Source organism: Pseudomonas sp. B21-019, from assembly GCF_024749225.1.
GTDB lineage: Bacteria > Pseudomonadota > Gammaproteobacteria > Pseudomonadales > Pseudomonadaceae > Aquipseudomonas.
Genome location: NZ_CP087193.1, coordinates 4066578 through 4123299, shown reverse-complemented (window position 1 = coordinate 4123299; position 56722 = coordinate 4066578). Strand labels below are relative to the sequence as shown.

The window sequence follows — 56722 nt, the reverse complement described above, 5'->3', positions numbered from 1 at the left end:
GTCTTTACGCTTGTGCGAGACATAAACCTGAGAGGCAGGATCGCTGCCGACCAGGATCACCGCGAGGCCGGGCGTGCGCAGGCCTTGCTGGCGACGCTCGGCAACTCGTTTGGCGATCTGCTGGCGCAGGCTGGCGGCGATCGATTTGCCGTCGATTAGTTGTGCAGTCATTGCGCGTGATTAACCATCGAGAGGGGAAAAAAAGAGAGCGCATTCTCGCATGTCATGAGGTGAGGGCAAAGGCGCTTGGTCTGCAAATTCCCCTAACTCCTTTAATTAAATGAATTTTTTTCAAAAAGGATTTGACGACCTTCAGGGGGCTCTATACTATTCGTCGCACTTGTCGGGCACAGCCTAGCACTGGTTAAGAAGGTCGAGCGGAGTTACGGTTTCGCAAGACTGAAAAGCACTTAGTTTGTAGTCCTTCAAGGGTACAGATTAACAAGGCGCCCGTAGCTCAGCTGGATAGAGCATCCGCCTTCTAAGCGGATGGTCGCAGGTTCGAGTCCTGCCGGGTGCGCCATTAGGCAGCATTGGCACAAGTAGCGCGATATGGTGGGCGTAGCTCAGTTGGTAGAGCACGGGATTGTGACTCCCGTTGTCGTGGGTTCGATCCCCATCGTCCACCCCATATTTCGAAAGGCGCCAGATTAACAGTCTGGCGCCTTTGCTTTAACAGCTTCAACTGCGGATGTGGTGGAATTGGTAGACACACTGGATTTAGGTTCCAGCGCCGCGAGGCGTAAGAGTTCGAGTCTCTTCATCCGCACCAAATAAAGCTTCACTCATGCCGCTTGGCATGATTGAGGTTCAACAAAGAAGTTGTTTGGCTTCTTTGTCACGCAATATGGTGGGCGTAGCTCAGTTGGTAGAGCACGGGATTGTGACTCCCGTTGTCGTGGGTTCGATCCCCATCGTCCACCCCATATTCCGAAAGGCGCCAGATTTAACAGTCTGGCGCCTTTTTTGTTTCAGTGGTTTGAGTGTCGGCGGCTGCAGGTTGTGGGCCGCAGGGGCAGGTCGCTTCGTCGTATTTATGTTTCTCGATGATGCTCGATTTGCCCGCCGATCCCCTCGTGGGGTTGGCTGTCAGGGACGGATTGCCGAATCCTTCTATATATAGGAAGGTGGGTGCAGAGCCCTGGCTTGATTGGCTGTATTTGCTAACAGGGCGAGGCACAACCGTTTGTCCCCGCCTATAAATTGCCTGCTGTTTTTTTACCCGTTTTCAGTAGGGTGACTTCTTGAGTTTGACCCACTAGAATGCATGCCCTTGATTCTGGGGTCGGAAACGGCCGGCTAACGTCTGTGCAACGAGGAATATCCATGCAAGTTTCTGTTGAAAATACTTCTGCTCTTGAGCGCCGCATGAGCATCACCGTGCCGGCTGAGCGCATCGAGACTCAGGTCAACAAGCGTCTGCAGCAGACTGCCCAAAAGGCCAAGATCGCTGGCTTCCGTCCAGGCAAAGTGCCAATGAGCGTGATCCGTCAGCGTTTCGGGGCTGATGCGCGTCAAGAAGCTGTGGGCGACGTGATCCAGTCTTCCTTCTACGAAGCTGTCGTCGAGCAGAAGCTGAACCCGGCTGGTTCGCCTTCGATCGAACCTAAAACCCTGGAAGCGGGCAAGGACCTGGAATACGTAGCTGTATTCGAAGTGTTCCCTGAGTTCACCGTTGCCGGTTTCGAAGGCATCACCGTCGAGCGCCTGAGCGCCGAAGTGGCTGACGCCGATCTGGACAAGATGCTGGAAGTCCTGCGCAAGCAGAACACCCGTTTTGAAGTGGCCGATCGCGCTGCCCAGAACGAAGACCAGCTGAACATCGATTTCGTCGGCAAGGTCGACGGTGAAGTGTTCGCAGGCGGTTCTGCCAAGGGTACTCAGCTGGTGCTGGGTTCCGGCCGCATGATCCCTGGTTTCGAAGACGGTCTGGTTGGCGCTAAAGCCGGCGAAGAGCGCGTTCTGAACCTGACCTTCCCAGAGGACTACCAGAACCTCGACCTGGCAGGCAAAACTGCTGAGTTCACCGTGACCGTGAACACCGTTTCCGAGCCTAAACTGCCAGAGCTGACCGAAGAGTTCTTCGCTCAATTCGGCATCAAGGAAACCGGTCTGGAAGGCTTCCGCACCGAAGTTCGCAAGAACATGGAGCGCGAACTGCGTCAGGCGATCAAATCCAAGGTCAAGAATCAGGTGATGGACGGTCTGTTGGCCACCAACCCGATCGAAGTGCCCAAGGCTCTGCTGTCCAACGAAGTCGACCGTCTGCGCGTGCAGGCTGTTCAGCAGTTCGGTGGCAACATCAAGCCTGACCAACTGCCGGCCGAGCTGTTCGAAGAGCAAGCCAAGCGCCGCGTCGTGCTGGGTCTGATCGTGGCTGAAGTGGTCAAGCAATTCGACCTCAAGCCTGACGAAGCCCGCGTTCGCGAGATGATTCAGGAAATGGCTTCGGCCTACCAAGAGCCTGAGCAGGTTGTGTCCTGGTACTACAAGAACGACCAGCAACTGAACGAAGTCCGTTCGGTTGTGCTGGAAGAGCAAGTTGTGGATACTGTTCTGCAGAAAGCTAGCGTGACCGACAAATCGGTCTCTTACGAAGAAGCAGTCAAGCCGGTAGAAGCTCCACAAGCCGACTGATCGTTTTTGCGGTAAGAAGCACACACCATAAGCCAGCCTTCGTGCTGGCTTATGCGTATTCAAGACATAACTATTTGGGAGTGACTGCAGAGCATGTTCCGTAATTCGTATATTCAGCAGAACTCAGATATCCAGGCCGCAGGCGGCCTGGTCCCGATGGTTGTCGAGCAGTCTGCTCGTGGCGAGCGCGCCTATGATATTTACTCGCGTCTTCTCAAGGAGCGAGTGATCTTTCTGGTTGGTCCGGTAGAGGACTACATGGCTAACCTGATTTGTGCGCAACTGCTGTTCCTTGAAGCGGAAAACCCGGACAAGGACATCCATCTCTATATCAACTCCCCGGGCGGTTCGGTAACGGCGGGCATGTCGATCTACGACACCATGCAGTTCATCAAGCCAAACGTGTCGACCACCTGTATCGGTCAGGCATGCAGCATGGGCGCATTTCTGCTGACCGCCGGTGCCCCCGGCAAGCGTTACTGCCTGCCGAACTCGCGTGTGATGATTCACCAGCCACTGGGCGGTTTCCAGGGGCAGGCGTCGGATATCGAAATCCATGCCAAGGAGATCCTGTTTATCCGCGAGCGTCTCAACACGCTGATGGCCGCGCATAGCGGTCGCACTCTTGAAGAAATCGAGCGCGATACCAATCGCGATAATTTCATGAGTGCAGAAGCTGCGCGTGAGTACGGCTTGATCGACGAAGTGATCAGCCAGCGCCCTGTTTAAAATAAGCAGCCCAAAACAGGCTTGGTCGGCAGGTCCGACACCGGCGGGCTTGAAAAAGCCCGCAATAGCCTTCATCTTGTGTTGCAAGCCTATCGGATTTGGATCGAACGAATGACTGACACCCGCAACGGCGAGGACAACGGCAAGCTGCTCTATTGCTCCTTCTGTGGCAAAAGCCAGCATGAAGTGCGCAAATTGATTGCCGGCCCCTCGGTCTTTATCTGCGACGAGTGCGTCGACCTGTGCAATGACATCATCCGCGAGGAGGTGCAGGAAGCCCAGGCCGAAAGCAGCGCGCATAAATTGCCTTCGCCTAAAGAAATCAGCGGCATCCTTGATCAGTACGTGATTGGTCAGGAGCGCGCGAAAAAGGTTCTGGCCGTAGCGGTGTACAACCACTACAAACGTCTGAACCAGCGTGACAAAAAGAATGACGACGTCGAACTCGGCAAGAGCAACATCCTGCTGATCGGCCCGACAGGCTCGGGTAAAACCCTGCTGGCCGAAACCCTGGCCCGCTTGCTGAACGTTCCGTTCACCATCGCCGACGCAACCACCCTCACCGAGGCAGGTTACGTGGGGGAAGATGTCGAGAACATCATTCAGAAACTGCTGCAGAAGTGCGATTACGACGTAGAAAAAGCCCAGATGGGCATTGTCTACATCGATGAGATCGACAAGATCTCGCGCAAGTCTGACAACCCGTCGATCACCCGGGACGTTTCCGGTGAAGGCGTGCAGCAGGCCCTGCTCAAGTTGATCGAAGGCACGGTCGCTTCCGTTCCGCCTCAAGGTGGTCGCAAGCATCCGCAGCAGGAATTCCTTCAGGTCGACACCCGTAACATCTTGTTCATCTGCGGCGGTGCGTTCTCCGGTCTGGAAAAGGTTATTCAAAACCGTTCCACCAAGGGTGGCATCGGTTTCAGCGCAGAAGTGCGCAGCAAGGAAGAAGGCAAGAAAGTCGGTGAATCCCTGCGTGAAGTCGAGCCTGACGATTTGGTCAAGTTCGGTCTGATCCCGGAATTCGTCGGTCGTCTGCCAGTACTTGCCACGCTGGACGAGCTTGATGAGGCTGCGCTGATGCAGATTCTCACCGAGCCGAAAAATGCTCTGACCAAGCAGTATGCCAAGCTGTTCGAGATGGAAGGCGTGGACCTGGAATTCCGGGCCGACGCGCTGAAATCGGTCGCCAAACGTGCCCTGGAACGCAAAACCGGTGCCCGTGGCCTGCGCTCGATTCTCGAAGGTGTATTGCTCGACACTATGTATGAAATCCCCTCGCAGTCCGAGGTGAGTAAAGTAGTGATCGACGAAAGCGTTATAGAAGGCAAGTCCAAGCCTCTGTATCTCTATGAGAACAGTGAGCCGACTGCCAAGGCAGCGCCAGACGCTTAAGCGTCACACTGCTGGAATAAAGAAGGGGCCTTCGGGCCCCTTTGCTATTGTGGGAGACGGGGCAGCTAACCTGAATTTCTGGATGCGCCGGGATAAATGCGGGCGCTACCGTAAGCTCTGATTTTTAAGTGATTCTTTTATCCGCTTGTTTTTTTTGAAAACAGCCCCCATCTTGGTTTCAAGCTTACTTCCATCTGTTTACGGCCTTATGGCCGCCGTAGAGGCGAAATCATGAAGACGACCATCGAATTGCCTCTCCTGCCATTGCGTGATGTCGTGGTTTATCCGCACATGGTTATCCCGCTGTTCGTGGGGCGCGAGAAATCCATCGAAGCTCTCGAGGCAGCGATGACGGGCGACAAGCAGATCCTTCTGCTGGCTCAGCGGAATCCTGCTGACGACGATCCCGGTGAAGAAGCACTTTATCGCGTAGGCACCATTGCTACCGTTCTGCAGCTGCTCAAGCTGCCTGACGGCACCGTCAAGGTTCTTGTCGAAGGCGAGCAGCGGGGCGCCGTGGAGCGCTTCAGCGAAGTCGACGGCCACTGCCGTGCCGAAGTCTCGCTGATCGACGAAACCGAAGCCCCTGAGCGCGAATCGGAAGTGTTTGTCCGCAGCCTGCTGGCTCAGTTCGAACAATATGTGCAGCTGGGCAAGAAAGTCCCCGCTGAAGTCCTGTCGTCGCTCAACAGCATCGACGAGCCAGGTCGCCTGGTCGACACCATGGCCGCGCACATGGCCCTGAAGATCGAGCAGAAGCAGGAAATCCTCGAAATCATCGATTTGTCGGTCCGGGTCGAGCACGTTCTGGCGTTGCTGGATGCCGAGATCGATCTGCTGCAAGTCGAAAAGCGCATTCGCGGCCGCGTTAAGAAGCAAATGGAGCGCAGCCAGCGCGAGTACTACCTGAATGAGCAGATGAAGGCCATTCAGAAAGAGCTGGGTGACAGCGACGAAGGCCACAACGAAATCGAAGAGCTGAAAAAGCGCATCGATGCCGCCGGTCTGCCGAAAGATGCGTTGGCCAAGGCTCAGGCCGAACTGAACAAGCTGAAGCAAATGTCGCCAATGTCCGCGGAAGCGACCGTGGTGCGTTCGTACATCGACTGGCTGGTTCAAGTGCCATGGAAAGCCCAGAGCAAAGTGCGCCTGGACCTGGCCCGTGCCGAAGACATTCTCGACGCCGACCACTACGGTCTGGAAGAAGTCAAAGAGCGGATCCTCGAATACCTCGCCGTGCAGAAGCGCGTGAAGAAGATTCGCGGCCCGGTATTGTGCCTGGTCGGTCCTCCGGGGGTGGGTAAAACCTCTCTGGCGGAGTCGATTGCGCATGCCACCAACCGCAAATTCGTCCGCATGGCCCTCGGTGGCGTGCGTGATGAGGCGGAAATTCGTGGTCATCGCCGGACTTATATCGGTTCGATGCCAGGAAGATTGATTCAAAAGATGACAAAGGTGGGTGTCCGCAACCCGCTGTTCCTGCTCGATGAAATCGACAAAATGGGCAGCGACATGCGTGGCGATCCGGCGTCGGCGTTGCTGGAAGTGCTCGACCCCGAGCAAAACCACAACTTCAACGATCACTATCTGGAAGTCGACTACGACCTGTCCGATGTGATGTTCCTGTGCACCTCCAACTCGATGAATATTCCACCGGCGCTGCTGGACCGGATGGAAGTGATTCGTCTGCCGGGTTACACCGAAGACGAGAAGATCAACATCGCCGTCAAATACCTTTCGCCCAAGCAGATTGCTGCCAACGGCCTGAAGAAAGGCGAGCTGGAATTCGACGCCGAAGCGATCCGCGACATCATCCGCTACTACACCCGCGAAGCCGGTGTACGTGGGCTGGAGCGCCAGATTGCCAAGGTTTGCCGCAAGGCGGTCAAAGAGCATGCTCTGGAAAAACGCTTCTCGGTGAAGGTGACTGCCGAGATGCTGGAACACTTCCTGGGCGTGCGTAAATTCCGTTACGGCCTGGCTGAACAGCAGGATCAGATCGGTCAGGTCACCGGCCTGGCGTGGACCCAGGTGGGCGGCGAATTGCTGACCATCGAAGCCGCAGTCGTGCCGGGTAAAGGCCAATTGATCAAGACCGGTTCTCTGGGTGACGTGATGGTCGAATCGATCACCGCAGCCCTGACCGTTGTCCGCAGCCGTGCGAAGAGCCTGGGGATTCCCCTGGACTTCCACGAGAAGCGCGACACGCATATCCACATGCCTGAAGGGGCGACCCCGAAAGACGGCCCTAGCGCCGGTGTAGGCATGTGCACGGCCCTGGTGTCGGCATTGACTGGCATTCCTGTAAGAGCGGACGTCGCCATGACCGGCGAAATCACCTTGCGTGGTCAGGTGCTGGCGATCGGTGGCTTGAAGGAAAAACTGCTGGCTGCTCACCGTGGCGGAATCAAGACGGTGATCATTCCTGAAGAGAACGTACGCGATCTGAAGGAAATTCCTGACAACATCAAGCAAGATCTACAGATTAAACCCGTTAAATGGATTGACGAGGTCCTGCAAATTGCGCTGCAATACGCGCCGGAACCCTTACCGGATGTGGTTCCGGAGATCGTTGCAAAGGATGACAAACGCGAGTCTGACTCTAAGGAAAGAATTAGCACGCATTAGTACGCATTTGCCTGGGGGGCTTCCTTGACAGTTTTTTAGAGCCCTTGTTATAAAGCGGCTCTTAAGTGTCTGTAGGCCATTCAGCACTCGTTTTTTTTGCTTTCACCAAAAAACTTAGAATCAAACTCAAATAGATATAAGGGGACTTAGAGTGAACAAGTCGGAACTGATTGATGCTATCGCTGCATCCGCTGATATCCCGAAAGCTGCTGCTGGCCGTGCGCTGGACGCTGTAATCGAATCCGTCACTGGCGCTCTCAAGGCTGGTGATTCTGTTGTTCTGGTTGGTTTCGGTACTTTCTCCGTGACTGATCGTCCAGCTCGCATCGGTCGTAACCCACAGACCGGTAAGACGCTGGAAATCGCAGCAGCCAAAAAGCCAGGTTTCAAAGCCGGTAAAGCACTGAAAGAAGCTGTCAACTAAGTTCGATTCAGGTTTTTGCCTATCCGGGTCGGGGTCATTCCTGACTTGGCAGCGGAGCGGTAGTTCAGTCGGTTAGAATACCGGCCTGTCACGCCGGGGGTCGCGGGTTCGAGTCCCGTCCGCTCCGCCAGTTACGAGAAGGCGCATCCTCGGATGCGCCTTTCTTCTATCCGGATTCTACCCACGCTCCACGGTTGCCTAATTTTGAAGTTCAACCGTTTCTGGGGGACGCATGCTGCAGAATATCAGGGACAATTCACAAGGCTGGATTGCCAAGACCATTATCGGGGTCATCGTTGCACTGATGGCTTTGACCGGTTTCGACGCTATTTTCAAGGCCACGACGCACAAAAATGACGCGGCCAAGGTCAACGGCGAAGAAATCAGCCAGAACGAGCTGAGCCAGGCGGTCGATATGCAACGCCGTCAGCTCATGCAACAGCTGGGCAAGGATTTCGATGCTTCCTTGCTCGACGAAAAAATGCTGCGCGAATCGGCCCTCAAAGGCTTGATCGATCGCAAACTGCTGCTGCAAGGCGCAGAAAAATCGAAATTCGCTTTCTCCGAAGCTGCTTTGGATCAGGTGATCCTGCAAACGCCTGAATTCCAGGTGAACGGCAAGTTCAGCCCCGAGCGTTTCGACCAGGTGATCCGTCAACTGGGCTACAGCCGTCTGCAATTCCGTCAGATGCTGGCTCAGGAAATGCTGATCGGTCAGCTGCGCGCTGGCCTGGCCGGTAGCGGTTTCGTCACCGATGCACAGGTGTTGGCCTTCGCCCGTCTGGAAAAACAGACCCGCGATTTCGCCACCGTGAACATCAAGGCAGACCCGGCGGCAGTGAAACTGACCGACGATGAGGTCAAGGCCTACTACGACGAACACGCCAAGGAGTTCATGACGCCGGATCAGGTGGTCATCGATTACCTTGAATTGAAGAAGGCATCCTTCTTCGATCAGGTCAGCGTCAAGGACGAAGACTTGCAAGCGGCGTATCAGAAAGAAACCGCGAACCTGTCCGAGCAACGCCGGGCTGCGCACATTCTGATCGAAGTGAACGACAAGGTGACCGAGGCGCAAGCCAAGGCCAAGATCGAAGAAGTTCAGGCGCGCCTGGCCAAAGGCGAGAGTTTCGAGGCCCTGGCCAAGGAGTTCTCCCAGGATCCAGGTTCGGCGAACAACGGCGGTGACCTCGGTTTTGCAGGTCCGGGCGTCTACGATCCAGCGTTTGAAAAAGCCCTGTATTCGTTGGCCAAGGATCAGGTCTCGGAGCCGGTTCGCACTGACTTCGGTTTCCACCTGATCAAACTGTTGGGTGTCGAAGCGCCTGAAGTGCCAACGTTCGCCAGCCTGAAAGACAAGCTGACCCGCGAGTTGAAAACCCAGCAAGTCGAGCAGCGTTTCGTCGAAGCGACCAAGCAATTGGAAGATTCCTCGTTCGAGTCCTCTGATCTGGCCCAGCCGGCACAAGACCTGAAGCTGACCGTTCACACGTCCGCGCCATTCGGCCGTGAAGGTGGCGAAGGCGTTGCGGCTAATCGTGCCGTGGTGACCGCTGCATTCAGTCCTGAAGTCCTGGATGAGGGTGCCAACAGCACCGCCATCGAACTGGATCCGGAAACCGTGATCGTGCTGCGCGCCAAGGAGCACCGCAAGCCTGAGCAACTGCCACTGGAAAGCGTGGCTGCCAGCATCCGCGTGCAATTGACCAAGGAGCACGCCAGTGCCGCCGCCAAGACCAAGGCCGATCAATTGATCGCCAGCTTGCGTGATGGCAAGACCACACTGGACAAGGCGATCGATGGTCAGAACTGGAAAGTCACCGCAACCGCGACTCGCGCTCAGGAAGGGGTCGACCCAACCGTGCTGCAAGCGTTGTTCCGCATGCCCAAGCCAGTCTCCAAGGACAAGCCGACCTTCAGCAGCGTGACCCTGGCCGATGGTAGCCTGGTGGTCGTGCGTCTGAACGGCGTGAATGAAGGCGCTGCGCCGACCGAAGAAGAGAAGGCTCAATACCGTCGCTTCCTCGCCTCGCGCATTGGCCAGCAAGACTTCGCGGCCTACCGCAAGCTGCTGGAGCGTGAAGCTGAGATCAAGCGTTTCTGATGCCTGACTGAGCTTTGCGCGACATAAAGGACCCCAGCCGAAAGGTTGGGGTTTTTTTTATGGGGGACACGAAAAGATCGCAGCCTGCGCTAGCGCTTTCAGGGGATCGCGGTCATCTTTAGGCGCTGCCGCAGGCTGCGATCTTTTGATTTTTGCTCCGGCGGGACTTTCTCCTGATATCACGGTCAATGAGTCTGTAGCCTTTTTTAGACACAATCGATACTCCGCTAAGCATCGATCTGTTGCACAATACGCCCCGAACCGTTTTTCTCAGGATGTTCAATGTTTAAATCAATTCCCATGCGTGTTGTCGGGCTAGCCTTGGTGCTGGCCGCCGCTGCCGGTTGTTCGTCGAAGAAAGCCGCTGTCTATGAGCATGAGAACTTCGACGACTCCGGGACGTTTTCGCGCAGCTACCCGGTGACCGATGCACAAACCTGCGAAGCCGCCCGTCGGGCCTTGCTCAGCCAGGGTTACATCATCACCAGCAGCGATCCGAAACTGGTCAGTGGACACAAGAGCTTCCAGCAGACCGGCGAAACCCATATGGAGATCAGCTTCAGTGTGGTCTGCGCCGATGACGGCAGCGAGGGGCATCATGCGACCATGTTCGCCAACGCCCTGCAGGACCGCTATGCGCTGAAAAAGACCAACAACTCCGCCAGCCTCGGCGTCGGCGTGTTGGGGTCGGTATCGATGCCGATCGGCTCGTCTGACGATTCGATGGTCAAGGTCGCCAGCGAAACCGTGTCTTCGGCCAAGTTCTATGAACGCTTCTTTACTCTGGTCGAATTGTTCCTGCCGCCGGAAGCGAAGAAGGCCGCGCACATCGTCGAGAAGCCGAAAACCGAACTTGGGGTGCCTGAAGCCAAGGCTGCACCGGCTCAGTTGGCGCCAACCCCGGCACCGGCGGCAGAACCTGCGCCAGCGCCGGCAGCCGAGCCCGCACCTGCCGCCGCGCCTGCCACTTCGGAGCCTGTTGCGCCGCCTGCTGAAACAGCGCCGATTACCCCGACCAAGAGCACCGAGCCGACGTCGTCCACGGAAACGGTCACTCCAGTAGCGGACTCGAGCACTCTGCCGCCGCCAACCGAGCCGATTTCGGCGATACCTGTCTCCGGCCAGTAATGGGTTTGCTTGTTATGGGGGCGGGTCAGACGATACCGCTCCCGTAACGTCTTTCAAGACTGATCCACATCAAGTCGGGCTGTTTTCCCACAGCCCGTATCGAAAAATCCAGTGATAAATTCCTGACCACCTGCTACGTTTTATTCAGTAGCGACGCAGTGTCGTGCCCGCGTCATTTTTCTTTCATGCGGGCACTTTATGCTCAAGGCGTTGGTCATTTATTCAGACGGTTTTTTCAACAAGCGATGGGGGTTTAATAATGGACGATTATCAAGAAGAACTGCTCGAGTATCAGGCGTTTGAACTGGACCCACTGGAACCGGCCGAAGACGCTACTGAGCTGTAATTACAATTACGCGGATTGACGATGACTGCGGCGAAACTCGCCGGGCGTCTGGCCATTCCAGCGTTTGAAGGCGCGCTGAAAGGCTTCGGCTGAGGCAAACCCCAGCAGGTAGGCGATTTCGCCGAACGCCAGTTCAGTGTCGCGGATGTAGGTCATGGCCAGGTCGCGGCGTGTATCGTTGAGAATTGCACGAAATTGCGTGCCTTCCTCGGCGAGTTTGCGGCGCAAGGTCCAGGTTGGCAGCTTCAGGCGTGCCGCCACTTCTTCCAGGTCGGGTTCCCGGCCACCATTGAGCAACGGGCCCAGCAACTGAGTGATGCGTTCACGCAGGCTGCGGGTACGTGTCAGTTGCTCAAGTTCCCGTTCACACAGTTGCAGCAGGTGCCGCCAGGTGCTCGGGCAGTGCTCCGGGTTGCGCTGGGCGAGGCTATCCAGGCTCAGGCGCAGTTGATTCTGTTCGGCGCCAAACTGGATCGGACAGTCGCCGAGTACGGCATAGGCATCACGGTAATCCGGAGCGTCAAATTCGATCTCGATTCGTTCGGCGCGCAGCGGGGCAGGGCTCACGCTGGACAATTGCTGCAACCAGCCAGCGATGATCGAGTCCACCACGAAGCGGTTGTAGGCGTTGTAGGGGCTGATCGAATAGAACCGCAGCCAGGCGCCTTGGGCGTCTTCGTGAAAGCTCGACTGGCCGCGATAGTTGGAGCCGTACAGCGCTTCGAAACGAATCAGGCAGCGCGCCGCTTCGCGCACGGTGGGGGCCTGGGCGGCGGTGACGCCGGCGAGGCCGGCCTGACTCAGGCGACTGAGCTGGCCCATGCGCAAACCCAGCGCCGGGTCGTCGGTCAGTTGAATGGCGCCGTGGCCCAGGCGCATGTAGCGCGGGATCGACAGGCGGGCGCCGGCTTCGGCCAGTCGCGCGGCGTCGAGGCCGTACTGTTCGAGCAGCGGTTGTGGGTCCAGGCCATGGCTGCGCACGGCGTCGGCCAGGCTATGGACGAAGCCCACCGACAGATCCCCGAGGCGCATCGGCTGCGGTTTCATCGCTTACAACCAGAGGTTCAGCAATTGCGCGCCGTGGGCATCGCCGTCGGCGAAATGCTGTCCGTTGCTGCTGAGGAAGCTTTGACCGGCGCTGCTCTTGTCCCAGAACTGACCACGCAGGAACACGCTCATGCCGGCGATGCTCTGGCTGCCCGGTGGTTGGGCGATCAGCGTTAGCCGCTGCCAGGCCTGACCTTCGCTGAGTTCACCGGCCTTGAGGCTGACAGAGCCCGGCGCGGGCAGGCCTTTATAGCCGCGCCACGGTTGATCCCAAGACCCACGTCCGACGACGAACGCCGGGACCGCCACCAGTTGCGCGCCTTGGTCGTCAAGTTTGCGGTAGTTGTCGGGGTACCAGCTGTCGCTGCCGATCAGCACGCCGAGGCGTCCGGCCGGGGTGTCGACGACGTTGACCGGATGATCGGAATTGCCTTGGAGCGTGCCACGTCCAGCGAACGTCGGGTGCACTTGTCGCTGGGGCTGGCCGATTGGCAGGCCGTTGCGACCGAACACCACGCTGCTGTTGTACAGCGCGCCGTGGCCGATGTGCAGGGTGCCGTCGCTGACGCTCGGCTCGGGCAGCACGATGGAACCGGCCACCAGGGTCACGTGGAATTCTTTCGCCAGGCCACCGAACAGCGCCTGGTAATCCTTGGCCATGCGTTTGGCTTTCATCCGCAAGTGCGCGTCGTCGAGACGGTTGCTGCCTTCGGCGGTGATCAGGGCGCGGATGAACTGCAGCGGGTTGCTCACCGCCAGCCAGTTCAAGGCTTCCTTGAGGGTGGTGGCCTGGTACAGCTCGTCTTTCTCGCCGCTGACCATCAGCCAGGTGCCGATATGTTCAGGCAGTACGACGATGGTTTTTTCATTCAGCAGGCCCTGGTCCTGGGCCTTCTGCAAATAGGCCGCGAGCTTGCGGCGCAGGCGTTCAGGGCTTTGATAGTCGGTGGGGAACAGTTCGGGCTGGATGCCCAGCAGATTGCCACGATCGGCGGGCGTGCCCTGATCGACCGCGAGATTGATGCGCAGGTCCGACAGGTAATGACCCACCGGACGGTCCGCGGCCCACATCGCGTAGGTCGTCAGAACGGCGATCAACGCCATGGAGAGGGTCAGGTACAGAAGTTTGCGCATGGAAAACAGTCAGCGGCCGTGTGCAGGGTTCGCGACTAGGGTAGGGCCCATGCCTGCGCTTGCCAAGGGGCGCTGCGCATTTGGATCAATAAGTTGTCAGTTACGGTCATTGAGTGACAGCGGTGCGACTCTTAGTCTGTCGAACATGACTGACGGGGGCCGAAGAGCTCCTGCAAATTTTCCGTGATCGTTCGATGTGGAGTTACCGATGGCCGCCGCTCATTACCCGCACCTGTTGGCCCCGCTGGACCTGGGTTTTACCACGTTGCGCAACCGTACCCTGATGGGTTCGATGCACACGGGCCTCGAGGAAAAACCCGGCGGTTTCGAACGCATGGCCGCGTACTTCGCCGAGCGTGCCCGTGGCGGCGTAGGCCTGATGGTCACCGGTGGTATCGGCCCGAACGATGAGGGCGGGGTTTACTCCGGCGCCGCCAAGCTGACCACCGAGGAAGAAGCGCTCAAACACCGGATCGTCACCCGCGCGGTGCACGAGGCGGGCGGCAAGATCTGCATGCAGATTCTGCATGCCGGGCGTTATGCCTACAGCCCGAAACAGGTGGCGCCGAGCGCGATCCAGGCGCCGATCAACCCGTTCAAGCCTAAAGAGCTGGACGAGGAAGGCATCGAGAAGCAGATCAGCGATTTCGTTACCTGCTCGACCCTGGCGCAAAAAGCCGAGTACGACGGTGTCGAGATCATGGGTTCCGAAGGTTATTTCATTAACCAGTTCCTCGCGGCCCACACCAACCATCGCACCGACCGCTGGGGCGGCGCCTACGAAAACCGCATGCGCCTGCCGGTGGAAATCGTCCGTCGGGTGCGCGAAGCGGTCGGCCCGAACTTCATCATTATCTTCCGCCTGTCGATGCTCGACCTGGTGGAAGGCGGCAGCACCTGGGAAGAAATCGTGCAGTTAGCCAAGGCCATCGAGCAGGCGGGCGCGACCATCATCAACACCGGCATCGGCTGGCACGAAGCGCGGATTCCGACCATTGCCACCAAGGTGCCCCGTGCAGCGTTCAGCAAGGTCACGGCGAAACTGCGTGGTTCGGTGAGTATTCCGCTGATCACCACCAACCGCATCAACACCCCGGAAGTCGCCGAGCAGATCCTGGCCGAAGGCGATGCCGACATGGTGTCGATGGCGCGGCCGTTCCTCGCCGACCCGGACTTCGTCAACAAGGCGGCGGCCGGCCGTGGCGATGAAATCAATACCTGCATCGGTTGCAACCAGGCTTGCCTGGATCACACGTTCGGCGGCAAGTTGACCAGTTGCCTGGTGAACCCGCGGGCCTGCCATGAAACCGAACTCAATTACCTGCCGGTGCAGCAGATCAAGAAAATCGCCGTGGTTGGCGCCGGTCCTGCGGGGCTGTCCGCCGCCACCGTGGCCGCCGAACGCGGTCATCAGGTGACGCTGTTCGATTCGGCCAGTGAAATCGGCGGCCAGTTCAACATCGCCAAGCGCGTGCCGGGCAAGGAAGAGTTCTTCGAAACCCTGCGCTACTTCAACCGCAAGTTGCAGACCAGCAACGTCGAGCTGTGCCTGAACACCCGTATGGACGTGGCGCAGCTGGTCGAGGGCGGTTACGACGAAATCATCCTCGCTACCGGCATCGCGCCACGGGTTCCGGCGATTCCGGGTGTCGAGCACGCCAAGGTGTTGAGCTACCTGGACGTGATCCTCGAGCGTAAACCGGTGGGCAAACGCGTCGCGGTAATCGGCGCTGGCGGTATCGGTTTCGACGTGTCGGAATTCCTCGTGCACGAAGGCGTGGCCACCAGTCAGGACCGCGAAGCGTTCTGGAAGGAGTGGGGCATCGATACGCACCTTGAAGCGCGTGGCGGTGTCGCGGGCATCAAGGCTGCGCCGCATGCGCCGGCTCGTGAAGTGTTCCTGCTGCAACGCAAGACCTCCAAGGTCGGCGATGGCCTGGGCAAGACCACTGGCTGGATTCACCGAACCGGTCTGAAGAACAAAAAGGTGCAAATGCTCAACAGCGTCGAGTACCTGAAGATCGACGACGAAGGCTTGCACATCCGCATCGGCGAAAGCGGCGAACCGCAGGTGCTGCCGGTGGACAACATCGTGATCTGCGCCGGGCAGGACCCATTGCGCGAGTTGCACGACGGTCTGGTTGCGGCCGGGCAGAACGTGCACTTGATCGGCGGCGCGGACGTGGCGGCGGAGCTGGATGCCAAGCGTGCGATCAACCAGGGTTCGCGGTTGGCGGCTGAACTCTAACGTTCGCAGCTATCCCTTGTAGCAGCTGGCGCAGCCTGCGTTCGGCTGCGCAGCAGTCGCAAAATCAGCCATCGCGGTATTCCAGATAAACCGAGGTGTCAGGATTGACGACTGCTTCGCAGCCGAACGCAGCCTTCGGCAGCTGCTACAGGGTTCGTGCTGGCTGATAGACTCCTGTTTTTCGTCAGAACGTAACGCATCAATGCTTTTTCCTCCTGCCGACTGGCTCCCCCAAGCCCCCCTCGAACCCCTTCACCTCGACTGGCTCACCACGGCCGGCATCGACGTCGCCATCCTGCGTCTGGACCAGATCGACCCGCTGATCAGCGGCAACAAGTGGTTCAAACTCAGCGAACACCTGAAAGCCGTCGACCAGAACGGCGCCCAAGGCATTATCAGCCTGGGCGGTGCTCACTCCAACCATCTCCACGCATTGGCCGCGGCGGGCAAGCGCTTCGGGTTCACCACCGTCGGTTTGCTGCGCGGGCCCCCGCAAGACACCCCGACAGTAACGGACTTGCAGGCGTTCGGCATGCAGTTGCACTGGCTGGGTTATGGCGGTTATCGGGCGCGGCACGAACCGGGTTTCTGGCAGCCGTGGCGGGCGCAGTATCCCGAGCTGCAACCGGTGCCGGAAGGGGGTGGTGGCTTGCGTGGGGCGAAGGGCTGCATGCAGCTGGTGGCACAGGCCCGCGAGCAACTGAGTGGTCTGGGCTGGAGCAACTATGACGGCTGGTGGCTGGCCTGCGGAACGGGCACGACCCTGGCCGGTCTGGTGCTGGCCGAGGCGGGTGAACACCCGGTGTATGGCGCGTTGGCGGTGCCCGATGATCATGGCGTGGCGCAGCAGGTCGAGATGATTGTGCAGGAAGCCGGTTGGGTCGATCCCTTGTATGAACTGCTGGACGCCAGCCGTGGCGGTTTTGCCAAAGTCGATCCGCAGCTGCTTGCATTCATCGAGCAGACCGAACAGGCCAGCGGCATTCTTTTCGAACCGCTGTACACCGGCAAAGCGCTCATGGCACTCAAGCAACAGGTCGAAGCCGGTAAATTTCCTCAGGGCACGCGTCTGATCTTCATCCATACCGGCGGCTTGCAGGGCCGCCGGGGATTCGAACAAGGTGGTCGCGACTAACCGCGTTTAGGCATCATCCGCAGCAGGGTGTTATCGCGCACCACATAGTGGTGGTAAAGCCCGGCCACGGCGTGCAGCCCGATCAGCCAATAACCGATGGTGGCGCCGAGCTCATGCCAGCCCTGGAATTGCTTGGCCAGCGGCTTGTTTTCTTCGATCAGCAATGGCAGGTCAACGCCATAGAACATCACCCGATGCCCCTCGGCGCTGGTAGTCAGCCAACCCAGAACCGGCACGGCGATCATGAAAATATACAGTGCCCAGTGCATCAGCTTGGCGAGCACGCTTTGCCACTGAGGCGAGGCCGGGAAGATCTGCGGCGCTGGCCCGAGGCTGCGGGCGAACAACCGTAACCAGACCAACGCGAACACGGTCAGGCCGAGCATGAAGTGCGCTTCCTTGATCAGCGTTCGGCCGCCACTGCCTTTGGGAAAGATCCCGCGAAATTCGATACAGGCGTAGACCAGTATTAACAGAACCAGCATCAACCAGTGCAACGCGATCGATACGGTGCTGTAGCGTGATTCGGAATTCTTCCAGGGCATACGGTGTTTCCTCACAATTCTGGTCTGAAGTCACCGTTCTTGTTCGACGGCGTGCACTAACTGTAATCCTGTTTCGCAGGATTTGCCCGAGGCAAATGGGCCGTTCAATGCTCTAAATCAAGTGATCGACCACAAAAAAGCGCCAGCTCCATCAAAGGAACTGGCGCTTTTTTATGAGGCGAGAGGTGCAATCAGTTGGTTTGCGGCATTTCGCCGTTGGCCAGGCGCTTGTTGATGTCGGCGATCACCTCGGGCAAGTCGGTGATGGTGTCGATCATGTAGTGCGGTCGCGAGCCTTCGAACAGGGCATGAATGCGCTTGCGTTCGCTGGCCAGTTTGTCGCTGCTTAGCGCGCGATAACCTTCGTAGTCCAGACCCAGCGCGTTACCGGAGCAGATCAACGCCACGGTCCACATGCCGGCACGGCGACCTTCGAGAATGCCCGGCACCGTGTCGTCGATCTTCACGCAGGCCGCGACGTCGTCGATGCCCAGCGCAATCACATTGGCCAGGGCCTGAGCGGGCCATGGGCGGCCGTTGGGCACTTCGTCGGTGGCGACCACGTGATCAGCGACATAGCCGTTGGTGGCGGCCAGTTCCGCCACTTTGTCCATGACCTGTTTCGGGTAGCCGGAGCACGAGCCGATCTTGATCCCTTGTTGGCGCAGGTTGGCGATGGTGTCCAGGGCGCCCGGAATCAGCGCCGAATGTTCGGCGATTTTTTCGATCTGCAGCGGCATGAAGCGTTGGTAGATGGCGGTGACGTCATCGTCGGTCGGCGTACGGCCAAACACCTGGCGATAGCGCTCGGCAACTGACGGTTGATCGCACAGGGTGCGGATGTGGTCCCACTTGCCCATGCCCATCGGCCCACGGGCTTCTTCGATGGAAACCTGGACGTCGAACTCGGCGAAGGCTTCGACGAAAATCTGTGTCGGGGCGAAGGAGCCGAAATCGACCACAGTGCCGGCCCAGTCGAGGATGGCGGCTTGCAGTTTGGTTGGGTTGCTGTAGTTCATGTCTCATATCCTGTCTTGGGGAATTGTGATCCAGATCGTGGTGGATCAGATGTCGATGACTTCCATCTCGCGCAGCACCTCGGCGACAGCCGCCACCGCTGCGTGCATTTCGGCCTGGTTGACGTGGCCGATGCAGCCGACGCGGAAGGTTTCGACCTGGGTCAGTTTGCCGGGGTAGAGGATGAAACCCTTGGCCTTGACCCGTTCGTAGAATTCCTTGAACTGATAGCGAGGGTCTTTCGGCGCGTGGAACGTGACGATAATCGGCGCCTGGATCGCGGCGGGCAGGAAGCTGCGCAGGCCCAGTTTGGCCATGTCATCGAGCAGCACCTGGCAGTTGTTGGTGTAGCGCTGATGCCGGGCCGGCAAACCACCTTCTTCGTTGTATTGCAGCAAGGCTTCGTGCAGCGCCGCGACCACGTGGGTCGGTGGGGTGAAGCGCCATTGACCGGTCTTGGCCATGTAGCTGTGCTGATCGAACAAGTCCATCGCCAGCGAGTGCGAGTTGCCGGCGGCGTTCGCCAGCGCTTTTTTGCGCGCGAAAACGAAGCCCATCCCCGGCACGCCCTCCAGGCATTTACCCGAGGCGGCGATCAGAGCGTCGAACGGCACCTGTTGCGCATCGATCGGCAGGGCGCCAAACGAGCTCATCGCGTCGATGATCAGGCGTTTGCCGTGCTGCTCGATGACGTGGGCGATTTCCGCCAGCGGGTTGAGGATGCCGGTGCTGGTTTCGCAGTGAATCAATGCAACGTGGGTGATGCTGGCGTCGGCCTGCAGCAGGCGGTCGACGTCGGCGGCGGTGGTCGGTTGGTCTTCGGCGGTTTCGAAGGTGCTGAACGAACGGCCGAGCACTTCGCAGATCTTCGCCAGGCGCTTGCCATAGGCGCCGTTGATCAGCACCAGGACTTTGCCGTCCCGGGGCACCAGCGTGCCGATCGCCGCTTCGACCGCGAACGTGCCGCTGCCTTGCAGGGGCACGCAGTGGTGGCTGTCGCCGCCGTTGATGATCACCAGCAATTGCTCGCACAGGCTGGCGGTCAGTTGGTTGAAGCGGTCATCCCATGAACCCCAGTCGACCATCATCGCCTGACGGGTGCGCGGCGATGTGGTCAATGGGCCGGGGGTGAGCAGGATGGGCTCGGCAGTACGCATTCTTGTGTCCTTGCAAAAGCTCAGTGGGATGAAACTACGGGGCATAAATTGCAATTCGGAGTGCTATCAATCAAATTGTTTGTTGTTATGCCAACCATCAGCGAGAGTTATTCATGAACCTGTTCCAGCTGCGCGCCTTCGACGCCGTGGCCCGCGAGGGCAGCTTCACTCGTGCCGCAGCGCGCCTGTTCATCAGCCAACCGGCGGTCACCGGGCACATCAAGGCGCTGGAGGAGCACTACCAGATCACCTTGCTGCGCCGCACCGCGCGGCGCGTCGAACTGACGGAAGAGGGCACCAGACTCGCGGCGATCACCCGGGCGATGTTCGGCCTGGCCGAAGAAGCGCAGGCGATGCTGGAGGCCAACCGGCAGCTACTCACCGGGCGCCTGGAAGTGGCGGCGGACGGCCCGCACATGGTCATGCCGATGCTCGCCAGCCTGCGTGCGCGTTATCCGGGGATCGCCGTGAACCTGCGGTTGGGCAATGCCCAGGAAACCCTCGCGGCGCTGCTGTCGGAGCATGCGGATGTGGCGGTGCTGACCGAAGTCGAGCCGCGCAAAGGGTTGCATCTGCAAGGGTTGAGCGAGTCGAGGATTTGCGCGTTGGTACCCGTTGGCCATCCGTGGGCGCAGAAGTCGAAAGGGCTGCCGCTCAAGGCGCTGGACCAGGTGATCATGGTGTTGCGCGAGCCGAGTTCGATTACCCGGCGCACGTTCGACGAGGCGTGCGTTCAAGCCGGGGTCAGTCCTCGGGTGTTGCTGGAACTGGACAGTCGCGAGGCCGTGACCGAGGCAGTGGCCGCCGAGTTGGGCGTGGGCGTGGTGTCGTCGGTGGAAGTCAGCCACGACCCACGGGTGGCGGCGGTGCCGATCATTGGCGAGGGGCTGGTCAATCGGCACATGATCGGCTGCATGGAGCGGCGGCGGGATTTGCGCTTGATACAGGCTTTTTTTGGGTTGGCACCAAATCTGAGTTGATCGTGGGGCCTCTGTAGGAGCTGCCGAAGGCTGCGATCTTTTGATCTTCGCATTTAAAAGCAAAGTCAAAAGATCGCAGCCTTCGGCAGCTCCTACGGGGCTCGCGAACCCTCTCCGGTAATCGACAAAGGCGTCACGGCATCAGATCCGAGCGGTTGATCAGCCAATCGAGCAGTAGATGCGCATCGCGGCGTGGTTCGGGAGCGGGCCGGGAAGGCTGGAGGTTGCTCATGCCGGCACACAACACCGGCCGGTCCGGGTCGCTGTCGAGAAAACTGACCAACACTTCGGTGCCGGCCATGGGCAGCCTGGACGGATCGATCCGACCGTCCGGTGCTGCGAGGGCGACCGGTAGCCAGAGTCCAACGGACTCATCCGCCTCGAACCCCGGTTTCGGCCACAAGCAGACCTGTATTCGGCCTTGCTCATCGAGTGCCGCCGGTTGCCCGACGGGGCCCAGCACCCTGGCGGTCTGATAGCCCGGGATGCTCGGCCTGACCTGTTTGAGCGCCGGCCTGAATACCGTTGACCAGGGAATGGCGGTGAAACGATTGCTGTAGCGCCGGGCCATGTCATGGCCGGGCTTGTCTTCGACGAGAATCGACGGCTGCTGCCCCTGGTGCTGGATGTCGGTGAGCAGCCACTGATCGTTGAAACTCGAGAGCGGGTGCTGCGCCACTTGTACGATTCGTCCGCTGCGCAACTCATTCTGGGTGCTTTGGCCGTGAATCTGCCGATGCTGGCAACGCAGGCGTTCCAGCAAGCGGCGGCCGAGCTGTTCGCGATGAAGCTGTTCGGGCGCAGGTCTTGCCGTAACCGGGCCCGTTCCGGCAAGCGGGTGGTTGGCCGCACCGTCGCCGATCAGGTGCGCGCCGCGGTTTCTGGCATCCCATTGTGCCGGGGCGGGGGCCGGGTCATGGCGCTGGAACAGTTCGCTGATCGCCGGCAAGAGCGGGTCGTTGAACACATCGGCATGGAACGGCATCAGCAGCGGTTCCTGCGGGAAACTCAGGCTGTCATCGGCCAGGACCAGCACGTGCCCGTCATGCTGATGTTCGAAGTGGAAGTGGATGCCTTCTTCTTCACACAGCCGCTGCATGAAGGCCAGATCGCTCTCATCGTACTGAATGCAAAAGGGCCGCAGCGGGTAGTGGCCGCAGGTCAGGTCGAAGCGATAGCTGTGCTCGGGCAGCTGATGCTTCTCCAGCAACTGACGCACGATCGCCGGCACGCTGAGACGATGAAATACCCGACGCGAACTGTGCAGCTGAAGTCGTTGGACATGAGGCGCCAGCACCAGCGAGTAGCCGACCCGATGCGGGCCGCGATGTTCGCGACTGACGCTGTGGATCACGCCGTGAATGCCTTGGTCGGCCGACAGCCTCAGGAACGCCGGTTGTTGCAGCAACCGGTCCAGGTTCATCGCCGGTGCGAGGCCGATCACCTCGATGTCGAATCGATAGGGCAGGTTGAGGCCTTCGCGGCCATTGAACTGCAACACCTGCAAACTCAGGCCGCCGTCGAGGAGTGTCAAGGTGTAGGGACTTTCCTTGTCGTTGTGCATCGAATGCGCTTCTGCCATGGAGAACGGGCGCAGAGGGTACGAAACCACAGCCCTGAAGCGTCACCGCAAATCGACTTTTCAGAATTGCCCTACAAACACTGTTGAAGATGTCGATCGGTCATCGGCTGAAGATGTTGGAATTTTTGGTCGATTGGCATCTTTAGGCCGTATAAACTTGCGCTACGCGTCGGCCAATAGATGTCTCGGCGCCACAGATCAAGAGAGTGAGTAATGGGCGCACAGTGGAAGGTTAAACACAAAGAAGCGGCAGCCAACGCCAAGGGCAAGATCTTCGGCAAACTGGTGAAGGAAATCACCATTGCTGCGCGCAACGGTGCCGATACCGCCACCAACGCACACCTGCGTCTGGTGGTCGAACAGGCAAAAAAAGCCTCGATGCCTCGCGAAACCCTGGAACGCGCGATCAAGAAAGGCTCCGGCCAGCTCGGCGAAACCGTGCAATACCATCGCGTGACGTATGAAGGGTTCGCACCGCATCAGGTGCCGCTGATCGTTGAATGCGTGACTGACAACATCAACCGCACCGTCGCTGAAATCCGCGTCGCGTTCCGCAAGGGCCAGTTGGGCGCTTCCGGTTCGGTGGCCTGGGACTTCAACCACGTCGGCATGATCGAGGCGTCCCCGGACAGCCCTGACGCCGATCCGGAAATGGCCGCGATCGAAGCCGGCGCCCAGGATTTCGAGCCGGGCGAAGACGGCGCGACGCTGTTCCTGACCGACCCTGCGGACCTGGATGCGGTACAGAAAGCGCTGCCGGAGCAAGGCTTCACCGTGTTGTCGGCCAAGTTGGGTTATCAGCCGAAGAACCCGGTGAGCGGCTTGAGCGACGAGCAGATGGCAGAAGTCGAAGCGTTCCTCGAAGGCCTCGATAACCACGATGACGTGCAAGACATGTTTGTCGGGTTGGCGGGTTAAGCGGTTCTGACCGTTGTGATTTAACCTGTGGTGAGGGAGCTTGCTTGTGGTGAGGGGGCTTGCTTGTGGCGAGGGGGCTTGCCCCCGTTCGGTTGCGCAGCAGCCGTCGCTTTAGGGGTCGCTTCGCAACCCAACGGGGGCAAGCCCCCTCGCCACAGGTTCTACTTTTGCCGCTAGTTGAACGCGGCCATCTCCCGCACCACCTCACTGAACCCCGGTCGTGCCAACACATCCGGCTGACAGCAGCGCTGTTGTAAATCCTCTAACGCGACCCGCTGTTCAGCGCTCAACCCCGAGTCGATCCGCTCCAGCAATTCTCCCAGCAAAATCCCGAACGCCCGTACCTCGATCCGTTGCAGCGCACGGCTTTCGAGACTGTCCGAGGTGGCATGGAAAGATGCCGCGCCAAAATCCCCCAACAGACAATCGCCATGTTCGTTCCACAGAATGTTGTGGCCATAGAGGTCGCCGTGGGTGATGCCTTGGCGATGCAGGTGTTCGGCCACCGAGGCGATGCCACTGGCGATGCGCATGGCCACGCCGGCGCTGAACCGGGTGTCGTCGGCATAGATGTCGCGGGAGCACGACGCCAGGCTCGGCAGGCTGGCCAGGTTGCGGTAGCTTGGATCGATCAGTTGCATCACCAGCCCGGCCTGCGCCTGCGGATGCCCGACGATCCGCCCTTCGACCCGGATCAGGTTGGGGTGGATGCCGGCGGTGATGCAGGCGTTCATTTCGTGCAACGGCGAGCCGTCGCTGGTCATTTCGCCTTTGTAGAGTTTTACCGCGACCTGTTTTGTCTGCTCCCACAACGCCTGATGAATGACCCCCGACGCGCCTTCGCCGAGTTTCTGCTCCAGGCTCAGCTCGGACCAGGGAATGCTCGTCGTGGCTTCAAGTGCGGCCGCATCGGCTTCGGTTTCCAATGGGTTACCGGCGTACGCCAGCCAGGTCAGGCTCGGCAGGCTCAGCAGCCATTCGGGAAGCTCGGTGAGCTGATTGGCGGCAATGCGGATCAGCTCAAGTCGATGACAGTGGCTCAGACTCTCGGGCAAACGCTGTAGCCGGTTGCCGGCGAGCATGAGTTTTTGCAGGTGCGGGCGCTCGCCCAGTTCGGTGGGCAGATCGGTGATGCGGTTGTCGGTCAGGATCAGCCAGCGCAACAGCGGCGGCAGGGCGGCGGCCGGCACGTGTTCGATGGCGTTGGCCTTGAAACCGATCATCGTCAGCGCCGTACACTGGCCGAGGCAGGAGGGCAGTTCGGTGAACTGATTGTTCGAGCAGAACAGCACGCGCAAACGGGTCAGGCGGTGCAGATCGTCCGGCAGGCTGCGCAAGGCGTTGCCGCTGAGGTTGAGCACTTCCAGCGAGTCCGCCAGGTCGAAGATTTCCCGGGGGAATTCGGTCAGGCCACAGACCAGGTCCAGGCGGGTGATACCCGACAGTTGGCCGGCGCGCAGTTGTGCGAGGGTGTGCATAGGCAGGTTCGCTATTGATCTGAGGGAAGGCGCGGGGGCCTGGAAATGGGCGACATGATAGCGGGAAAGTGGTGGTGGCTGTCAGGCGAGTTCCCTGACCTCCAGCAACTGCCCCAGCCGGCTGCGCGTGCGCGCCAGGTCGATGGCATCGCCATCCAGGCATTCGCGCAATGACTGGTGGCCGAGCAGAATCAGGTGTTTGTCCTGGTCGTACAAGACGTCGATCAGGTTGATGAAGCGTTGTTGGGCGGCGATTGAACAGTCGGCGAGGCTGGGCAGTTTGTCGATGATCCAGCGGTCGAAACGCCGGCACAGTTCCAGGTAGTCCATGACGGCGGTGGGGTGTTCGCACAGGTCGGCGAAGGTGAAGCCGATGGTTCGCCCTTCGCAGTATCGGGCTTGTAGGTGTCGTGTCCCGACGGGCAGCCGAATGGGTGGTGCGTCGTGTTCGAGCAGGTGCAGCGCCTGACGCTGGCTCACCGTGGCCGGCCAGACGTACTGGCCCTGGGTAAACAGCTGCTGCGCATGGGGTCGCGCCTGACTGCGGTAATCATGGGGGCCGCCGACTTCCATCACCTGCATGCGCGTGTTGATCAGGTCGATCACCGGTTTGAAACGGGCATGGTAAAGCGGGTTGGGCAGTAAACCTTCCGGCGGGTAGTTTGAGGTCACCAGCAGCAGAATCCCCCGGCGAAACAGCGCCTTGAACAGCCGGGTGATGAGCATCGCATCGCCGATGTCATGCACGTGGAATTCATCGAAACACAGCACCCGGCAGTCTTGCAGCAGTTCGTCGAGGGTGGTTGCCAGCGCATCGGGCTGATCGCGATGGCTGAACATGCCCTGGTGCAATTGCGCAAAAAACTCATGGAAGTGCAGGCGCTGTTTTGCCGTGACGGGGATGGCCTGGAAAAAACCGTCGAGCAGCCAGCTCTTGCCGCGCCCGACCGCACCATGGAGGTAAAGCCCGGGGAGTGGCGCCGATGACCCCGGCAGCGCCGACGCGTGCTGCGCCATGCAGTCGATCACGCGCAACTGGCTGTGGCTGAGGGTATAGCCCTGAACATGGGCCTTGTGGCGGAAGTAGTCGTGGATCACCCGGCCTTGCGCGCTGCCACTGGTTGGCGCCGCGAATGCCTTGCCGAAAAAACGGCGTAGCGCGGACCAGCGTGGTGTGAGTTGCGGACGGTTGGGCGGTCGTACGGCCAATGTGATGTCACCCCGTAATCTTCAGGCCGGCTCCCCCTGAGCCGCGGCGGCGTAGTTTAACCAAGTGGGTAATTTCCCTTCCACTGCTGCCGACCAAGCTTTTGTGTCGAGAAGGCTTTTGTGGCGAGGGAGCTTGCTCCCGTTGGGCTGCGAAGCGGCCCCAAAAAAGGAACTGCTGCGCAGTTCAACGGGAGCAAGCTCCCTCGCCACAGGCAAGCTCCCGTGCCACAAAAGCCCTCTCACCTGATCTTCGAGGTTAACGCTCGATACTGCGATTCCACCGGTCATTCCACGCCGGGCGCTGTTCGTTGACCTGATCCCAATCGATGGCAATCGCCGTTTCCAGATAGTGCTTCATCGCCTCGACCTGACCGCGGGTCTTGTCGCTGGTTGGCGTATTCGGGTTCGACGGAATCTGATCGCCGTCTTCAAGCGCCGCAGCCTGTGCTTCAGGTGTCAGCAAGAAGGCTGCGAGTTTCTGCGCCAGTTCCGGTTGGGTGTTGTTGGCAATGGCGCATTCGGCCACGTTGAGCACCACCGAGCCTTCCTTCGGCTGGGCATATTCCACCGGCATGCCCTTGAGTTTCAGCGCGGTGACCTGGGTCGGGGTCAACGGGAACAGCGCCGCTTCGTCGGTCTGGAGCATTTCGGAGATTTTCGCCGAGCTCGGAATGTACTCCAGCACGTTGCGCCCGACGGTGTTCGGCCAGGCCTTGAACCCCGGTTCGACGTTGGTTTCGCTGCCGCCCTGAATCCGGTTGAACATCAGGAAACCGTGCAGGCCGAAGGTCGAGGAGGCCATCGACTGGAACACCAGTTTGTCCTTGAAACGCGGGTCGGCCATGTCCATCCAGGAGGTCGGCGCGTTCCAGCCTTTTTCCTTGAACAGCCGCGTGTTGTACGCCAACCCGGTAACGCCGAGGCTGACCGCCACCGCTTGATCCTTGATGCGGCCCTTGGGCGGAATCTGCGCCAGGGTCGGGCTGTCTTCGAGTTTGTCGCACAGGCCCATGGCAATGGCGCGGTACATGATGCCGTCGTCGAGGAACATCACGTGCAATTGCGGGTTGCCTTTGCTGGCCTGGACCTTGGCCAGGATATCGGCCGAGGTCCCCGGCACGATCACCACTTTGACGTTATTGGCTTTCTCGAAAACCGGCAGCACCTTGTCGGCGTAGAGCCGCTCCATGGTCCCGCCGTTCATGCCCAGGTAAAGCGTCGGCTCGGCGTGGGCCTGAGTGACCGTGAGCAGGGCGCTCATGCAGGACAAACCGAGCAGTGCAGTGCGTTTGAGGTTATTCATTGGCGCGACCTTCCTCTATCAAGCTACGGAGATGGAGTGAAACCGGGTGATGGAAAACGCATCCAGCAGCGTCTTTGACGCGCCGCTACAGATGATCTCGGTGAGCGCCTGGCCCACCGCAGGCCCGATCTGAAAGCCCGCGCCGGCAAAGCCGAACGCGTGCAACAGACCGGGTTGGGTGCTGCTGTGGCCGATCACCGGTTGACGATCGGGTAAATAACCTTCGGTGCCGCTCCAGGTGCGAATCGCCTGGGCGCCTTCAAGAAACGGGTAGAGCTCGACGGCCTGACGCAGGATCTCGATCACCGCGCTCTGACCAGGCCGGGCGCGGGCACTATCAAGGGCAAAGCCCTGGCCGCCGCCCAACACACAGTTGCCCCGCGCGACCTGACGGGCATAGATGCCGCCGCCTTCGACGCCGGTGCTGGCATTCATCACCAGCGGCAACGGTTCGGTGACCAGCATCGCCGGGTGACCGGCATGCATCGGCACCGCTTCACCGAATTGCGCGGCAAGGCTGCCGGCCCAGGCGCCGGCGCAGTTCAGCAGCCAGGGCGCGTGTAGCTCGAGGCCGGTTTGAGTGCTGACGCGAAAGCGCTGACCATCGTGTTCCACCGCCGTGACTGCACATTGCTCATGCACCTGCGCGCCATGCCGACGTGCCGCTTGGGCAAACGCCGGAGACACCAGGCGCGGGTTGGCGTGGCCATCGTCCGGGCACAGCGAAGCACCGACCGCGACGTCTCCGACCCACGGAAAACGTGCGCGCAACTCACTGCGGTCGAACAGTTGCAAATCGAGGCCGAACCCTTGGCTGCTGGCGGCGTAGTCCTGCAAGGCGTGCAGGTCGTTGAGGCTGCGGGCGAGTTTCAAGTGGCCGCTGCGCTGGTACTCGCCATCGATGCCGATCAATTGCGGCAGCTGTCCCCAGATTTCGTGGGCCCGTTGCGACAACGGCAATTGCGACAGCGGCCGGCCCTGACGACGCACGCCGCCATAGTTCACGCCGCTGGAATGCGAACCGCAAAAATCCCGTTCCAGCAGCGCTACGCGTCGGCCAGCCTTGCTCAGAAACAGGGCGGCGGAGGCCCCGACAATGCCACCGCCAATGATGACTGCCTCGACTTCGATCATGGCTCGACCTCCAGACCGAACGGCAAGGGTTTGATCGGTGCCTGAGCCCGCAACCGACCGATGTCGGCTACCGAACGCTGGCTTTCGCAGGCAATGATTTCCGCTGCGGCGGCCCCGCACATCCGACCCTGACAGCGACCCATACCGACCCGGCAATGGGCCTTGACCCGGTTGATCTCCCAATGACCTTCGCGCACTACCTGGCGGATGTCGCCGGCGTGTACTTCTTCGCAGCGACAGATCATCAGGTCATCCGCAGCGTCGGTGGCCCAGCTTTCGGGGAAGGTAAAGGCACGCTCAAGACCCTGGCGGAACTTGCCGATTTCTTTCAGCGACTGTTCCAGCTGGGTGGCACGTTGCGGCGGGAGCAGGTAACCGCTGTCTTCAAGCAAGGCGAGGGCTGCCCGTTCGCCGGCCATTTCCGCCGCGTCGGCGCCCATGATGCCGGCGCCGTCACCCGCCAGGTACACCTCGGCGACACTGCTGCGCCCGGCGCTGTCACGCTGTGGCAGCCAGGCGCGGTTGAGCGGGTTCCAGGCGAATTCGCAGCCCAGTAAGTCGGCGAGTTGGGTTTCGCTGCGCAGGCCATGGGCGAAGGCGACGGCGTCGCAGTCGATTCGATGTTGGCCTTTTGCGTTGCGCCAGTTCAGCGATTGCACACGCTGTTGGCCATCGATGCCTGACAGGCTGGCGCCCTGATGCACCGGGATGCCGTGGGTGGTCAGCCAGGTGCGGTAATAGAGGCCTTTGGCGAGGGTAGCCGGCTGCGACAACAGACCGGGCAGGGCGCGGGCCTGAGCGCTGAACGGTGAACTGTCGAGCACCGCGACCACGTTGGCACCGGCCTTGGCGTATTGATAGGCCACCAGGTACAGCAACGGTCCGCTGCCGGCGAACACCACGCGTTCACCAATGGCACAGCCCTGAAACTTCAAGGCGATCTGCGCCGCGCCGAGGCTGTACACCCCCGGCAACGTCCAGCCCGGCACCGGCAGAATCCGGTCGGTGGCACCCGTGGCGACAATCACCCGAGAGAACGCCACACGTATGGCACGGCCCTCGTGCAAGGTGTCGAGTGCGTTGGCCTCGGCGTTCCATACCAGCGTGTCGGGGCGGTAATCGAGTTGTTCGCGCAGTGCGTCGATGGTTTGATGCAGCGCGTTGGCCTTGGGGGCTTCGAAGCCATACAACTTGACGGGCGAGCGCTTGAAGTTCGCCGGTTGCCGCCGATAAATCTGCCCGCCACCGCGAGCTGCTTCGTCCAGCAGAATAGGGCGCACGCCGTGGGCGACGAGGGTTTGTGCGGCACGGATTCCGGCGGGGCCGGCGCCGATGATGACGGGCTTCATACAAACCCCACGACATTAAAGATCAAAAGATCGCAGGCTTCGCCAGCTCCTACAGGGGATCGCGTACGGCGTAGGAGCTGCCGAAGGCTGCGATCTTTTGGGGACGCCGGATAAATGGATGTCATACGCAACGCCCCGGTTCGCGGCGGACCTGCTGGCCGGCCTCAAGCAGCGTCGAGCAGGCCCGCACCCGGCGGCCATCGCCCAGGCGTACCCAGCAGTCCTGGCAGGCGCCCATCAGGCAGAAGCCGGCGCGGGGTTCGGCGCTGAAGTCGCTGCCGCGCAGGTGTTCGCTGCAGGTCAGCACAGCGGTCAGCAGGGTGTCGCCGAGCAAGCCACTGGCAGGCACGCCGTCGAGGGTAAAGTCCAGGGCCGGGCGGTCGCCTTCGGCCAGTCGTTTCAGCAGAGCCATGGCGCCCTCATTGTTTACCCACCAGAACCCGATCCAGGCCGTAGACCCGATCGAGCAGAATCATCGTCAGCGCGGTCAGCGCGATCACCAGGGCCGACACCGCCGCCATCATCGGATCGATGGATTCGGTGGCGTACACGTACATGCGCACCGGCAAGGTTTGCGTGGCCGGCGAGGTGACGAAGATCGACAACGTGACCTCGTCAAAACTGTTGATGAACGCCAGGAGCCAGCCACCGGCGACCCCCGGCAGAATCATCGGCAAGGTGATTTGCCGGAACAGCGTGAAGCGTCCGGCACCCAAGGATTGCGCGGCGTGTTCGGCGCTGCGGTCCAGGCCGATGGCCGACGCCAATACCAGTCGCAACACATACGGCGTGATTACCAGCACATGCGCGAAGATCAGCCAGGCGAAGCTGCCGTTGACGCCCATCAGCGCGAACAGGCGCAGCAACGCCACCCCCAGCACCAGGTGCGGAATGATGATCGGCGACAGGAACAGGGCGTTGAAAAAGTCCCGTCCGGGGAACTCGAAGCGGGTGATCGCCAGCGCCGCCGGCACCGCAATCAGCGTCGCCAGACTGGCCGCGCTGAAGGCCAGGATCAGGCTGTTGTAGAACGCATCGACAAAGTCCGCGCGTTCGAACACGGCGCGGAACCAGCGCAGGGAGAAATCCGTGGTCGGCAGGCTCAGGGTGTTTTCCGGGGTGAAGGCGACGAGGCAAACCACCACCAGCGGCGCGAGCATGAACAGCACCACCAGGGCATGGAACAGCAGGGCGAAAGGACCGTTTCTGGACATGACGAATTATCCCAATGACTTCTTGTAGCGGCCTTCGATCATCCGGTTCCACGACAGCATGATCAGCAGGTTGAGCAACAGCAGGGCCACGGCAATCGCGGCGCCCATCGGCCAGTTCAGCTCCGACAGGTACTGGTCGTAGATCAGCGTGGCGACCATCTTCAGCCGGCGTCCGCCGAGCAGTCCGGGAATGGCGAAGGAGCTGGCCGCAAGGCCGAACACGATCAAGGTGCCGGAGAGCACGCCGGGCATGACCTGCGGCAACACCACTTTGCGTATCACCGTGAAGTGGCTGGCGCCCAGTGACAGCGCAGCCTGCTCGGCGGCCGGGTCGAGTTTTTGCAGCGAGGTCCAGACCGGAATGATCATGAACGGCAGCATCACGTGGACCAGCGCGATCACCACTGCGAACGGCGTGTAGAGCAGCTTCATCGGCGAGCCACCGAAGGCTTGCAAGGTCTGGTTGACCAGCCCGTCGGCGCCCAGCAACAGGCTCCAGCCGAACGCCCGCACCACCACCGAAATCAGCAGCGGCGTGAGGATCAGAATCAGGAAAATCGAACGCCACGGTGCGCCCATGCGACTGAGGATGTAGGCCTCGGGCACGCCGATCAGCACGCAGAGCAGGGTGGTCAGGGCGCTGATCCACATCGTGCGCAGAAAGATCTCGTAGAAGTACGGATCGCCCAGCAGGCTGCTGTAGTGGGCGAAGGTGTAGGCGTCGCTGTTGATCCCCGCGCTGTAGTCGAAGACGTTCAACGACAACACCAGCGTCAGCAGCAGCGGGATTGCCAGCAGGCCGACGTACAACGCCAGGGCCGGCGCCGACAACACATACCCTTGGCGTCCCTGGCGGATGGCGGCGAGCGTATTCATGCCGACACCTCGTCGGCACTCAGCACCCGCAGCAGTGCCGCGTCCCAGTCGAGGCCGACCGCCGTGCCTTCGGCCAGTGGCGCCGAGCCGTCGTTGCGACGCACCACGCAGAGTTCGCCCAGGGTTGTTGTTACGCCGTACAACCACTGGCTGCCGAGGAAGAAGCGGCTGGCGATCTTGCCTTGCAGACGACCATGGCCTTTTTCCCGCAGATCGATTTTTTCCGGGCGCAGGCTTAACGACAGTTCGCCGTTGCCGGTGTTGCACACCTGAACCACACCGGCGCCATCTCGCTCACCGGGCAGCAGATTGGCTTTGCCGACGAACCCGGAAATGAACTCGGTGCGCGGATGTTCGTAGAGGGTGTAAGGGGCGTCGATCTGGGTGATGCGCCCGGCCTGCATCACCACCACCCGATCGCTGATCGACAGTGCTTCGGACTGGTCGTGGGTGACCATCAGCGTGGTGATCCCGACTTCACGCTGGATGCGGCGGATTTCGAACTGCATCTCTTCGCGCAAATTGGCGTCGAGGTTGGACAGCGGTTCGTCGAGCAGCAACACCGGCGGCTCGATCACCAACGCCCGGGCCAGTGCAACACGCTGGCGCTGGCCGCCGGAAAGCTCCCGTGGATAACGCTCGGCGTGCTGGTGCAGGCGAACCAGTTTCAGCACCCGGTCCACCCGTTGCTGCAACTCACCGTTGGGCACTTTGCGCATGCGCAGGCCGAAGGCGACGTTGTCTTGCACGGTCATGTGCGGGAACAGTGCGTAACTCTGGAACACCACGCCCAGGCCTCGGCTGGCGGGTTTGGCGTGGGTGATGTCGCGACCGTCCAGCACAATCCGCCCGCTGCTGACTTCGACGAAGCCGGCGATCATTTGCAGGGTGGTGGTTTTGCCGCAGCCGGAGGGGCCGAGCAGTGAGACGAACTCGCCTTTTTCCACCGACAGGTTGGTGGCGACGACTGCGTCGATCTCGCCATATCGTTTGCCGAGGTTTTCAAGCTGCACAAAGGCCATGACTGCGCTCCACCTGAGATTGTTATGCGTCGCCAACGGCGCGCTTTTTTGTATGGGCAGATACGAAAAGATGTTGCGGGGGGTGTTGGCGCTCGACGTGTGTCGGCTGCCGTTGTTGTTCGAATCGCCCCTGTATGGACGCAGAGTAGGACGAAGAATAGGATGGGCTCAATAACCTATTTCACTGAAGCGATGACTATTTTCAGTTTTATTCAGTGAGTAAATTTATTGATGAGAAATCAAATGTCAGATTCCACTGATCGGAATGAAAACAAAAATGAAGTCGGTGTCGGTGCGGTCTCAAGACTGTTTGCGGTGCTGCGCAGCCTGGGTGACACCGTCGAGGGCGGCGAACGCGTGACGCAACTGGCGCAGCGCATCGGTTTGTCGCAACCGACTACCCACCGCTTGCTGCGCAGCCTGATGGACGAGGGCATGGTCGAACAGGACGCCCGCAGCAAGCGCTATCGCCTGAGCTTGGAGTTTTTTGCCTTGGCGGCCCGCGCCGGCAATACCAACAACCTGCGCGAACTGGCGCGGCCGGCATTGCTGCGGTTATCGGCATCGTTGGGTGATTCGCTGTTTTTACTGGCGCGCAGCGGCTTTGATGCGATTTGTCTGGACCGCAGTGAAGGGCCGTTTCCGATCCGCACATTTACCGGTGACATCGGCGGGCGGGTGGCGCTCGGCGTGGGTCAGGGCAGCCTGGCGATTCTGGCATTCCTGCCGCAAGAGGAACGCGACACGGTGATTCACTACAACTTGCCGCGGCTCAAGGATTTTCACCTGTATGACGAAGTGTTCCTGCGCTCGGAAGTCGAGAATGTGCGCGCGCTCGGGTACGCCGGGCGCAACACCGGCGTGTTGCAAGGCATGGCCGGCGTAGCGGTGCCGATCCTCGATCGCGACGGCCGGGCAGTGGCGGCGTTGAGCGTGGCCACGATCAGTGATCGCCTGGGGCCGGATCGTTTGCCGACCGTGGTGGAAATGCTCAAGCGCGAAGCGGCGTTGATCGGGCCGCGGATCAATCCGTTCGACCCGCTGTTGCGCAGGCCTTCGCAGGTGTTTGGGCAGGGGTGACCACAACCCGGATCAGAACTTCAGTGTCTGCTTGAGCATCTGCGCCGCCGGTGTGTCACTCGGGCTGACCATCGCGTAGTTGTACCCGGCATCCGACCAATACTCGGCCTGCAGTTCGCCGTCGCTGCGGCTGCCACGGGGCAGGAGGAAGTTTTTCGGCCCCGGTGGCCGGACGTAGAAGCTGACTTTGTGGCCGCCCTGATCTTCGTAGACCACCATCGCCGCCGGCCCTTGTTCGGTACTGAGCAAACGGCCGCTGACCGGTTTGTAGCCAGCCCCCGCCAGGTTCGGCAGACGATGGGCCTGGCTGAAATAGCGGTCGAGCCAGCCTTGCATGTCGCCATCGTCGCTGACTTGGTAATCCGCCGGCAGGATGCCTTGCTGGGCAATCAGTCGGTAGGCCTGCATCGCATCGGCCATCGGCAGTGGGGGACTGACCAGAGTCATCTCCCGCGCGTGCCAACCGCCCAATCCGCCGACGCTGACCGCAATCAACAACACCGCGGCACTGGCCAGATGACGGCGCGACTGGCGTTTGAGGCGCTGGCGAATCAGCGCCGGGTCAAGTTGCGGGTTGGCCGGTTGCTGCAAGGCGCCGCTCAGGGCCGCGCGCAATTGCTGGGCGTCCTGCTGCCAGGCGCGCACTTGCGCGGCCACCTCGGCATTGCTGGCCAGATAAGTGTCCACCTGATGTCGGTCGGCATCGCTGAGTTGGTGATCGACGTAGGCGTGCAGGTCACGCTCGCTGGGCGGCATGCTGATCATTTGAGTCTCCGCAGGGAAGGGCGGGTGATTTCGCCGTCGCTGAGCTGGCGCAAGGCCTGGCGCGCGCGGGACAGGCGCGACATTACGGTGCCGGTGGGGACGTCGAGAATCTCGGCGACCTCCTTGTAACTCAAGCCTTCCACCGACACCCAGAGCAGCAGCGCGCGCTGTTCGGTGCTGAGCTGATCGAAGGCTTGCAGGGTCGATTGGGCGATTACCGTGCGTTCTACCGAAGGCTGCGCATCGTCGCGCCCGGTAAAGAATTCGAGCATCCGCGCATACCGCCGGGATCGGCGGTGGGCGTCGAGAAACTGCCGATAAAGAATCGAAAACAGCCAGGCCCGCAGGTCGCCCTCCGGACGTTTAGCGCTCCAATTCGACAGCGCTCGTTCCAGGCTTGCCTGCACCAGATCGTCGGCACTGCTGGGGTTGCGCGTCAGCGACACGGCGAAGCGCCGCAGCCTGGGAATGATTTCACGCAATTGTCCGTCGATGTTGTTCATGGAAAAGGCGTGTTCTCTGGCTGTGATGAATGGCACTGACAAGAAGGACGCCGGCCACCGTGGTTTATTCCTTCGTCGGGGAAAACTATTACTTATTTGTGTAGGAGATTTCTGAGGGGTTTGTAATCCATGTAATGGCATCGAACTTCGCGGCTCAACCCATGCAGCAAGCTCAGGCAGTCAGCCCAGCCTCTCATCAGGCTGCGCAGAACCACCCGTGCTTGAACGTAAATATTGAGCCTGAAGAGAATTTTTTTTATGCAAGAGTGCAAAATTCCCCTTGAGTCGGCATCGATTTGTTCGCTGCTTCCGAACAACAACACCCATGACGCGTGGCCACAATTCGGTCGAGGGCCGACGGTTGAGCCTGAGTATCTTCTGATCCATCACGCCGTCGAGGCGCAAGCCGCCGCCAGACCTCAGGGCATTGCCGCCCATTGTGAGGGCGAAACCATCAGCTATGGTGAGCTGAACCGGCAGGCCAACCGACTGGCCACGCTGTTGCGTCAGCAGGGCGTCGCCCCGGGTGATCACGTGGCCTTGTTTGTGGAGCGTTCGATCCCGATGCTGGTGGGAATGTTGGCCGCATTGAAAGTGGGTGCTGCCTACATCCCTCAGCACGTAGGGATTACTCCCGCCGCGCAATTGCGCCACATCATGGACGTGGCCTCGACGCGAGTGGTGCTGACACTGTCGAGCCTCGAGTCGCGAATTCCTCTGACGTCGCAGCAACACTGCACTTGCCTCGATGAGTTCATGGAGGTTGCGTCAACACCCGCTGATGACCTGAATGTGGCCTGTTCGCTGTCATCGAGCCCGGATCGATTGTGCTTCGTGCTATTCACCTCCGGCACCACCGGCCTGCCCAATGGGGTTCGGGTGACCCATCGCAATGTGTGCAATATTTTGCTGACAGCCCCTGGCAATCTCGGCATGCGGCCTGGGCTCAAGGTCGGACAGATACTTAACATCGCCTTTGACATGGCGGCCTGGGAAATACTCGGGTGTCTGGCTCATGGTGCGACCTTGATGATCCGTGGCAAGGACATCGCCCAGACGGCCGAACAATGCGATGTGCTGATCGCTACGCCTTCGATACTCGGCACACTCGATCCATTGCGGTGTCAGCAAGTCAAGGTAGTGGCCCTTGCCGGGGAGCCATGCCCGCAGCCCCTGGCTGATCGCTGGTCCTCGTTCTGCACTTTTTACAATGCCTGCGGCCCGACCGAAACCACGATCGTCAACACCATGCAGCATTACAGGGGCGCAGGTGCATTGACGATCGGCAAACCCACGCCCAACAACACGGTGTACGTGCTGGATGAGGCGGGCCAGCTCTGTCAGGCGGGTGAGCAAGGTGAGATGTGGGCGGGTGGCGACTGTGTGACCGCCGGTTATTTGAGTAACCCGACGCTGACCGCCGAACGCTATCGGCCCGATCCGTTTCTGGGGCAGGGCCGGATGATGTTTCGCACACGTGATCTGGGGCGTTGGACAGCGAACGGCGAACTGGAACACCTGGGACGTGTCGATGACCAGGTCAAGGTCAGAGGGTTTCGGGTGGAGCTTGACTCTGTTTCTACGGTTCTGGAGTCATCTGATCGCTGCGAGCGGGCGGTCACGTTGAAACTCGACAGTCGCCATCTGGTGGCCTTCGTCTATCCCGTTACCACGGACATCGATGATGCAAGACGGCGCTGTGAAGAGCGGCTTGCCTATTATTGCGTCCCTTCGCTGATCCTCGCCGTGGAGCACATTCCGCTGACCTCACGCGGCAAGGTCGACAAACGCTTGCTGCTGGAGTGGGCGATGACGCACCAGGCTGACGCGACGACCCGGCAAGGGGTGAGCGCATGAAGGGGGGGAATCCGGATACCGCACTGCCGGTCAAGCGCGTACTGTGGCGGCGATTGGGGACGTTGCCGATATTTTCGCATTACAACCGCCTGCTAGCCCTGGTGCTTGCACTCAATATCGCGGCACTGGCGCATGGGTTGACCGCCGGGCAGTGGTGGACATCCACGGGGATAGTCCTTGAGGCGCTGTCGGGATTGGTGGTGGCGAATCTGTCGCTGGCGATTTTGATTCGCCAGCAGTACATCATCAATCTGCTGTTCTGGCTGGCAACCCGGGCGCCCACTTCCTGGCCGCTTGCGATACGCCGCTCACTGGCCAAGGTTTACCACTTCGGCGGCTTGCACAGTGGCGGGGCGCTGGCGGCGATTGGCTGGTTCGCGGTGTTGATCGGCTCCCTGGCCTGGCATTGGACTGAAAGCTTGGGCGGCGTTTCCCTGGCGCTGCTCGGGGTGAGCACCGGGTTACTGGGGATCTTGCTGCTGGTGGCCGTCATGGCTCACCCGCGGATTCGCGGGCGTTTTCACAACGGCTTCGAGCGAATGCACCGCTTTGGTGGGTGGACCGCACTTGCCCTGTTCTGGGTATGGAGCGTTCTGTTTACCCGGGACCAGAGCCCGCAGGCCTCCGTGAGCGAGGCGCTGTCGACGTCGGTGGCATTCTGGATGCTGATTGTGTTGACGTTCAGCATCGCCTTGCCATGGTTTCGTCTGCGCAAAGTACCGGTGCAACTGATCAGGCCTTCTTCTCATGCGGTAATAGCCCGTTTTGACCATGTCACGCCGTTTGCCGGCTCCTCCAACGCCATCAGTCTCAACCCGCTGATGGAGTGGCATTCCTTTGCCAATATTCCCGCACCGGGTGAAGCGGGTTTTCGCCTGATCATTTCCCGGGCAGGTGATTGGACCGGCGAGTTCATCGAGCAAATGCCGACGCATGTCTGGGTCAAAGGCATTACCACCGCTGGCGTGGCGCACATCGAAACCCTGTTCAAATCGGTGGTGTACATCGCCACGGGCAGCGGCATCGGCCCGGTGTTGCCCCATTTGTTGGCCAGGCAAGTACCGATACGGCTGGTCTGGTCGACCCGCAGCCCGCGAAAAACCTACGGTGACGAACTGGTGGAAGAGATCCTGCGGGCCAATCCTGATGCCTTGATCTGGGACACCGATGTGCTCGGCAAGCCAGACCTTGTGCAACTGGCTTATGACGCGGTTCGCTCGTTCGGTGCCGAGGCGGTGATCTGCATTTCGAACCAGACGCTCACCCAGCGAGTGGTTGAGGAAATGGAAGGGCGGGGCATTCCGGCGTATGGCGCAATCTGGGATTCCTGAAGTGTGCCAAGAGCGTTTTGTCATTCAAACATTTCACATCTATTTAATGAGATCACCATGCACACATTGATCGAACGTCATGATCGAGTCGTATTGATTCGTCTTAATCGCCCGCAGGCCAGGAATGCTTTGAGTTCGGCCCTGATGCGCGAACTACTGGACACGTTGCAACGGTTGGACCGCGACCCCGGAGTCGGCTGTTTCGTGATCACCGGGACGGCAGATTTTTTTGCGGCTGGCGCCGACATCAAGGAGATGTACGGAAAGTCTTACCTGGACATGGTCCATGAGGATTATTTCGCCGATTGGGAAGCCTTTGCCGCGTTACGTACGCCCAAGCTGGCCGCTGTTGCCGGTTATGCATACGGTGGTGGCTGTGAGTTGGCCATGATGTGCGATCTGATCTTTGCTGCGGATAACGCTCGTTTTGGCCAACCGGAAATCAGGTTGGGAGTGATGCCTGGAATGGGCGGGACCCAACGTCTCACACGCCTGATAGGCAAGTCGAAGGCCATGGACATGATTTTGACCGGACGCTCGATGTCGGCCGAAGAGGCCGAGCGGGCAGGGTTGGTGTCGCGGGTAATCGTTGCCAGCGATCTGCTGGAGCAATCCTTGGCCGCAGCGCAGATCATTGCCGGTTTCGCTAAAACCGCCACACTCGCTGCGCGCGAGTCAGTGGACCGGGCGCTGGAGTCAGGGCTGCGTGAGGGCCTTCTTTTCGAGCGAAGAGTGTTTCATGGTTTGTTTGCCACGGAGGGGCAACAGGAAGGTATGCAGGCTTTTTTGCAGAAGCGTGAGCCGAGTTTTAACCCGGTTTGACCAACCTTGAGGATTCGTCGCTAGCGGTGCTTTGAAAGAAACTACAGTTCAGGGGGAATAATCCTACGTGACGTTCGTCTCATAGCTCTTTCCCCCTGTGGCCTACGGCCCCGGAGACTTTCATGGTTGATCGCTCATCTACATCAGGGCCATCTCGGCCGCCCCTGAGCACCGCGAGCCTGACGTTGCGCCTGACCGGCATTGCCGTGGTGGTCGCCGCGCTGGCCGGGGCTTTTGCCTACGTCAACGGCACACTCGACCCACAGCGCCTGACGCCGAAAGCGTTGATCAATGTGCTGGAGAAAAACAACGGCGTGCACCCGGGGTTCCGTCGTAACCACGCCAAAGGGGTGTGCGTGATCGGGCATTTCGAGAGCAGCGGCCAGGTGCGCGAGTATTCCAGCGCCCAAGTGTTCAATGAAGCGCGGACCCCGGTGGTCGGGCGTTTCGCGCTGCCTGCCGGCAACCCTTACGCGCCGGACAACAGCGTGCCGATCCGCAGCCTGGCGTTGCGCTTTACCCAGGCCAACGGTCAGCAGTGGCGCACCGGGATGAACAGCATGCCGGTGTTCCCGGTGGGCACGCCCGAGGCGTTCTATCAGCTGCAACAGGCGCAGTCACCGGACCCGGCCACCGGCAAACCGAACCCTGCGGCGGTGCCGGCGTTCTTCGGTTCTCACCCGGAAACCGCGCCGTTTCTTGCCTGGATCAAGACCGCCAAACCTTCTGCCAGTTATGCGACCGAGACGTATAACAGCGTCAATGCGTTTTACCTGGTGAACGCAGCGGGGCAGCGGCAAGCGGTGCGTTGGAGCATGACCCCGGTTGCTCAGGATGGGGCGGGCGCGACGGCACCGGAGGGCGCTGACTTTCTGGAGAAGGATCTGGTTCAGCGTTTGTCCGCAGGACCGCTGCGTTGGCAGTTGAACATTACCCTGGCGAACTCTGGGGACCCGGTCAACGACGCGAGCAAGGCCTGGCCCAGCGACCGAAAAGTTGTGAACGCCGGCACTCTGGTGCTCGAAAGCACCCAGCCGCAACTCAATGGCGAGTGCCGCGACATCAACTACGACCCACTGGTATTGCCCAGCGGTATCGAAGGTTCCGACGACCCGTTGCTCGCCGCTCGTTCAGCGGGTTACGCCAGTTCCTATCTGCGTCGCACCAGCGAAGTAAATCAATTGCCCAACGCCAAACAGGAGTCTCGACAATGAGCGCTCAACCGAATCATTTCGCACCCCTGGCGCGACTGCTGCACTGGCTGATGGCGTTGATGATCATCGCGATGTTGTTTATTGGAGCGGGCATGGTGGCCTCGGTGTCCGAGCGCCATGAGTGGTTGATCCACCTGCACAAGCCTTTGGGCATTGCGATTCTGTTGTTGGTGGTTGTGCGTCTGGCCGTGCGTTTTTCGACCCGGCAACCACCGCTGCCGACGAACCTGCCGGGTTGGCAGGTGCTCGCGGCGAAGGCTTCGCATGTCTTGCTGTACGCCTTGATGCTGATTTTGCCGCTGCTGGGCTGGGCGATGATTTCGGCGGCTGGCGATCCGGTGATGCTCAGCAGCTCGTTGCAACTGCCGTCGATCCTGCCGGCGAATGCGCAGGTGTTTGCATTCCTGCGCAAGGCACATAGGTATCTGGCGTATCTACTGTTCCTGACCGTGCTGCTGCACCTGGCGGCGGCGTTGTTTCACAGTTGGGTGCGCCGCGATGAGGTGCTGGACAGCATGTTGCGGGGCAGGGACCGTGGATGAGTCGGGGGACTGCCGATAACTGTGGCGAGGGGGCTTGCCCCCGTTGGGCTGCAACGCAGCCCCAAATGCGGTTGGTCAGACGCTCCTGCGTCTGATCGATTTACGACTGCTGCGCAGCCGAGCGGGAGCAAGCTCCCTCGCCACAGGTGTTGGGTGTTTTGGCGGCGAGCGTCAGCCACCAATAGATCAACGCTACGGCGTTGATGCCCGCACCCAGCCAGCACACCGCGATCCAGCCGCCCCAGGCATACATCGCCGTCGAACCGATCGAGCCCAAGGCGCTGCCGATCGAATAGAACAGCATGTAGCCGGCGGTGAGTCGGCTTTGCGCTTCGGGGCGCACGCTGTAGATCATGCTCTGGCTGGTGACATGGACGGCCTGCAAACCCAGATCCAGCGTAATCACCCCGAGCAGCAGCGCCCACAGCGAGGACTGAGTGAGGGCGATGGGCAGCCATGAGGCGAGCATCAGCAACAACGACAGTCCGCTGGTCCATTGACCCAGGCCACGATCGGCCAGATGCCCGGCGCGAGCCGCGGCCAGTGCGCCGGCAGCCCCGGCCAGCCCGAACAGCCCGATTTCGGTGTGGGACAGTGAAAGCGGCGGGGCGCTCAACGGCAATACCAAAGGGGTCCACAGCACCATGGCACTGGCGAACGTCAGCAGGGCAAGGATGGCCCGTTGACGCAACACCGGTTCTTCCTTGAACAACGTGAAGACTGAGCCGATCAGCGCGCCGTAAGCGCTATTCGGTCGCGCGTCTTCGTGCCTGGGCAGCACACGAAACAACAGCAGCGCCATCACCAGGGTCAACCCGGCGGACAACAGATAAATCGAGCGCCAACCAGCCAGGTCGGCCATGCCGCCGGCTACCGTTCGTGCCAATAGAATGCCGACGACAATGCCGCTGGTGATCACGCCTACCACACGTCCACGTTGCGCCGGGATGGCCAGCGTCGCGGCGTAGGCCACCAGGACTTGCGTCACGACCGCCAGTAGCCCGGTCAGCGCCATGCCGAGCAACAGCCAGGTGCTGCTCGGCGCTAACGCGATCATCAACAAGGCCAGTGCCGACAGCAGGGTTTGCAAGACGATCAATCGGCGACGGTTGAGCAGATCTCCCAGAGGGACCAGCAACAACAGGCCCACGCCATAACCGATCTGAGTGAGGGTGATGACGATACCGATGGTTGCCGGGTCCATGGCGAAGGCTTCGGCCATGGCATCGAGCAATGGTTGTGCGTAATACACATTGCCGACGGCCAGGCCGCAGGCGACGGCAAACAGCAGCACCACGGCGCCGCTTAACGGGTGGTCAGGTTTCATCACAGGCTTCCTTGTGTGGTTTCAATATAAAACCAGTTGTACGGTAAGGAGTCTGGTTTTATATTGCAACCACATTGGTTGCCGGCGGACGCGGTCATGGTTAAACGTACAAGCATGGAAGGCGCCGAATGCCCGGTCGCCCGTTCACTGGATGCGATTGGGGATTGGTGGTCGCTATTGATCGTGCGCGATGCGTTCGATGGCCTGCGACGCTTCGGTGAGTTCCAGCGCAATCTGGGCATGGCCAAGAACATTCTTTCGGCACGCCTGCGCACATTAGTGGCCCACGGGATTTTCGATCTGGTGCCGGCGTCGGATGGCAGCGCGTATCAGGAATATGTGCTGACGGAGAAGGGCCAAGGCTTGTTCCCGTTAATCATCGGGTTGCGGCAGTGGGGCGAGGCGTTTTTCTATGAGGTGGGGGAGGCGCATTCGCGGGTTGTCGATCGTGAGAACGGTCGACCGGTGCGGCCGCTGGAATTGCGCGCCGAGGATGGGCGGCTGTTGGGGCCCCAGGATTGTGTGCGGGTTCCGGTTGAGTAAAAGATCAAAAGATCAAAAGATCAAAAGATCGCAGCCTGCGGCAGCTCCTACACTGCGATCTTTTGATCTCAAATAATCAACGCAGGGTATCGACCATGTCGGCAATGGTCGTCAGCACATCCTTGCCCAACTGCTTCGAGCGCTTACCAGACCAGCCAGTCAGCGCATTCGGCGCGTCGTTGTTGTCCTTGAAGGGCATTTCAATGGTAAAGGACAGGCAATCGAATTTCTGACCGACGCTGTTGCAGGCCAGGGTCATGTTAGCTTTGCCCGGTTCGTCGCGGGTGTAGCCGTGTTTGGTCTGAAAGTCCTTGGTCAGGTGCTTCAGATGGCTGCGGAAGCGCTCTTCGAGTTTTTCGATCCGCGGTGTATAGCCGGGGTTGCCTTCGCAACCGGCGGTGAACACGTAGGGAATTTCTTCATCGCCATGGATGTCGAGGAACAGGTCGACGCCATACTTTTCCATTTGCTGCTGAACGAACAGCACTTCCGGGCTGATTTCCTGGCTGGCGTTCTGCCAGGCGCGATTCAGGTCCTGGCCCATGGCATTGGTGCGCAAATGACCGTGGAAGGCGCCGTCCGGGTTCATGTTCGGCACCAGGTACAGGTCGGCGCTGGCCAGGAGCTTATTCAGTACCGGATCGTCGTGTTTCTCCAGACGCTCGATCACGCCTTCCATGAACCATTCGGCCATGTGTTCGCCGGGGTGTTGCTGGGCGATGATCCAGACCTTGCGCTGACCTTCGGCGCCAGTCCCTTTGCGCAACAACTGGATGTCACGACCTTCAACGCTCTTGCCGGTGGCCAACAGTTCGGTGCCAGCCTTGGTCTGTGCCTGTTCGATCAGCCAGTCGTGACGGCCACGGCTGTAGGGTTCGAAGTAGGCGAACCAGGCATGGGTGGCAGTGGCTTCAAGGCTGAAACGCAGGCAGTCGCCTTCGAAGATGGTCGGCACCCGGAACCAGTTGACGTGGTCGTAGGACGCCACCGCCTGATAACCATCCCAGGCCTTGTTGTATGAGGACTTGCTGGCGTTGTTCAGACGAAACCAATGCTCCTGACCAACATGCAGGCCGCTGGCCTTGAAATGGAACCACTGGAAATGCTGGCTGCGAGTGTCTGGCCTGATGGCCAGCAATGCTTGCAGAGGATTGCTGATGTCCAGCACATCAATGTTGCCGCTGTCGAAGTTAGCGCTGATGTCGAAAGAAGATTTAGCCCCGGCCATAATCAATTCCTGAATACGATTTTTATGGCTGCTACTTTACACGCAAGAGGGGGAGAAACCGGGGGAAATTACGGGGGTGTAGAAGGGGGGGCGTCCTCCTTGACGCCGATGCAGCTTAGAGACTGCGCAATTGATTCTCAAGTGCTATTTTTCGTTAGTTTGGCCCAGTGCTGCCGGGCTTCTCTTGGCAGTAGATATTCTTTTGATATCATCCGCGCCAATCGAATTTTGCAGCACCTACAGACTTCATTAGCCTGAAGCCAAAGCCAGATGAACTGGCAAAAAAAAGACCCGGCAAAAAGCCGGGTCAAAAACCGTGATTAGCCTGATGAGGAGATAGTCCAGGAGTCCGACCTAAGGTCTCTTGGTCTATCGACTGATCTCGCGACCAGCTGATGCAATAATAATCATTATCATTTGCAAGTCAAATGTTTCTACCTGCGCGATTGGAAAAATTTTCTTGTCCTCCTCCAATACGCTCCCGCCTCAATTGTTCTGATTGCCCTCCAGGGCCCGGTCGACCATCGCCTTGGCCATGTCGATCATGTGCACCGTCGAAAACGCCAGATCCCGGCTTGCGCCCTGCAGCTGGTTGGCTGACTCATGCGCGGTGGCAACGGCGCACCGCAGCAGATCCGAAGCATGGACCAGCGCCTCTTCGCTGCTGATGTTACGGTTCACATCAAAGAAGCGTTCTTCGCTGGCCGCTTCTGACACAGCTGGTTTCAAGTAATAGTCCAGTGCCCGCTGCGCGGCGGCAGAGCCTTTTGGCGAGGTGAGGCTGGTGTCGATTTGCATGTCGGGCAGGGTATTGCTGGGGATGGTCATGACGATGGCGAGCTCCGTGAGAAATTCAAATCCGTGAGCCCAGCTTAGTACGTACTGTATTTGTGTCTTCAGTTTTAATACTACAATTTGTGTTTTGATGGTCGGAGTACCCCACGTATCGTGCCGCACATGGATAAATGGATTGAATTGGTCAAGGCCAAAATGAGTGAACTCAAAGTCACTCAGGAAATACTCGCCGAGCGCATCGGGATGTCCCAGGGTGGCGTCGGCCACTGGCTCAATAAACGTCGTCAGCCCGGCATCGCAGAGATGAATCGTGTCTTGCGGGCGCTCGGCATGGACTATCTGGAAGTGGCGATGGTGATCAGGGAGCCGCTGCCCTCAGAGGATGAGGAGATCTGTCTGACGCAAAAGTACAACCCGTACTTTCGCTACCCGGTCAGCGACTGGCGGGAAACCGGGGAGGTGCGCGACGGAGAGCTATCGACCTACGGCAACTCGCTGGCTGTCAGCAAGCCACGTTTCGAGCTGTCCGATTACCACGCACAGGGCGCGGCGTTCTGGCTGGTGGTGGTCGGCGATGCGATGACGGCACCCACGGGTGCGAGCATTGCCGAGGGCATGCTGATTCTGGTCGACCCGGCTATCGTGCCGGAGCCTGGCAAACTGGTGATCGCTCAATGGCCCGGCAGTGCCGAGGCAGTTTTTCGCAAGCTGATCGAAGAGGGCGGGCAGCGTTACCTGGTCCCGCTCAATCCGACCTATCCGAAAGCCCTTTACACCGAGGAATGCCGAATCATCGGCGTGGTGGTTCAGGCGACTGCCAAATTCTAATCGGATCGGTCCTCGCAACGCGTAGGACCGATCTTCATTTCACGCTTGTTCCAACTCCACCAATGCACTGCCTTCGCTGACCATTTCGCCTTCCTGGCAATACAACGCCTTGATTACCCCGGTGTGGGGCGCACGAATGCTGTGCTCCATCTTCATGGCTTCCAGCACCACCAGTTGTGCCCCGGCTTCGACCGTTTGCCCAGCCTCCACCAACACCCGCACGATGCTGCCGTTCATGGGCGCGGTGAGCCCGCCCTGATGGCTGTGACTGGCTTCGACGGCGCCGATCGGGTCAAACGACTCGATGCGGCGCAACTCGCCGTCCCATTGCAGATACAGTGCATCGCCACGCCGGATGGCCCGGTGCTGACGGCGCAAACCGCTGTGCTCGGTCAGCAGGTATTCACCCTTGAGCCGTGCGGTATGCATGTCGGCATTGCCCAGGGTCAGCGCCCGGTCTTGCCCTTCGCAACTCAAATGCAGGGTGATTTCTGTCGGCAACCCGGCACGGAAACCATTGTTGAAGGCCCACGGCGAACTCGGATCATCGGCGCGCAACACAGACGGCTGACTTTGCGCAAACGCCTGGGCCGCCGCTTGCCAGAACTCATCACTGAGCGGCGAAGGTGCTGGCAGCAGTTGTTCCTGATAACGCGGAATGAAACCGGTATCCAGTTCGGCGGCGGCAAACGCCGGGTGGGCGATGATCCGGTGCAGGAAGTTGATGTTGGTCTTCAGCCCGCCAATGGCAAACTCCTCGAGCATGCTCAGCAATCGCAGCCGCGCCTGTTCACGGTCTTCGCCCCAGGCAATCAGCTTGCCGAGCATCGGGTCGTAGAACGGCGAAATCTCGTCGCCTTCTTCGACGCCACTGTCCACACGACGCCCCGGCCCTTCGGCGGATTCGCGGTACAACGCCAGGCGCCCGGTGGCCGGCAGAAAATCGTTGCCAGGGTCTTCGGCATACAGCCGTACTTCGATCGCATGGCCGATCAGCGGCACCTGATCCTGTGTCATCGGCAGCGCTTCGCCGCGGGCTACACGAATCTGCCAGGCCACCAGGTCGAGGCCGGTAATGGCCTCGGTCACCGGGTGTTCGACTTGCAGGCGCGTGTTCATTTCCATGAAGAAGAACTCACCGCGCGCATCCAGCAAAAACTCCACGGTGCCGGCGCCGACATAACCGATCGCTTGAGCCGAACGCACGGCGGCTTCACCCATGGCCCGACGCAGTTCCGGGCTCAGGCCTGGAGCGGGTGCTTCTTCGACGACTTTCTGATGCCGACGCTGAATCGAGCAGTCACGCTCGTTGAGGTACAGACAGTTGCCGTGCTGGTCGGCGAATACCTGGATTTCCACGTGACGTGGCTTGAGCAGGTATTTCTCGACCAGCATCCGTGAATCGCCGAACGACGATTGCGCTTCACGCTGCGCCGAGGCCAGGGCTTCGGCCAGTTGGCTGACGTCCTCGACCACTTTCATACCTTTGCCGCCGCCGCCCGCCGTAGCCTTGAGCAACACCGGATAACCGATGCGTTCGCAGGCATCGCGGAAGGTGTCGAGGTCCTGGGCTTCGCCGTGGTAACCGGGCACCAGCGGCACACCGGCGGTTTCCATCAAGGCTTTGGCCGCAGACTTGCTGCCCATGGCGTCGATGGCCGAGGCGGGCGGGCCGAGGAAGATCAGGCCAGCCGCTTCAATCGCCCGGGCGAACCCGGCGTTTTCCGAGAGAAAACCATAACCGGGATGAATCGCCTGAGCACCGCTGGCTTTCGCGGCGGCGATCAGTTTGTCGATTTGCAGGTAACTGTCGGCGGCTTTGCTACCGCCCAGGTCGACGCGGATATCCGCTTCGCGGCTGTGCCGGGCGTCACGGTCGGTGGCGCTGTGCACGGCCACAGTGGTCAGGCCCAGAGCCTTGGCGGTGCGCATCACCCGGCAGGCGATTTCGCCACGGTTGGCCACCAGCAGGGTGGTGAGAACAGGTGCGCTCATCAACGCGGCTCCTTGAGGGTGATTTCGGCTTGCCAGGTGGGCGAACGTTTTTGCAGGAAGGCGCGCAGGCCTTCCTGGCCTTCCGGGCTGACGCGAATCCGGGCGATGGCATTCTCGGTGTAGCGCCGCAGCGCCGGGGTCAGCGCGCCGTTGCCGACTTCACGCAGCAGATCCTTGCTGGCGCGCATGGCTGCCGGGCTGTTGAGCAGCAGGTTGTCGATCCACTGTTCAAGCTTTTGCTCCAGCTCGGCGACGGGATAGCTCTCCGACAACAGGCCGATTTCCCGAGCCCGTTGCCCGCCGAAACGTTCGGCAGTCAAGGCATAACGCCGCGCCGCGCGCTCGCCGATGGCTTGCACCACGAACGGGCTGATGACCGCTGGCGCCAGGCCGATGCGCACTTCCGACAGGCAGAACTGCGCGTCGTCGGCGCCAATCGCCATGTCGCAGCAACTGATCAGGCCCAGCGCGCCGCCAAACGCCGCGCCCTGCACCACGGCCAGCGTCGGGACTTTCAGTTTGGCGAGGTTGTACATCAACTCCGCCAGTTCCCGGGCGTCATCAAGGTTGGTGTGGTAATCGAGTTCGGCCGATTGCTGCATCCAGGCCAGATCGGCACCGGCGCTGAAATGCTTGCCGCGCCCGCGGATCAGCAGAAAACGCAGGCTGGCATCGCCCGACACTTTGTCCAGCGCGAGGATCAGTTCGCGGATCATTTCGGCGTTGAACGCGTTGTTCTTTTCTTCCCGGCTGAGCCACAGGGTGGCAAAGCCACGCGGGTCGGTCTGCAGCTCGAGGGTGTTGAAGTCGCTCATGGTTTTCTCCAGATCACATCCGGAACACGCCGAAGCGGCTCGGTTCGATGGGTGCGTTCAGCGACGCCGACAAGGCCAGGGCCAACACGTCGCGGGTCTGCGCCGGGTCAATGACGCCGTCGTCCCATAGCCGGGCGCTGGAGTAGTAGGGGTGACCCTGTTCTTCGTACTGATCGAGGATCGGTTGCTTGATCTCGGCTTCCTGCTCGGCGCTGAAACGATGCCCGCTGCGCTCGGTTTGCTCGCGCTTGACCTGCACCAGCACACCCGCCGCCTGTTCGGCGCCCATCACGCCGATCCGCGCGTTCGGCCACATCCACAGGAAGCGTGGATCGTAGGCCCGGCCGCACATGCCGTAGTTACCGGCGCCGAAGCTGCCGCCGATGATCACGGTGAATTTCGGCACCTTGGCACAAGCCACGGCGGTCACCAATTTCGCGCCGTGCTTGGCGATGCCGCCGGCCTCGTATTTCTGGCCGACCATGAACCCGGTGATGTTCTGCAGGAACAGCAACGGAATGCCGCGCTGGCAGGCCAGTTCGATGAAGTGCGCGCCTTTCTGCGCGGCCTCGGCGAAGAGGATGCCGTTGTTGGCGAGGATCGCGATCGGGTAGCCGTGCAGGTGGGCGAAGCCGCACACCAAAGTCGTCCCGAACAGCGCCTTGAACTCATCGAACACCGAGCCGTCCACCAGTCGTGAGATCACTTCGCGCACATCGAACGGTTGCTTGGCGTCGGCCGAGACCACGCCGTACAACTCGTCGCTGCTATACAGCGGCGCGATCGGCGTACGTTGTTGCAGTTCGCCGAGCTTGCGCCAGTTGAGGTTGGCCACACTGCGCCGGGCCAATGCCAGAGCATGTTCATCGCTTTCGGCGTAGTGGTCGGCGACCCCGGAAATCTTGCAGTGCACATCGGCCCCGCCGAGGTCTTCGGCGCTGACCACTTCACCAGTCGCGGCTTTCACCAGCGGTGGGCCGGCGAGGAAGATGGTGGCCTGCTGACGAACCATGATCGCCTCGTCGGCCATCGCCGGAACGTAGGCGCCCCCGGCGGTGCAAGAGCCCATGACCACCGCAATTTGCGGAATGCCCATGGCGCTCATGTTGGCCTGGTTGAAGAAGATCCGCCCGAAGTGCTCACGGTCCGGGAACACTTCATCCTGACGCGGCAGGTTGGCGCCACCGGAGTCCACCAGATAAATGCACGGCAGGCGATTCTGCTGGGCGATGGTTTGTGCGCGCAGGTGTTTTTTCACGGTCAGCGGGTAATACGAGCCGCCTTTCACGGTGGCATCGTTGGCGACGATCATGCATTCGACGCCTTCCACCCGGCCGATCCCGGCAATCACGCCTGCGGCGGGAACGTCTTCGCCGTACACCGCGTAGGCCGCCAGTTGGCTGATCTCGAGAAACGGCGAGCCCGGATCGAGCAGGCGATTGATCCGCTCACGGGGCAGCAATTTACCCCGCGAGGTGTGACGTTCTTGCGCCTTCGGGCCACCACCTTGCTGCACTTGCGCGAGCAGGGTGTGCAGGGCGTCGACCTGTTTGAGCATCGCCGCGCTGTTGGCCGCGAACTCCGCCGAACGGGGGTTGAGCTGGGTATGCAGGATAGCCATGGACAGCTCCGTTTAGCGGGTTTCGTTGAACAGTTCGCGACCGATCAGCATGCGACGGATCTCACTGGTGCCGGCGCCGATTTCGTACAGCTTGGCGTCACGCAGCAGACGACCGGCCGGGAATTCGTTGATGTAGCCGTTGCCGCCGAGAATCTGGATCGCGTCGAGGGCCATTTGCGTGGCACGCTCGGCACTGTAGAGGATCACCCCGGCGGCGTCTTTGCGGGTGGTTTCGCCGCGCTCGCAGGCCTGGGCCACCGCATACAGGTAGGCGCGGCTGGCGTTGAGTTGGGTATACATGTCGGCGACTTTGCCCTGGATCAGCTGGAATTCGCCGATGCTCTGGCCGAACTGTTTGCGGTCGTGGATGTACGGCACGATCAGGTCCATGCAAGCTTGCATGATCCCGGTCGGGCCGCCAGAAAGCACCACGCGCTCATAGTCGAGGCCGCTCATCAGCACTTTCACGCCGCCATTGAGTACGCCGAGGATATTTTCTTCCGGCACTTCGACGTCATCGAAGAACAGCTCGCAGGTGTTCGAGCCGCGCATGCCGAGCTTGTCGAATTTGTTGCTGCGGCTGAAACCTTTCCAGTCGCGTTCGACGATGAACGCGGTGATGCCATGCGGGCCTTTTTCCAGGTCGGTCTTGGCGTAGATCACGTAGGTGTTGGCGTCAGGACCGTTGGTGATCCAGGTCTTGCTGCCGTTGAGTACGTAGTGATCGCCGCGTTTGTCGGCGCGCAGCTTCATCGAGACCACGTCGGAACCGGCGTTAGGCTCGCTCATGGCCAGGGCACCGATGTGTTCGCCGCTGATCAGTTTCGGCAGGTATTTGCTTTTCTGTTCGTGAGTGCCGTTGCGGTTGATCTGGTTGACGCAGAGGTTGGAGTGCGCGCCGTAGGACAGGGCGACCGACGCCGAACCACGGCTGATTTCTTCCATGGCGACCACGTGCGCCAGATAACCCAGGCCGGCGCCGCCGTACTCTTCCGGCACGGTGATGCCCAGCAGGCCCATGTCGCCGAATTTACGCCACAGGTCGGCCGGGAACAGGTTGTCGATGTCGATCTGAGCGGCGCGCGGGGCGATCTCTTTGGCGACGAAGGACTGAACCTGATCGCGCAGCATGTCGATGGTTTCACCGAGGGCAAAGTTCAGGGATGGGTAGCTCATGGGGCACCTTTTGGCTTTTTTGTAGGGTGGGGAGGGCAGTGATTCAGCTCTCACCTTTACGTTAACGTAAGCCTGTGACGAATGGCTGTCAATCACCCTTTACGTTAACGTCAACTTGAGCGAGAGTAGAGCCAGTTCTGAAAGACTGTGGCGAGGGGGCTTGCCCCCGTTCGAGTGCGCAGCGCTCGCAGATCTTGGGTCCGCTGCGCGGCCCAACGGGGGCAAGCCCCCTCGCCACACAAGCCGGCTCCTACAGGTCGCCGGTACAGCCCATTAATAAAGACAATAGGGGTCGTCATGGATCAACCCAGTGCAAACCCGCAGCGCAGCTATACCCGTGGTTCCCAGGACAAAGCCTTGCTGGCGATGACCATCGGCCAGGCGTTTGATAACACCGTCGCGCAATACCCGAACGGGGAGGCGCTGGTCGTGCGCCACCAACAACTGCGTTACACCTGGCAGCAGCTGTCGGATGCTGTTGATCTGCACGCCAGAGCATTCCTGGCGCTGGGTTTGCAAACCGGTGATCGGCTCGGCATCTGGGCCCCGAACTGCGCCCAGTGGTGCATCAGCCAGTTCGCCAGTGCGAAAATCGGCGTGATCCTGGTCAACATCAACCCGGCTTATCGCAGTTCAGAACTCGAATACGTATTGAAGCAATCCGGCTGCCAATGGCTGGTCTGTGCCGGGGCCTTCAAGACCTCCGACTATCACGGCATGCTGCAAGGGTTGGTGCCGGAATTGGCGGAGCAATCCATCGGCCGCTTGCAGAGCGAACGGCTGCCGGAGTTGCGCGGGGTCATCAGTCTGGATGCGCAGCCACCCTCGGGTTTCCTGCCGTGGTCGCAATTGGCCGATCTGGCGGCCAGCGTGTCGATCGAGCAATTGCACGAACGCCAGGACAGCCTGCATTTCGACCAGGCAGTGAACATCCAGTACACCTCCGGCACCACCGGTTTCCCCAAGGGCGCGACCCTCAGCCACTACAATATCCTCAACAACGGTTACATGGTCGGCGAAAGCCTCGGCCTGACCGCCGATGATCGGCTGGTGATTCCGGTGCCGCTGTATCACTGCTTCGGCATGGTCATGGGCAACCTCGGCTGCGTCACCCACGGCAGCACCATGATTTACCCCAACGATGCCTTCGATCCGCTGTTGACCCTGACCACCGTCGCCGAAGAAAAAGCCACCGCGCTTTATGGCGTGCCGACCATGTTCATCGCCATGCTCGATCAGCCCAAGCGCGCCGAATTTGATTTGTCGAGCCTGCGCACCGGGATCATGGCCGGGGCGACGTGTCCGATCGAGGTGATGCGTCGGGTTATCAGCGAAATGCACATGAGCGAAGTGCAGATTGCCTACGGCATGACGGAAACCAGCCCCGTGTCTTTGCAGACCGGTCCGGCAGACGACCTGGAATTACGCGTCACCACGGTCGGCCGCACCCAGCCGCAACTGGAAAGCAAGATCATAGACGAGGCGGGCAATCTGGTGCCACGCGGCACCATTGGCGAGCTGTGCACTCGGGGTTACAGCGTGATGCTCGGCTACTGGAACAACCCGCAAGGCACCGCCGAGGCTATCGATGACGCTGGCTGGATGCACACCGGCGATCTGGCGAGCATGAACGACGAAGGCTACGTGTGCATCGCCGGGCGTAACAAGGACATGATCATTCGCGGCGGTGAGAATATTTACCCGAGGGAACTGGAAGAGTTCTTCTTCACCCATCCGGCAGTTGCAGACGTGCAAGTGATCGGCATTCCTTGCTCCCGGTATGGCGAAGAGATTGTCGCCTGGATCAAATTCCATCCCGGCCACAGCGCCACCGAACAGGAGTTGCAGGCCTGGTGCAAGGAGCGTATCGCGCACTTCAAGACGCCGCGTTACTTCAAGTTCGTCGAGGAGTTTCCGATGACCGTGACCGGCAAGATCCAGAAGTTTCGGATGCGCGAGATCAGCATCGAGGAGCTGCGCAGCAAAAACGCCTGACACATAACCAGTGTGGGAGCGAGCAAGCCTGCTTCCACATGAGGGTCGAGAAAAATAGAAAAGCAGGAAAGCAGGAAAGCACAAAGGGGAGCCGAAGCTCCCCTTTAATTTTGTCGTTACGTGCTCTTTTTTTATTATTGAGGGGCGGTCTGTTGTTGTTTTTGGCAACCGTGGCCCTTTACCGCTGTTTTTGTCGATCCCCATCCGGGATCAAGAGCAAACGTATTTTTTTGAGCGCTGATCTACTTTTTCGCCAAGCGATCCAACCAGTTCGGGAGCTACCTGAAGGTAGTTTTATTGTTCTCTGCCCGGTTGCGGGTTACTCCGAAAAGCACCCTGAAAAGCACACCTTCTCCAAAAAAATCTGTTAGCTGCGTCTCTGCCGTGTTGTTCTTGTTATGTCAGAGTCGTTACGTCTTATTTTTATTGGTTTGCAGCTTTTTATTCTTGTTATGCCATAGAGATAGCAGAAGCCGTGCCAACTTTGAAAAGTCCTTTAAAATCAATGATTTGAATTTTGTGAGATTTTTTCATCCGTACCAAACCTGACAATTTGTTTCCGTGTTACTCGTTTCCGCCCCACGTTCCAGAACACGCGGTAACACCCGGACACATCCACATTGTCACTGTGCGCTGCGAGCCTTGGCCACGCGAGAACCGGTAGGGCGCCCCAGCACCGCGCAAATCTGCTGGCCGGCGCGAATCAAGGCGTCCAGGTCGATCCCGGTCTCGATGCCCAGGCCGTTGAGCAGGTAAACCACGTCTTCGGTGGCGACGTTACCGCTGGCGCCCTTGGCGTACGGGCAGCCGCCAAGGCCGGCGATGGAACTGTCGAATACCGAAATGCCTTCCAGCAGGCTGGCGTAGATATTGGCCATGGCCTGGCCATAGGTGTCGTGGAAGTGCCCGGCCAGTTTTTCCCGTGGCACATCGGCCGAAACCACTTCAAACATCTTGCGGGTCGCGCCAGCGGTGCCGGTGCCGATGGTGTCTCCCAGCGAAACCTCGTAGCAGCCCATCGCATAGAGCTCGCGAGCGACTCGGGCGACTTGCGCAGGCTTGACGTCACCTTCATAGGGGCAGCCCAGCACACAGGACACGTAACCGCGCACGCTGACGCCGTGTTGTTTGGCCGCGTCCATGATCGGCACGAAGCGCTCCAGGCTTTCGCTGATCGAGCAATTGATATTGCGCTGGGAGAACGCTTCGGACGCTGCGGCGAACACGGCGACTTCCTTGACCCCGGCGGCGATAGCGTCTTCAAAGCCCCGCAGGTTGGGGGCGAGGGCGCCGTAAGTCACGCCAGGCTTGCGCTGGATCTGTGCGAAGACCTCGGCGGAACCGGCCATTTGCGGCACCCATTTGGGCGAGACGAAACTGCCGACTTCTATATAGCCGAGGCCAGCGGCGGTGAGCGCATCGACCAATTGCACCTTGTCCGCGACGCTGATGGGTTGGGCTTCGTTTTGCAGACCGTCACGGGGGCCGACTTCGACCAGGCGTACGTGGGTGGGGAGGGACATGGGAATCGACCTGTTGAGATTGTATGAATGTTCACAGCTCCTACACGAGCTGCTGGCTCTTGATCGTTTGCTCCAGCGCCTGGGTGCAGCGCTCTTCGGCCGTGTCGAGTTCCAGCTTCATCTGTTCGATGTCCAGCAGTTGCTGCTCGAGTTGTTCCCGACGTTCGGCAATTTTCGCCAGCATGCTGTGCAATTGCTTGGTGTTACCGCTGGAGGGGTCATAGAGCTCGATCAGCTCGCGGCATTCGGCCAGGGAAAAACCAATGCGCTTGCCCCGCAGGATCAGCTTCAGGCTGACCTTGTCACGGGGCGAATAAATGCGTTCCTGACCGCGACGTTCGGGGCTGAGCAGGCCTTGCTCTTCATAGAAGCGAATGGCCCGGGTGGTGATGTCGAGTTCGCGGGCGAGGTCGGAAATGCTATAGGTCTGGCTGCTCATGGAAGCGCTCGAAAAAGGTCATGGCGCTAAGCTAATGTCAGGTTGACGTTTACGTCAAGGGGCATGGATCTTCGTTGGTATCACCGGCGTCTTCGCGGGCTTGCCCGCGAAGAACAATGACACGGTAACGTCCTACACCGTATCCAGCTTCTTCTCGTGCGCCGTGACCTGCTGGCACAACTCGATCATCTGCTCGCGCATCCAGCGGTTGGCCGGGTCCTGGTCGGTGCTTTCGTGCCAGTAGAGGTGGGTTTCCACCGGCGGAACTTCTTTGACCGGCAGGTTCACCGAGTACAAATCATGGCGACGAGCGAAGCGTTCCGGCACGGTCATGACCATGTCGGTCTGCTGTAACACCTGGGACGCCATCAGGTAATGCTGGGAGCGCAGGGCGATCTTGCGCTGGATGCCCATTTTGCCCAGGGCCAGGTCGACATAGCCCAGGCCGCTGCGGCGGCTGGAGATATGGATGTGGGTCAGGGACAGGTAATCGTCGAGGGTGAATTTCTCTTTGCCCGCCAGCGGATGGCCCTTGCGCATGGCGCACACATAACGGTCTTCCATCAACTTGACGTGACGCACCTGCGGATCGGTGTTGAGCGGCGCATCCACTGCGAAATCCAGACGTCCGGCCGCCAGTTCCTTGGTGGTCTCGCGGCGTTTGGACAGGAAACTTTCGATGATCACCGTTGGCGCCAAGCGTCGCAGGCGCTGGAACAACGGCGGCAGGATCACCGCTTCGGTGAGGTCGGTCATGCTGATGCGGTAGGTCTTGACCGCCTGCAACGGGTTGAAGATGCGGCTTTCCTGCACCGACACCCGCAGCAGGGAGAGGGCGTTACGCACGGGGCCGATGATGTTCTGCGCCATCGGCGTCGGCACCATGCCCTGGGCGGTGCGCACGAAAAGCGGGTCGTTGAAGGTTTCGCGCAGGCGGGCCAGAGCGTTTGACACCGCCGGTTGCGTAATGCCGACAATCTGCCCGGCGCGGGTCAGGTTGGCTTCGGTGTAGATCGCGTCGAAGACGATGAAAAGGTTGAGGTCGACCTTGCTCAGATTCATTACGCGGCTCTCTTGTTGTAGGGGCGGTTTTGGCCTTGGCAATCAGCCGATCATATATCGGTGATGAATGTTAATACACGCCGAGAATAGGTTAGGTAAATTTTCGTAGCTGTTCTAGCATCGATTGCATGACCTGAACAACTCCTCTGAACCCCAGATAAAAAGGTAGAGCTGCCATGGATTTCGCTTATTCGCCCAAGGTCCAGGAACTGCGTGAGCGCGTGACTGCGTTCATGGACACCTACGTTTACCCCGCCGAAGCGGTGTTCGAACGCCAGGTCGCCGAGGGCGATCGCTGGCAGCCGACGGCAATCATGGAGGAGCTCAAACTCAAGGCCAAGGCTGAAGGCCTGTGGAATTTGTTTCTGCCTGAGTCCGAACTGGGTGCCGGCCTGACCAACCTCGAATACGCGCCATTGGCGGAAATCATGGGCCGCTCGTTGCTGGGCCCTGAGCCGTTCAACTGCTCGGCGCCCGACACCGGCAACATGGAAGTGCTGGTGCGTTACGCCAACGAAGAGC

49 protein-coding genes and 5 tRNA genes (2 of these 54 only partly in view) are annotated in these 56722 nt (G+C 60.1%); 26 read left to right on the top strand and 28 right to left on the bottom strand.

Features of this window, described 5'->3' with window-relative positions:
- Window positions 1–171 carry the start of a bifunctional methylenetetrahydrofolate dehydrogenase/methenyltetrahydrofolate cyclohydrolase FolD gene (gene folD / locus LOY36_RS18335; protein ID WP_019648405.1) on the bottom strand. 684 nt of this gene lie to the left of the window's left edge, so the window shows 171 of its 855 coding nt (coding positions 1–171); the start codon lies at window positions 169–171; the stop codon falls past the left edge of the window.
- Between the two features lie 275 nt (window positions 172–446).
- Here folD and LOY36_RS18330 point away from each other — a divergent pair.
- From LOY36_RS18330 to LOY36_RS18275, 12 genes are all read left to right on the top strand, one after another.
- Window positions 447–523 (top strand) — tRNA-Arg (locus LOY36_RS18330).
- A gap of 32 nt (window positions 524–555) precedes the next feature.
- Window positions 556–631, top strand: a tRNA-His gene (locus LOY36_RS18325).
- A 56-nt stretch (window positions 632–687) separates the two neighbouring features.
- Window positions 688–772, top strand: a tRNA-Leu gene (locus LOY36_RS18320).
- A 78-nt stretch (window positions 773–850) separates the two neighbouring features.
- Window positions 851–926, top strand: a tRNA-His gene (locus LOY36_RS18315).
- Window positions 927–1326: 400 nt separating this feature from the next.
- The gene (gene tig, locus LOY36_RS18310) at window positions 1327–2637 is read left to right on the top strand and encodes a trigger factor (protein WP_019580008.1); all 1311 of its coding nucleotides are present in this window, start codon (window positions 1327–1329) and stop codon (window positions 2635–2637) included.
- 93 nt (window positions 2638–2730) lie between these two features.
- The gene (gene clpP / locus LOY36_RS18305) at window positions 2731–3366 is read left to right on the top strand and encodes an ATP-dependent Clp endopeptidase proteolytic subunit ClpP (RefSeq protein ID WP_007940402.1); all 636 of its coding nucleotides are present in this window, start codon (window positions 2731–2733) and stop codon (window positions 3364–3366) included.
- Window positions 3367–3477: 111 nt separating this feature from the next.
- Window positions 3478–4761 (top strand): ATP-dependent Clp protease ATP-binding subunit ClpX, encoded by a 1284-nt coding sequence (gene clpX, locus LOY36_RS18300; protein WP_019648407.1) that lies wholly within the window; start codon window positions 3478–3480, stop codon window positions 4759–4761.
- Window positions 4762–4992: 231 nt separating this feature from the next.
- Window positions 4993–7389, top strand: a complete 2397-nt coding sequence (gene lon, locus LOY36_RS18295; RefSeq protein ID WP_258669706.1) for an endopeptidase La — start codon at window positions 4993–4995, stop codon at window positions 7387–7389.
- A 151-nt stretch (window positions 7390–7540) separates the two neighbouring features.
- Window positions 7541–7813 carry an HU family DNA-binding protein gene (locus LOY36_RS18290; protein WP_002552737.1) on the top strand — a complete coding sequence of 91 codons (273 nt, stop codon included), beginning with the start codon at window positions 7541–7543 and terminating at the stop codon, window positions 7811–7813.
- A gap of 53 nt (window positions 7814–7866) precedes the next feature.
- Window positions 7867–7943, top strand: a tRNA-Asp gene (locus LOY36_RS18285).
- Between the two features lie 102 nt (window positions 7944–8045).
- Window positions 8046–9917: a SurA N-terminal domain-containing protein gene (locus LOY36_RS18280; protein WP_258669704.1), complete on the top strand. Its 1872-nt coding sequence runs from the start codon at window positions 8046–8048 to the stop codon at window positions 9915–9917.
- 282 nt (window positions 9918–10199) lie between these two features.
- On the top strand, window positions 10200–11045 hold the full coding sequence (locus LOY36_RS18275; protein ID WP_026345724.1) for a DUF2242 domain-containing protein: 846 nt from the start codon (window positions 10200–10202) through the stop codon (window positions 11043–11045).
- Window positions 11046–11397: 352 nt separating this feature from the next.
- Here LOY36_RS18275 and LOY36_RS18270 read toward each other — a convergent pair whose 3' ends face one another.
- Window positions 11398–12438, bottom strand: coding sequence for an AraC family transcriptional regulator (locus LOY36_RS18270; RefSeq protein WP_019648410.1), 1041 nt, complete (start codon window positions 12436–12438; stop codon window positions 11398–11400).
- A 3-nt stretch (window positions 12439–12441) separates the two neighbouring features.
- Entirely contained in the window at window positions 12442–13572 is a 1131-nt protein-coding gene (locus LOY36_RS18265; protein ID WP_258669699.1) for a carbon-nitrogen hydrolase family protein, read from the bottom strand.
- Between the two features lie 208 nt (window positions 13573–13780).
- Here LOY36_RS18265 and LOY36_RS18260 point away from each other — a divergent pair, with 208 nt between their 5' ends.
- Both LOY36_RS18260 and LOY36_RS18255 read left to right on the top strand, forming a co-directional pair.
- On the top strand, window positions 13781–15820 hold the full coding sequence (locus tag LOY36_RS18260; protein WP_019648412.1) for an FAD-dependent oxidoreductase: 2040 nt from the start codon (window positions 13781–13783) through the stop codon (window positions 15818–15820).
- A 202-nt stretch (window positions 15821–16022) separates the two neighbouring features.
- Entirely contained in the window at window positions 16023–16955 is a 933-nt protein-coding gene (locus tag LOY36_RS18255; RefSeq protein ID WP_258669691.1) for a 1-aminocyclopropane-1-carboxylate deaminase/D-cysteine desulfhydrase, read from the top strand.
- Here LOY36_RS18255 and LOY36_RS18250 read toward each other — a convergent pair.
- The 3 genes from LOY36_RS18250 to LOY36_RS18240 form a co-directional block, all read right to left on the bottom strand.
- On the bottom strand, window positions 16952–17500 hold the full coding sequence (locus tag LOY36_RS18250) for a cytochrome b (protein WP_019648414.1): 549 nt from the start codon (window positions 17498–17500) through the stop codon (window positions 16952–16954). The two genes, LOY36_RS18255 and LOY36_RS18250, sit on opposite strands and share 4 nt — an antisense overlap.
- Before the next feature lie 191 nt (window positions 17501–17691).
- Window positions 17692–18519 (bottom strand): phosphonoacetaldehyde hydrolase, encoded by an 828-nt coding sequence (gene phnX / locus LOY36_RS18245; RefSeq protein ID WP_019648415.1) that lies wholly within the window; start codon window positions 18517–18519, stop codon window positions 17692–17694.
- Between the two features lie 45 nt (window positions 18520–18564).
- A complete protein-coding gene (locus LOY36_RS18240) occupies window positions 18565–19674 on the bottom strand; it encodes a 2-aminoethylphosphonate--pyruvate transaminase (protein WP_258669681.1) in 1110 nt (369 codons plus the stop codon).
- Between the two features lie 113 nt (window positions 19675–19787).
- On the opposite strand from LOY36_RS18240, the gene LOY36_RS18235 reads away from it, so the two are divergent.
- Complete coding sequence (locus LOY36_RS18235) at window positions 19788–20654, top strand: LysR substrate-binding domain-containing protein (protein ID WP_258669678.1); 867 nt, start codon at window positions 19788–19790, stop codon at window positions 20652–20654.
- A gap of 133 nt (window positions 20655–20787) precedes the next feature.
- On the opposite strand, the gene LOY36_RS18230 is transcribed toward LOY36_RS18235, so the two are convergent.
- The gene (locus LOY36_RS18230; RefSeq protein ID WP_258669675.1) at window positions 20788–22218 is read right to left on the bottom strand and encodes a type VI secretion system Vgr family protein; all 1431 of its coding nucleotides are present in this window, start codon (window positions 22216–22218) and stop codon (window positions 20788–20790) included.
- Between the two features lie 231 nt (window positions 22219–22449).
- Here LOY36_RS18230 and LOY36_RS18225 point away from each other — a divergent pair, with 231 nt between their 5' ends.
- Window positions 22450–23154, top strand: a complete 705-nt coding sequence (locus LOY36_RS18225; RefSeq protein ID WP_007940960.1) for a YebC/PmpR family DNA-binding transcriptional regulator — start codon at window positions 22450–22452, stop codon at window positions 23152–23154.
- 173 nt (window positions 23155–23327) lie between these two features.
- On the opposite strand, the gene LOY36_RS18220 is transcribed toward LOY36_RS18225, so the two are convergent.
- The 9 genes from LOY36_RS18220 to LOY36_RS18180 form a co-directional block, all read right to left on the bottom strand.
- The gene (locus tag LOY36_RS18220) at window positions 23328–24632 is read right to left on the bottom strand and encodes a leucine-rich repeat-containing protein kinase family protein (protein ID WP_258669672.1); all 1305 of its coding nucleotides are present in this window, start codon (window positions 24630–24632) and stop codon (window positions 23328–23330) included.
- A gap of 81 nt (window positions 24633–24713) precedes the next feature.
- On the bottom strand, window positions 24714–25841 hold the full coding sequence (gene zapE, locus LOY36_RS18215) for a cell division protein ZapE (protein WP_258669668.1): 1128 nt from the start codon (window positions 25839–25841) through the stop codon (window positions 24714–24716).
- A gap of 256 nt (window positions 25842–26097) precedes the next feature.
- Window positions 26098–27144, bottom strand: a complete 1047-nt coding sequence (locus LOY36_RS18210; protein ID WP_258669658.1) for an ABC transporter substrate-binding protein — start codon at window positions 27142–27144, stop codon at window positions 26098–26100.
- 18 nt (window positions 27145–27162) lie between these two features.
- Entirely contained in the window at window positions 27163–28278 is a 1116-nt protein-coding gene (locus tag LOY36_RS18205; protein WP_258669656.1) for an FAD-binding oxidoreductase, read from the bottom strand.
- Entirely contained in the window at window positions 28275–29627 is a 1353-nt protein-coding gene (locus LOY36_RS18200; protein ID WP_258669654.1) for an NAD(P)/FAD-dependent oxidoreductase, read from the bottom strand. Before LOY36_RS18200 ends, LOY36_RS18205 begins: the two co-directional genes overlap by 4 nt.
- 121 nt (window positions 29628–29748) lie before the next feature.
- On the bottom strand, window positions 29749–30039 hold the full coding sequence (locus LOY36_RS18195; RefSeq protein WP_258669651.1) for a (2Fe-2S)-binding protein: 291 nt from the start codon (window positions 30037–30039) through the stop codon (window positions 29749–29751).
- 7 nt (window positions 30040–30046) lie between these two features.
- A complete protein-coding gene (locus LOY36_RS18190; RefSeq protein WP_019580025.1) occupies window positions 30047–30841 on the bottom strand; it encodes an ABC transporter permease in 795 nt (264 codons plus the stop codon).
- A gap of 6 nt (window positions 30842–30847) precedes the next feature.
- Window positions 30848–31717 (bottom strand): ABC transporter permease, encoded by an 870-nt coding sequence (locus LOY36_RS18185; RefSeq protein WP_019648426.1) that lies wholly within the window; start codon window positions 31715–31717, stop codon window positions 30848–30850.
- Window positions 31714–32739 (bottom strand): ABC transporter ATP-binding protein, encoded by a 1026-nt coding sequence (locus LOY36_RS18180; protein ID WP_258669645.1) that lies wholly within the window; start codon window positions 32737–32739, stop codon window positions 31714–31716. Before LOY36_RS18180 ends, LOY36_RS18185 begins: the two co-directional genes overlap by 4 nt.
- Before the next feature lie 243 nt (window positions 32740–32982).
- Between LOY36_RS18180 and LOY36_RS18175 the strand changes: the two genes are divergently transcribed.
- Window positions 32983–33819 (top strand): IclR family transcriptional regulator, encoded by an 837-nt coding sequence (locus LOY36_RS18175; RefSeq protein ID WP_018925445.1) that lies wholly within the window; start codon window positions 32983–32985, stop codon window positions 33817–33819.
- Between the two features lie 12 nt (window positions 33820–33831).
- Here LOY36_RS18175 and LOY36_RS18170 read toward each other — a convergent pair whose 3' ends face one another.
- Both LOY36_RS18170 and LOY36_RS18165 read right to left on the bottom strand, forming a co-directional pair.
- Window positions 33832–34584: an anti-sigma factor gene (locus LOY36_RS18170; protein ID WP_019648428.1), complete on the bottom strand. Its 753-nt coding sequence runs from the start codon at window positions 34582–34584 to the stop codon at window positions 33832–33834.
- Window positions 34581–35087: an RNA polymerase sigma factor gene (locus tag LOY36_RS18165; RefSeq protein WP_019648429.1), complete on the bottom strand. Its 507-nt coding sequence runs from the start codon at window positions 35085–35087 to the stop codon at window positions 34581–34583. Before LOY36_RS18165 ends, LOY36_RS18170 begins: the two co-directional genes overlap by 4 nt.
- Before the next feature lie 258 nt (window positions 35088–35345).
- On the opposite strand from LOY36_RS18165, the gene LOY36_RS18160 reads away from it, so the two are divergent.
- The 5 genes from LOY36_RS18160 to LOY36_RS18140 all read left to right on the top strand — a co-directional run bounded on the left by LOY36_RS18160 (window position 35346) and on the right by LOY36_RS18140 (window position 40853).
- On the top strand, window positions 35346–36944 hold the full coding sequence (locus tag LOY36_RS18160) for an amino acid adenylation domain-containing protein (RefSeq protein WP_258669615.1): 1599 nt from the start codon (window positions 35346–35348) through the stop codon (window positions 36942–36944).
- The gene (locus LOY36_RS18155) at window positions 36941–38275 is read left to right on the top strand and encodes a hypothetical protein (protein WP_258669612.1); all 1335 of its coding nucleotides are present in this window, start codon (window positions 36941–36943) and stop codon (window positions 38273–38275) included. The genes LOY36_RS18160 and LOY36_RS18155 overlap by 4 nt, the downstream gene beginning before the upstream one ends.
- Window positions 38276–38332: 57 nt before the next feature.
- Window positions 38333–39097: an enoyl-CoA hydratase-related protein gene (locus LOY36_RS18150; protein ID WP_309475218.1), complete on the top strand. Its 765-nt coding sequence runs from the start codon at window positions 38333–38335 to the stop codon at window positions 39095–39097.
- A 122-nt stretch (window positions 39098–39219) separates the two neighbouring features.
- On the top strand, window positions 39220–40311 hold the full coding sequence (locus tag LOY36_RS18145; RefSeq protein ID WP_258669609.1) for a catalase family peroxidase: 1092 nt from the start codon (window positions 39220–39222) through the stop codon (window positions 40309–40311).
- On the top strand, window positions 40308–40853 hold the full coding sequence (locus LOY36_RS18140; RefSeq protein WP_258669605.1) for a cytochrome b: 546 nt from the start codon (window positions 40308–40310) through the stop codon (window positions 40851–40853). The genes LOY36_RS18145 and LOY36_RS18140 overlap by 4 nt, the downstream gene beginning before the upstream one ends.
- A 100-nt stretch (window positions 40854–40953) precedes the next feature.
- On the opposite strand, the gene LOY36_RS18135 is transcribed toward LOY36_RS18140, so the two are convergent.
- Complete coding sequence (locus LOY36_RS18135; RefSeq protein WP_258669602.1) at window positions 40954–42180, bottom strand: MFS transporter; 1227 nt, start codon at window positions 42178–42180, stop codon at window positions 40954–40956.
- Window positions 42181–42276: 96 nt separating this feature from the next.
- Between LOY36_RS18135 and LOY36_RS18130 the strand changes: the two genes are divergently transcribed.
- A complete protein-coding gene (locus LOY36_RS18130; RefSeq protein WP_258669597.1) occupies window positions 42277–42723 on the top strand; it encodes a helix-turn-helix domain-containing protein in 447 nt (148 codons plus the stop codon).
- A 76-nt stretch (window positions 42724–42799) separates the two neighbouring features.
- Here LOY36_RS18130 and LOY36_RS18125 read toward each other — a convergent pair whose 3' ends face one another.
- Window positions 42800–43951, bottom strand: coding sequence for a M14-type cytosolic carboxypeptidase (locus tag LOY36_RS18125; protein WP_019580037.1), 1152 nt, complete (start codon window positions 43949–43951; stop codon window positions 42800–42802).
- A gap of 486 nt (window positions 43952–44437) precedes the next feature.
- On the bottom strand, window positions 44438–44779 hold the full coding sequence (locus LOY36_RS18120; RefSeq protein WP_019580038.1) for a DUF6124 family protein: 342 nt from the start codon (window positions 44777–44779) through the stop codon (window positions 44438–44440).
- 129 nt (window positions 44780–44908) lie between these two features.
- Here LOY36_RS18120 and LOY36_RS18115 point away from each other — a divergent pair, with 129 nt between their 5' ends.
- On the top strand, window positions 44909–45574 hold the full coding sequence (locus tag LOY36_RS18115) for a LexA family transcriptional regulator (protein WP_258669590.1): 666 nt from the start codon (window positions 44909–44911) through the stop codon (window positions 45572–45574).
- A gap of 39 nt (window positions 45575–45613) precedes the next feature.
- On the opposite strand, the gene LOY36_RS18110 is transcribed toward LOY36_RS18115, so the two are convergent.
- From LOY36_RS18110 to LOY36_RS18095, 4 genes are read right to left on the bottom strand one after another with little or no spacing between them, the layout of a single operon-like run.
- Window positions 45614–47569, bottom strand: coding sequence for an acetyl/propionyl/methylcrotonyl-CoA carboxylase subunit alpha (locus tag LOY36_RS18110; protein WP_258669577.1), 1956 nt, complete (start codon window positions 47567–47569; stop codon window positions 45614–45616).
- The gene (locus tag LOY36_RS18105) at window positions 47569–48384 is read right to left on the bottom strand and encodes a gamma-carboxygeranoyl-CoA hydratase (RefSeq protein ID WP_258669574.1); all 816 of its coding nucleotides are present in this window, start codon (window positions 48382–48384) and stop codon (window positions 47569–47571) included. The genes LOY36_RS18110 and LOY36_RS18105 overlap by 1 nt, the downstream gene beginning before the upstream one ends.
- 13 nt (window positions 48385–48397) lie before the next feature.
- Window positions 48398–50005 carry a carboxyl transferase domain-containing protein gene (locus tag LOY36_RS18100; protein ID WP_018925459.1) on the bottom strand — a complete coding sequence of 536 codons (1608 nt, stop codon included), beginning with the start codon at window positions 50003–50005 and terminating at the stop codon, window positions 48398–48400.
- 12 nt (window positions 50006–50017) lie between these two features.
- A complete protein-coding gene (locus LOY36_RS18095; protein ID WP_007940933.1) occupies window positions 50018–51181 on the bottom strand; it encodes an isovaleryl-CoA dehydrogenase in 1164 nt (387 codons plus the stop codon).
- Window positions 51182–51478: 297 nt separating this feature from the next.
- Here LOY36_RS18095 and LOY36_RS18090 point away from each other — a divergent pair, with 297 nt between their 5' ends.
- Window positions 51479–53176, top strand: a complete 1698-nt coding sequence (locus LOY36_RS18090) for an AMP-binding protein (protein ID WP_258669561.1) — start codon at window positions 51479–51481, stop codon at window positions 53174–53176.
- Between the two features lie 623 nt (window positions 53177–53799).
- On the opposite strand, the gene LOY36_RS18085 is transcribed toward LOY36_RS18090, so the two are convergent.
- The 3 genes from LOY36_RS18085 to LOY36_RS18075 all read right to left on the bottom strand — a co-directional run bounded on the left by LOY36_RS18085 (window position 53800) and on the right by LOY36_RS18075 (window position 56200).
- Window positions 53800–54699, bottom strand: coding sequence for a hydroxymethylglutaryl-CoA lyase (locus LOY36_RS18085; RefSeq protein WP_018925461.1), 900 nt, complete (start codon window positions 54697–54699; stop codon window positions 53800–53802).
- A 40-nt stretch (window positions 54700–54739) separates the two neighbouring features.
- Window positions 54740–55138 (bottom strand): MerR family DNA-binding transcriptional regulator, encoded by a 399-nt coding sequence (locus LOY36_RS18080; RefSeq protein WP_007904077.1) that lies wholly within the window; start codon window positions 55136–55138, stop codon window positions 54740–54742.
- Between the two features lie 132 nt (window positions 55139–55270).
- Complete coding sequence (locus LOY36_RS18075) at window positions 55271–56200, bottom strand: LysR family transcriptional regulator (protein ID WP_018925462.1); 930 nt, start codon at window positions 56198–56200, stop codon at window positions 55271–55273.
- A 176-nt stretch (window positions 56201–56376) separates the two neighbouring features.
- On the opposite strand from LOY36_RS18075, the gene LOY36_RS18070 reads away from it, so the two are divergent.
- A protein-coding gene (locus tag LOY36_RS18070; RefSeq protein WP_008014296.1) for an acyl-CoA dehydrogenase crosses the window boundary here: on the top strand, window positions 56377–56722 show its 5' portion. 884 nt of this gene lie beyond the right edge of the window; only the first 346 of its 1230 coding nucleotides appear in the window; its start codon is at window positions 56377–56379; its stop codon lies off the right edge, out of view.

Excerpts from the sequence above, each read along its gene's own strand:
- tig (WP_019580008.1), top strand. The coding sequence starts at position 1,327 with ATGCAAGTTTCTGTTGAAAATACTTCTGCTCTTGAGCGCCGCATGAGC.
- clpP (WP_007940402.1), top strand. The coding sequence starts at position 2,731 with ATGTTCCGTAATTCGTATATTCAGCAGAACTCAGATATCCAGGCCGCA.
- clpX (WP_019648407.1), top strand. The coding sequence starts at position 3,478 with ATGACTGACACCCGCAACGGCGAGGACAACGGCAAGCTGCTCTATTGC.
- lon (WP_258669706.1), top strand. The coding sequence starts at position 4,993 with ATGAAGACGACCATCGAATTGCCTCTCCTGCCATTGCGTGATGTCGTG.
- LOY36_RS18280 (WP_258669704.1), top strand. The coding sequence starts at position 8,046 with ATGCTGCAGAATATCAGGGACAATTCACAAGGCTGGATTGCCAAGACC.
- LOY36_RS18275 (WP_026345724.1), top strand. The coding sequence starts at position 10,200 with ATGTTTAAATCAATTCCCATGCGTGTTGTCGGGCTAGCCTTGGTGCTG.
- LOY36_RS18270 (WP_019648410.1), bottom strand. The coding sequence starts at position 12,438 with ATGAAACCGCAGCCGATGCGCCTCGGGGATCTGTCGGTGGGCTTCGTC.
- LOY36_RS18265 (WP_258669699.1), bottom strand. The coding sequence starts at position 13,572 with ATGCGCAAACTTCTGTACCTGACCCTCTCCATGGCGTTGATCGCCGTT.
- LOY36_RS18260 (WP_019648412.1), top strand. The coding sequence starts at position 13,781 with ATGGCCGCCGCTCATTACCCGCACCTGTTGGCCCCGCTGGACCTGGGT.
- LOY36_RS18255 (WP_258669691.1), top strand. The coding sequence starts at position 16,023 with ATGCTTTTTCCTCCTGCCGACTGGCTCCCCCAAGCCCCCCTCGAACCC.
- LOY36_RS18250 (WP_019648414.1), bottom strand. The coding sequence starts at position 17,500 with ATGCCCTGGAAGAATTCCGAATCACGCTACAGCACCGTATCGATCGCG.
- phnX (WP_019648415.1), bottom strand. The coding sequence starts at position 18,519 with ATGAACTACAGCAACCCAACCAAACTGCAAGCCGCCATCCTCGACTGG.
- LOY36_RS18240 (WP_258669681.1), bottom strand. The coding sequence starts at position 19,674 with ATGCGTACTGCCGAGCCCATCCTGCTCACCCCCGGCCCATTGACCACA.
- LOY36_RS18235 (WP_258669678.1), top strand. The coding sequence starts at position 19,788 with ATGAACCTGTTCCAGCTGCGCGCCTTCGACGCCGTGGCCCGCGAGGGC.
- LOY36_RS18230 (WP_258669675.1), bottom strand. The coding sequence starts at position 22,218 with ATGCACAACGACAAGGAAAGTCCCTACACCTTGACACTCCTCGACGGC.
- LOY36_RS18225 (WP_007940960.1), top strand. The coding sequence starts at position 22,450 with ATGGGCGCACAGTGGAAGGTTAAACACAAAGAAGCGGCAGCCAACGCC.
- LOY36_RS18220 (WP_258669672.1), bottom strand. The coding sequence starts at position 24,632 with ATGCACACCCTCGCACAACTGCGCGCCGGCCAACTGTCGGGTATCACC.
- LOY36_RS18210 (WP_258669658.1), bottom strand. The coding sequence starts at position 27,144 with ATGAATAACCTCAAACGCACTGCACTGCTCGGTTTGTCCTGCATGAGC.
- LOY36_RS18205 (WP_258669656.1), bottom strand. The coding sequence starts at position 28,278 with ATGATCGAAGTCGAGGCAGTCATCATTGGCGGTGGCATTGTCGGGGCC.
- LOY36_RS18200 (WP_258669654.1), bottom strand. The coding sequence starts at position 29,627 with ATGAAGCCCGTCATCATCGGCGCCGGCCCCGCCGGAATCCGTGCCGCA.
- LOY36_RS18195 (WP_258669651.1), bottom strand. The coding sequence starts at position 30,039 with ATGGCTCTGCTGAAACGACTGGCCGAAGGCGACCGCCCGGCCCTGGAC.
- LOY36_RS18190 (WP_019580025.1), bottom strand. The coding sequence starts at position 30,841 with ATGTCCAGAAACGGTCCTTTCGCCCTGCTGTTCCATGCCCTGGTGGTG.
- LOY36_RS18185 (WP_019648426.1), bottom strand. The coding sequence starts at position 31,717 with ATGAATACGCTCGCCGCCATCCGCCAGGGACGCCAAGGGTATGTGTTG.
- LOY36_RS18180 (WP_258669645.1), bottom strand. The coding sequence starts at position 32,739 with ATGGCCTTTGTGCAGCTTGAAAACCTCGGCAAACGATATGGCGAGATC.
- LOY36_RS18175 (WP_018925445.1), top strand. The coding sequence starts at position 32,983 with ATGTCAGATTCCACTGATCGGAATGAAAACAAAAATGAAGTCGGTGTC.
- LOY36_RS18170 (WP_019648428.1), bottom strand. The coding sequence starts at position 34,584 with ATGATCAGCATGCCGCCCAGCGAGCGTGACCTGCACGCCTACGTCGAT.
- LOY36_RS18165 (WP_019648429.1), bottom strand. The coding sequence starts at position 35,087 with ATGAACAACATCGACGGACAATTGCGTGAAATCATTCCCAGGCTGCGG.
- LOY36_RS18160 (WP_258669615.1), top strand. The coding sequence starts at position 35,346 with ATGCAAGAGTGCAAAATTCCCCTTGAGTCGGCATCGATTTGTTCGCTG.
- LOY36_RS18155 (WP_258669612.1), top strand. The coding sequence starts at position 36,941 with ATGAAGGGGGGGAATCCGGATACCGCACTGCCGGTCAAGCGCGTACTG.
- LOY36_RS18150 (WP_309475218.1), top strand. The coding sequence starts at position 38,333 with ATGCACACATTGATCGAACGTCATGATCGAGTCGTATTGATTCGTCTT.
- LOY36_RS18145 (WP_258669609.1), top strand. The coding sequence starts at position 39,220 with ATGGTTGATCGCTCATCTACATCAGGGCCATCTCGGCCGCCCCTGAGC.
- LOY36_RS18140 (WP_258669605.1), top strand. The coding sequence starts at position 40,308 with ATGAGCGCTCAACCGAATCATTTCGCACCCCTGGCGCGACTGCTGCAC.
- LOY36_RS18135 (WP_258669602.1), bottom strand. The coding sequence starts at position 42,180 with ATGAAACCTGACCACCCGTTAAGCGGCGCCGTGGTGCTGCTGTTTGCC.
- LOY36_RS18130 (WP_258669597.1), top strand. The coding sequence starts at position 42,277 with ATGGTTAAACGTACAAGCATGGAAGGCGCCGAATGCCCGGTCGCCCGT.
- LOY36_RS18125 (WP_019580037.1), bottom strand. The coding sequence starts at position 43,951 with ATGGCCGGGGCTAAATCTTCTTTCGACATCAGCGCTAACTTCGACAGC.
- LOY36_RS18120 (WP_019580038.1), bottom strand. The coding sequence starts at position 44,779 with ATGACCATCCCCAGCAATACCCTGCCCGACATGCAAATCGACACCAGC.
- LOY36_RS18115 (WP_258669590.1), top strand. The coding sequence starts at position 44,909 with ATGGATAAATGGATTGAATTGGTCAAGGCCAAAATGAGTGAACTCAAA.
- LOY36_RS18110 (WP_258669577.1), bottom strand. The coding sequence starts at position 47,569 with ATGAGCGCACCTGTTCTCACCACCCTGCTGGTGGCCAACCGTGGCGAA.
- LOY36_RS18105 (WP_258669574.1), bottom strand. The coding sequence starts at position 48,384 with ATGAGCGACTTCAACACCCTCGAGCTGCAGACCGACCCGCGTGGCTTT.
- LOY36_RS18100 (WP_018925459.1), bottom strand. The coding sequence starts at position 50,005 with ATGGCTATCCTGCATACCCAGCTCAACCCCCGTTCGGCGGAGTTCGCG.
- LOY36_RS18095 (WP_007940933.1), bottom strand. The coding sequence starts at position 51,181 with ATGAGCTACCCATCCCTGAACTTTGCCCTCGGTGAAACCATCGACATG.
- LOY36_RS18090 (WP_258669561.1), top strand. The coding sequence starts at position 51,479 with ATGGATCAACCCAGTGCAAACCCGCAGCGCAGCTATACCCGTGGTTCC.
- LOY36_RS18085 (WP_018925461.1), bottom strand. The coding sequence starts at position 54,699 with ATGTCCCTCCCCACCCACGTACGCCTGGTCGAAGTCGGCCCCCGTGAC.
- LOY36_RS18080 (WP_007904077.1), bottom strand. The coding sequence starts at position 55,138 with ATGAGCAGCCAGACCTATAGCATTTCCGACCTCGCCCGCGAACTCGAC.
- LOY36_RS18075 (WP_018925462.1), bottom strand. The coding sequence starts at position 56,200 with ATGAATCTGAGCAAGGTCGACCTCAACCTTTTCATCGTCTTCGACGCG.